At 72.8% G+C, this 55,698-nt stretch carries 55 protein-coding genes and 1 riboswitch (1 of these 56 only partly in view); of the genes, 30 read left to right on the top strand and 25 right to left on the bottom strand.

Annotated features, from left to right (window positions below):
• The 5 genes from cobN to ACFY32_RS07175 form a co-directional block, all read right to left on the bottom strand.
• Positions 1–3,076 carry the 5' portion of a cobaltochelatase subunit CobN gene (gene cobN / locus ACFY32_RS07195; RefSeq protein ID WP_390673629.1) on the bottom strand. The gene continues 581 nt to the left of window position 1, outside the view, so the window shows 3,076 of its 3,657 coding nt (coding positions 1–3,076); it begins with the start codon at positions 3,074–3,076; its stop codon lies off the left edge, out of view.
• Positions 3,073–4,581 carry a cobyric acid synthase gene (locus tag ACFY32_RS07190; protein ID WP_359200565.1) on the bottom strand — a complete coding sequence of 503 codons (1,509 nt, stop codon included), beginning with the start codon at positions 4,579–4,581 and terminating at the stop codon, positions 3,073–3,075. The genes cobN and ACFY32_RS07190 overlap by 4 nt, the downstream gene beginning before the upstream one ends.
• Positions 4,578–5,522 (bottom strand): cobalamin biosynthesis protein, encoded by a 945-nt coding sequence (locus ACFY32_RS07185; protein WP_359200563.1) that lies wholly within the window; start codon positions 5,520–5,522, stop codon positions 4,578–4,580. The genes ACFY32_RS07190 and ACFY32_RS07185 overlap by 4 nt, the downstream gene beginning before the upstream one ends.
• Before the next feature lie 136 nt (positions 5,523–5,658).
• A riboswitch (cobalamin riboswitch) is annotated at positions 5,659–5,732 on the bottom strand.
• A 158-nt stretch (positions 5,733–5,890) separates the two neighbouring features.
• A complete protein-coding gene (locus ACFY32_RS07180; protein ID WP_390673628.1) occupies positions 5,891–6,112 on the bottom strand; it encodes a hypothetical protein in 222 nt (73 codons plus the stop codon).
• 40 nt (positions 6,113–6,152) lie between these two features.
• Positions 6,153–7,388 carry an inorganic phosphate transporter gene (locus ACFY32_RS07175; protein ID WP_359200559.1) on the bottom strand — a complete coding sequence of 412 codons (1,236 nt, stop codon included), beginning with the start codon at positions 7,386–7,388 and terminating at the stop codon, positions 6,153–6,155.
• A gap of 205 nt (positions 7,389–7,593) precedes the next feature.
• Here ACFY32_RS07175 and ACFY32_RS07170 point away from each other — a divergent pair, with 205 nt between their 5' ends.
• From ACFY32_RS07170 to ACFY32_RS07145, 6 genes are all read left to right on the top strand, one after another.
• Positions 7,594–8,271, top strand: a complete 678-nt coding sequence (locus ACFY32_RS07170; protein ID WP_359200557.1) for a class II aldolase/adducin family protein — start codon at positions 7,594–7,596, stop codon at positions 8,269–8,271.
• A gap of 65 nt (positions 8,272–8,336) precedes the next feature.
• A complete protein-coding gene (locus ACFY32_RS07165) occupies positions 8,337–9,455 on the top strand; it encodes an alpha/beta hydrolase family protein (RefSeq protein ID WP_390673627.1) in 1,119 nt (372 codons plus the stop codon).
• 142 nt (positions 9,456–9,597) lie between these two features.
• Positions 9,598–10,995, top strand: coding sequence for a hypothetical protein (locus ACFY32_RS07160; protein WP_359200553.1), 1,398 nt, complete (start codon positions 9,598–9,600; stop codon positions 10,993–10,995).
• Between the two features lie 173 nt (positions 10,996–11,168).
• The gene (locus tag ACFY32_RS07155) at positions 11,169–12,767 is read left to right on the top strand and encodes an ABC-F family ATP-binding cassette domain-containing protein (RefSeq protein ID WP_359200551.1); all 1,599 of its coding nucleotides are present in this window, start codon (positions 11,169–11,171) and stop codon (positions 12,765–12,767) included.
• Between the two features lie 335 nt (positions 12,768–13,102).
• On the top strand, positions 13,103–13,324 hold the full coding sequence (locus tag ACFY32_RS07150) for a helix-turn-helix domain-containing protein (RefSeq protein ID WP_003976983.1): 222 nt from the start codon (positions 13,103–13,105) through the stop codon (positions 13,322–13,324).
• A 146-nt stretch (positions 13,325–13,470) separates the two neighbouring features.
• A complete protein-coding gene (locus ACFY32_RS07145; RefSeq protein WP_390673626.1) occupies positions 13,471–14,283 on the top strand; it encodes an enoyl-CoA hydratase/isomerase family protein in 813 nt (270 codons plus the stop codon).
• Between the two features lie 26 nt (positions 14,284–14,309).
• On the opposite strand, the gene ACFY32_RS07140 is transcribed toward ACFY32_RS07145, so the two are convergent.
• Positions 14,310–15,065 (bottom strand): nucleopolyhedrovirus P10 family protein, encoded by a 756-nt coding sequence (locus ACFY32_RS07140; protein ID WP_390673625.1) that lies wholly within the window; start codon positions 15,063–15,065, stop codon positions 14,310–14,312.
• 86 nt (positions 15,066–15,151) lie between these two features.
• Here ACFY32_RS07140 and ACFY32_RS07135 point away from each other — a divergent pair, with 86 nt between their 5' ends.
• The 5 genes from ACFY32_RS07135 to amaP are packed head-to-tail and all read left to right on the top strand — an operon-like array spanning position 15,152 to position 17,467.
• A complete protein-coding gene (locus tag ACFY32_RS07135; protein WP_390673624.1) occupies positions 15,152–15,637 on the top strand; it encodes an Asp23/Gls24 family envelope stress response protein in 486 nt (161 codons plus the stop codon).
• A 39-nt stretch (positions 15,638–15,676) separates the two neighbouring features.
• On the top strand, positions 15,677–15,862 hold the full coding sequence (locus tag ACFY32_RS07130; RefSeq protein ID WP_190208011.1) for a hypothetical protein: 186 nt from the start codon (positions 15,677–15,679) through the stop codon (positions 15,860–15,862).
• Positions 15,859–16,242, top strand: a complete 384-nt coding sequence (locus tag ACFY32_RS07125; RefSeq protein WP_359200544.1) for a hypothetical protein — start codon at positions 15,859–15,861, stop codon at positions 16,240–16,242. Before ACFY32_RS07130 ends, ACFY32_RS07125 begins: the two co-directional genes overlap by 4 nt.
• On the top strand, positions 16,239–16,883 hold the full coding sequence (locus tag ACFY32_RS07120) for a DUF6286 domain-containing protein (protein WP_390673623.1): 645 nt from the start codon (positions 16,239–16,241) through the stop codon (positions 16,881–16,883). Before ACFY32_RS07125 ends, ACFY32_RS07120 begins: the two co-directional genes overlap by 4 nt.
• Positions 16,884–16,888: 5 nt before the next feature.
• Entirely contained in the window at positions 16,889–17,467 is a 579-nt protein-coding gene (gene amaP / locus ACFY32_RS07115) for an alkaline shock response membrane anchor protein AmaP (protein WP_359200540.1), read from the top strand.
• A 10-nt stretch (positions 17,468–17,477) separates the two neighbouring features.
• Here the strand turns inward: amaP and ACFY32_RS07110 are convergent, their stop codons facing one another.
• From ACFY32_RS07110 to ACFY32_RS07080, 7 genes are all read right to left on the bottom strand, one after another.
• Entirely contained in the window at positions 17,478–18,233 is a 756-nt protein-coding gene (locus ACFY32_RS07110) for an SDR family oxidoreductase (RefSeq protein ID WP_359200538.1), read from the bottom strand.
• 5 nt (positions 18,234–18,238) lie between these two features.
• A complete protein-coding gene (locus ACFY32_RS07105; RefSeq protein WP_359200536.1) occupies positions 18,239–20,020 on the bottom strand; it encodes a glycoside hydrolase family 15 protein in 1,782 nt (593 codons plus the stop codon).
• 48 nt (positions 20,021–20,068) lie between these two features.
• The gene (locus ACFY32_RS07100; RefSeq protein ID WP_359200534.1) at positions 20,069–20,863 is read right to left on the bottom strand and encodes an SURF1 family protein; all 795 of its coding nucleotides are present in this window, start codon (positions 20,861–20,863) and stop codon (positions 20,069–20,071) included.
• Between the two features lie 47 nt (positions 20,864–20,910).
• Positions 20,911–21,144, bottom strand: a complete 234-nt coding sequence (locus ACFY32_RS07095) for a hypothetical protein (protein WP_359200532.1) — start codon at positions 21,142–21,144, stop codon at positions 20,911–20,913.
• A gap of 133 nt (positions 21,145–21,277) precedes the next feature.
• Positions 21,278–22,264 (bottom strand): DEDDh family exonuclease, encoded by a 987-nt coding sequence (locus ACFY32_RS07090; protein ID WP_390673622.1) that lies wholly within the window; start codon positions 22,262–22,264, stop codon positions 21,278–21,280.
• Positions 22,265–22,684: 420 nt separating this feature from the next.
• Positions 22,685–24,199, bottom strand: coding sequence for a S8 family serine peptidase (locus tag ACFY32_RS07085; RefSeq protein ID WP_359200528.1), 1,515 nt, complete (start codon positions 24,197–24,199; stop codon positions 22,685–22,687).
• 64 nt (positions 24,200–24,263) lie between these two features.
• Positions 24,264–25,790, bottom strand: a complete 1,527-nt coding sequence (locus tag ACFY32_RS07080) for a S8 family serine peptidase (protein WP_390673621.1) — start codon at positions 25,788–25,790, stop codon at positions 24,264–24,266.
• A 256-nt stretch (positions 25,791–26,046) separates the two neighbouring features.
• Here ACFY32_RS07080 and ACFY32_RS07075 point away from each other — a divergent pair, with 256 nt between their 5' ends.
• From ACFY32_RS07075 to moaA, 3 genes are all read left to right on the top strand, one after another.
• Positions 26,047–26,403, top strand: a complete 357-nt coding sequence (locus tag ACFY32_RS07075) for a DUF485 domain-containing protein (RefSeq protein WP_359200524.1) — start codon at positions 26,047–26,049, stop codon at positions 26,401–26,403.
• Complete coding sequence (locus ACFY32_RS07070) at positions 26,400–28,025, top strand: cation acetate symporter (protein ID WP_359200522.1); 1,626 nt, start codon at positions 26,400–26,402, stop codon at positions 28,023–28,025. Before ACFY32_RS07075 ends, ACFY32_RS07070 begins: the two co-directional genes overlap by 4 nt.
• A 156-nt stretch (positions 28,026–28,181) precedes the next feature.
• Positions 28,182–29,171, top strand: a complete 990-nt coding sequence (gene moaA, locus ACFY32_RS07065; protein WP_359200520.1) for a GTP 3',8-cyclase MoaA — start codon at positions 28,182–28,184, stop codon at positions 29,169–29,171.
• Here the strand turns inward: moaA and ACFY32_RS07060 are convergent.
• Complete coding sequence (locus ACFY32_RS07060) at positions 29,168–29,437, bottom strand: hypothetical protein (RefSeq protein WP_359200518.1); 270 nt, start codon at positions 29,435–29,437, stop codon at positions 29,168–29,170. The two genes, moaA and ACFY32_RS07060, sit on opposite strands and share 4 nt — an antisense overlap.
• Before the next feature lie 245 nt (positions 29,438–29,682).
• Positions 29,683–30,081 carry a DUF3099 domain-containing protein gene (locus ACFY32_RS07055; protein ID WP_359200516.1) on the bottom strand — a complete coding sequence of 133 codons (399 nt, stop codon included), beginning with the start codon at positions 30,079–30,081 and terminating at the stop codon, positions 29,683–29,685.
• Between the two features lie 258 nt (positions 30,082–30,339).
• On the opposite strand from ACFY32_RS07055, the gene ACFY32_RS07050 reads away from it, so the two are divergent.
• On the top strand, positions 30,340–30,624 hold the full coding sequence (locus tag ACFY32_RS07050; protein ID WP_359200514.1) for a GlsB/YeaQ/YmgE family stress response membrane protein: 285 nt from the start codon (positions 30,340–30,342) through the stop codon (positions 30,622–30,624).
• Positions 30,625–30,685: 61 nt separating this feature from the next.
• On the opposite strand, the gene tyrS is transcribed toward ACFY32_RS07050, so the two are convergent.
• Genes tyrS through ACFY32_RS07035 form a run of 3 tightly spaced genes read right to left on the bottom strand, consistent with a single transcriptional unit; the run spans position 30,686 to position 34,922 of the window.
• Complete coding sequence (gene tyrS, locus ACFY32_RS07045; protein WP_359200512.1) at positions 30,686–31,954, bottom strand: tyrosine--tRNA ligase; 1,269 nt, start codon at positions 31,952–31,954, stop codon at positions 30,686–30,688.
• A 44-nt stretch (positions 31,955–31,998) separates the two neighbouring features.
• The gene (locus ACFY32_RS07040; protein WP_359200510.1) at positions 31,999–33,402 is read right to left on the bottom strand and encodes a metallopeptidase TldD-related protein; all 1,404 of its coding nucleotides are present in this window, start codon (positions 33,400–33,402) and stop codon (positions 31,999–32,001) included.
• Positions 33,399–34,922, bottom strand: a complete 1,524-nt coding sequence (locus tag ACFY32_RS07035; RefSeq protein ID WP_359200508.1) for a TldD/PmbA family protein — start codon at positions 34,920–34,922, stop codon at positions 33,399–33,401. Before ACFY32_RS07035 ends, ACFY32_RS07040 begins: the two co-directional genes overlap by 4 nt.
• Before the next feature lie 256 nt (positions 34,923–35,178).
• On the opposite strand from ACFY32_RS07035, the gene fabG reads away from it, so the two are divergent.
• From fabG to ACFY32_RS07020, 3 genes are all read left to right on the top strand, one after another.
• Positions 35,179–35,883 carry a 3-oxoacyl-[acyl-carrier-protein] reductase gene (fabG, locus tag ACFY32_RS07030; RefSeq protein ID WP_359200506.1) on the top strand — a complete coding sequence of 235 codons (705 nt, stop codon included), beginning with the start codon at positions 35,179–35,181 and terminating at the stop codon, positions 35,881–35,883.
• 5 nt (positions 35,884–35,888) lie between these two features.
• A complete protein-coding gene (gene fabI / locus ACFY32_RS07025; protein WP_359200504.1) occupies positions 35,889–36,656 on the top strand; it encodes an enoyl-ACP reductase FabI in 768 nt (255 codons plus the stop codon).
• Between the two features lie 196 nt (positions 36,657–36,852).
• Complete coding sequence (locus tag ACFY32_RS07020; RefSeq protein ID WP_390673620.1) at positions 36,853–37,203, top strand: hypothetical protein; 351 nt, start codon at positions 36,853–36,855, stop codon at positions 37,201–37,203.
• Here ACFY32_RS07020 and ACFY32_RS07015 read toward each other — a convergent pair.
• The gene (locus ACFY32_RS07015) at positions 37,175–37,873 is read right to left on the bottom strand and encodes a FadR/GntR family transcriptional regulator (RefSeq protein ID WP_359200500.1); all 699 of its coding nucleotides are present in this window, start codon (positions 37,871–37,873) and stop codon (positions 37,175–37,177) included. The two genes, ACFY32_RS07020 and ACFY32_RS07015, sit on opposite strands and share 29 nt — an antisense overlap.
• A gap of 70 nt (positions 37,874–37,943) precedes the next feature.
• Here ACFY32_RS07015 and ACFY32_RS07010 point away from each other — a divergent pair, with 70 nt between their 5' ends.
• The 4 genes from ACFY32_RS07010 to ACFY32_RS06995 all read left to right on the top strand — a co-directional run bounded on the left by ACFY32_RS07010 (position 37,944) and on the right by ACFY32_RS06995 (position 40,677).
• Entirely contained in the window at positions 37,944–39,281 is a 1,338-nt protein-coding gene (locus tag ACFY32_RS07010; protein WP_390673619.1) for a CynX/NimT family MFS transporter, read from the top strand.
• 34 nt (positions 39,282–39,315) lie between these two features.
• Entirely contained in the window at positions 39,316–39,432 is a 117-nt protein-coding gene (locus tag ACFY32_RS07005; RefSeq protein ID WP_097262240.1) for an SGM_5486 family transporter-associated protein, read from the top strand.
• 225 nt (positions 39,433–39,657) lie between these two features.
• Complete coding sequence (locus ACFY32_RS07000; protein ID WP_359200495.1) at positions 39,658–39,864, top strand: hypothetical protein; 207 nt, start codon at positions 39,658–39,660, stop codon at positions 39,862–39,864.
• A gap of 294 nt (positions 39,865–40,158) precedes the next feature.
• A complete protein-coding gene (locus ACFY32_RS06995) occupies positions 40,159–40,677 on the top strand; it encodes a SixA phosphatase family protein (RefSeq protein WP_390673618.1) in 519 nt (172 codons plus the stop codon).
• Positions 40,678–40,829: 152 nt separating this feature from the next.
• On the opposite strand, the gene serB is transcribed toward ACFY32_RS06995, so the two are convergent.
• Complete coding sequence (gene serB / locus ACFY32_RS06990) at positions 40,830–42,047, bottom strand: phosphoserine phosphatase SerB (protein ID WP_359204688.1); 1,218 nt, start codon at positions 42,045–42,047, stop codon at positions 40,830–40,832.
• A gap of 540 nt (positions 42,048–42,587) precedes the next feature.
• Between serB and ACFY32_RS06985 the strand changes: the two genes are divergently transcribed.
• Positions 42,588–45,149: an FHA domain-containing protein gene (locus ACFY32_RS06985; protein ID WP_390673617.1), complete on the top strand. Its 2,562-nt coding sequence runs from the start codon at positions 42,588–42,590 to the stop codon at positions 45,147–45,149.
• Between the two features lie 92 nt (positions 45,150–45,241).
• Here ACFY32_RS06985 and ACFY32_RS06980 read toward each other — a convergent pair whose 3' ends face one another.
• Positions 45,242–45,973, bottom strand: coding sequence for a transglycosylase SLT domain-containing protein (locus tag ACFY32_RS06980; RefSeq protein ID WP_390673616.1), 732 nt, complete (start codon positions 45,971–45,973; stop codon positions 45,242–45,244).
• Positions 45,974–46,764: 791 nt separating this feature from the next.
• On the opposite strand from ACFY32_RS06980, the gene ACFY32_RS06975 reads away from it, so the two are divergent.
• The 3 genes from ACFY32_RS06975 (at position 46,765) to ACFY32_RS06965 (ending at position 48,917) form a co-directional block, all read left to right on the top strand.
• Positions 46,765–47,910 carry a GAF domain-containing sensor histidine kinase gene (locus ACFY32_RS06975; protein WP_390673615.1) on the top strand — a complete coding sequence of 382 codons (1,146 nt, stop codon included), beginning with the start codon at positions 46,765–46,767 and terminating at the stop codon, positions 47,908–47,910.
• On the top strand, positions 47,903–48,559 hold the full coding sequence (locus ACFY32_RS06970; RefSeq protein ID WP_359204700.1) for a response regulator transcription factor: 657 nt from the start codon (positions 47,903–47,905) through the stop codon (positions 48,557–48,559). The genes ACFY32_RS06975 and ACFY32_RS06970 overlap by 8 nt, the downstream gene beginning before the upstream one ends.
• 112 nt (positions 48,560–48,671) lie before the next feature.
• Positions 48,672–48,917, top strand: coding sequence for a chaplin (locus ACFY32_RS06965; RefSeq protein WP_359204703.1), 246 nt, complete (start codon positions 48,672–48,674; stop codon positions 48,915–48,917).
• 225 nt (positions 48,918–49,142) lie between these two features.
• Here ACFY32_RS06965 and ACFY32_RS06960 read toward each other — a convergent pair whose 3' ends face one another.
• Positions 49,143–49,922: a hypothetical protein gene (locus ACFY32_RS06960; RefSeq protein WP_390673614.1), complete on the bottom strand. Its 780-nt coding sequence runs from the start codon at positions 49,920–49,922 to the stop codon at positions 49,143–49,145.
• A 151-nt stretch (positions 49,923–50,073) separates the two neighbouring features.
• Between ACFY32_RS06960 and ACFY32_RS06955 the strand changes: the two genes are divergently transcribed.
• The 3 genes from ACFY32_RS06955 (at position 50,074) to ACFY32_RS06945 (ending at position 52,453) form a co-directional block, all read left to right on the top strand.
• Positions 50,074–50,871: an ABC transporter ATP-binding protein gene (locus ACFY32_RS06955; protein ID WP_359204709.1), complete on the top strand. Its 798-nt coding sequence runs from the start codon at positions 50,074–50,076 to the stop codon at positions 50,869–50,871.
• A gap of 55 nt (positions 50,872–50,926) precedes the next feature.
• On the top strand, positions 50,927–51,358 hold the full coding sequence (locus ACFY32_RS06950) for an NfeD family protein (protein ID WP_359204712.1): 432 nt from the start codon (positions 50,927–50,929) through the stop codon (positions 51,356–51,358).
• 150 nt (positions 51,359–51,508) lie between these two features.
• Complete coding sequence (locus ACFY32_RS06945; protein ID WP_359204715.1) at positions 51,509–52,453, top strand: SPFH domain-containing protein; 945 nt, start codon at positions 51,509–51,511, stop codon at positions 52,451–52,453.
• A gap of 87 nt (positions 52,454–52,540) precedes the next feature.
• Here the strand turns inward: ACFY32_RS06945 and ACFY32_RS06940 are convergent, their stop codons facing one another.
• The 3 genes from ACFY32_RS06940 to ACFY32_RS06930 form a co-directional block, all read right to left on the bottom strand.
• Positions 52,541–53,047: an HNH endonuclease gene (locus ACFY32_RS06940; protein WP_359204717.1), complete on the bottom strand. Its 507-nt coding sequence runs from the start codon at positions 53,045–53,047 to the stop codon at positions 52,541–52,543.
• Positions 53,048–53,193: 146 nt separating this feature from the next.
• Positions 53,194–53,733 (bottom strand): YbhB/YbcL family Raf kinase inhibitor-like protein, encoded by a 540-nt coding sequence (locus tag ACFY32_RS06935; protein WP_390673613.1) that lies wholly within the window; start codon positions 53,731–53,733, stop codon positions 53,194–53,196.
• A gap of 50 nt (positions 53,734–53,783) precedes the next feature.
• A complete protein-coding gene (locus ACFY32_RS06930; RefSeq protein ID WP_359205001.1) occupies positions 53,784–54,566 on the bottom strand; it encodes a sporulation protein in 783 nt (260 codons plus the stop codon).
• 149 nt (positions 54,567–54,715) lie between these two features.
• On the opposite strand from ACFY32_RS06930, the gene ACFY32_RS06925 reads away from it, so the two are divergent.
• Positions 54,716–55,357 carry a DNA-3-methyladenine glycosylase gene (locus ACFY32_RS06925; RefSeq protein WP_359204998.1) on the top strand — a complete coding sequence of 214 codons (642 nt, stop codon included), beginning with the start codon at positions 54,716–54,718 and terminating at the stop codon, positions 55,355–55,357.
• Positions 55,358–55,698 lie beyond the last annotated feature (341 nt).

Genomic DNA, 55,698 nt, shown 5'->3' with positions numbered 1-55,698 from the left:
GTCCGTCGAGGCCGCGCCCGTAGGCGTAGCCGCCCCACACCGCGTACACCTCGGCGAGGTCCGCGTCGGAGCGCCAGTTGCGGGCGTCGATCAGGGGGAGCAGTCCCGCGCCGTACGCGCCCGGCTTGGAGCCGAAGACGCGGGCCGTGGCCCGGCGGCGGTCGCCGTGCCGGGCGGTGTCCTCGTCGGCGTGGGCGCGGACGTAGTTCTGCGAGGCGGGCTCGTCCAGTTCCGCCACCGCCCGTACCGCGTCGTCGATCAGCCCCACCACGTGCGGGAACGCGTCCCGGAAGAACCCGGAGATGCGGACCGTGACGTCGATGCGCGGCCGGCCCAGCTCCGCCGGCGGCACCACCTCGAAGCCGGTCACCCGGCGCGAGGCGTCGTCCCAGACCGGACGGCAGCCCAGCAGGGCGAGGATCTCGGCGATGTCGTCGCCCTGGGTGCGCATCGCGGAGGTGCCCCAGACGGTCAGGCCGACGGACCTGGGGTACTCCCCGGTGTCCTGGAGGTAGCGGGCGATCAGCGAGTCCGCCAGCGACTGCCCGACCTCCCAGCTCAGCCGGGACGGGATCGCCTTGGGGTCGACGGAGTAGAAGTTCCGGCCCGTGGGGAGGACGTTGACCAGGCCGCGCGTCGGCGAACCCGACGGTCCGGCGGGCACGTAACCGCCGTCCAGGGCCCGCAGGATGTGCCCGATCTCGTCCGTGGTCCGGGCGAGCCGCGGTACGACCTCGACGCAGGCGAACTCCAGCACGGCGACCGCCTCGGGCAGTCCGGTGCCCAGCACCTCGCGCACCAGGGCGGGGACGGCCGCCGCCGCCCAGTCCCGTGCCTCCATCCCCTCCGCGCACCGCCGGCAGAGCTGCTCCAGCAGGTCGATCGCGTCGGCGCCGGTCCGGGCGGGGCCGTCCACCAGCTCCGCCAGTTCCGCCGGCACCTTCACCGGGGCGCCCGGCTCGGCCAGCAACTCCTTCTCCACCAGCCCGAAGTGCGCGGCCAGCGCGGCCCGCAGACCGGGCAGCGCGTTCGCCCGGCCGCCCCACACCTGGGAGGCGCGCAGCACGGCGAGGACGAGGTTGACGCGGGGTTCGCCGACCGGGCCGCCGCCCAGGACGTGCAGTCCGTCGCGGATCTGCACGTCCTTGATCTCGCAGAGGTAGCCGTCGATGTGCATGACGAACTCGTCGAACGCCTCGTCGTCCGGCTGGTCGTCCACGTGCAGGTCGTGGTGGAGTTCGGCGGCCTTGACCAGGGTCCAGATCTGGGCCCGGACCGCCGGGGCCTTCGCCGGGTCCAGGTCGGAGACGAGCGCGTACTCGTCCAGGAGCTGCTCCAGCTTGGCCAGGTCGCCGTAGGTGTCGGCGCGGGCCATCGGCGGCACCAGGTGGTCGACGACCGTGGCGTGTCCGCGCCGCTTGGCCTGGGTGCCCTCGCCGGGGTCGTTGACGATGAACGGGTAGATCAGCGGCAGGTCGCCGAGGACCGCGTCGGGCGCGCAGCCCCCGGACAGCCCGAGGCCCTTGCCGGGCAGCCACTCCAACGTGCCGTGCTTGCCCATGTGCACGATCGCGTCGGCGCCGAAGCTGTTCTCCAGCCAGCGGTAGGCCGCCAGGTAGTGGTGGGAGGGCGGCATGTCGGGGTCGTGGTAGATGGCGATCGGGTTCTCACCGAAGCCGCGCGGCGGCTGGATCATGACGACGACGTTCCCGAACCGCAGCGCCGCGAGCACGATGTCGTCCCCGTCGACGTACAGCGAGCCCGGCGGCTCGCCCCACGCCTCGGTCATCGCCTCCCTCAGCGCCGGGTCGAGCCTGTCGAACCAGGCCCGGTAGTCGGCCAGCGGCACCCGCGCGGGCGCGGCGGCGAGCTGCTCCTCGGTCAGCCATTCGACGTCGTGGCCGCCCGCCTCGATCAGCCGGTGGATCAGCTCGTCACCGCCGGCCGGGTACTCGGTCAGCGCGTACCCGGCCTCCCGCAGCGCGTCCAGCACCCGCACCGCCGAGGCCGGGGTGTCCAGCCCCACCGCGTTGCCGACCCGCGAGTGCTTGGTCGGGTACGCGGTGAAGACCAGCGCCAGCCTCTTCTCGGCGTTCGGCTTGTGCTTGAGCGCGGCGTGCCGCACGGCGATCCCGGCGACGCGCCCGGCGCGCTCGGGGTCGGCGACGTACACCGGCACGTCGTCTGGGCCCTGTTCCTTGAAGGAGAACGGCACCGTGATCAGCCGGCCGTCGAACTCGGGGATGGCCACCTGCATCGCCGCGTCCATGGGGGACAGGGCGGCGTCGGACGCCTCCCACGCGGCCCGGGAGGAGGTGAGGCAGAGCCCTTGCAGCACGGGGACGTCGAGGTCGGCGAGGGCGCCGATGTCCCAGGACTCCTCGTCGCCGCCCGCGGACGCCTGGGAGGCGTGGGTGCCGCCGGCCGCGAGGACGGTGGCGATCAGGGCGTCGGCCCGGCCGAGGATCTCGTACAGCCCGGGGTCGGCGTCGCGCAGCGAACCGCAGTACACGGGCAGCGCGTTGGCGCCGTGCGCCTCGACGGCGTCGCAGAGGGTGTCGACGAAGGCGGTGTTGCCGCTCAGTTCGTGGGCGCGGTAGAAGAGCACGCCGACCGTCGGGCGGCCGTCCTGGAGCGTCCGGTCGCCGTGGACGCCGTACTCCGGCATCTTCCGGGGCTCCTCGAAGCCCTCGCCGGTCAGCAGCACGGTGTCGGACAGGAACCGGGCGAGCTGGGTGAGGTTGCCGGGGCCGCCCTCGACGAGGTAGCGCAGCGCCTCGGCCACCACGCCGGCCGGCACGGACGACTCGGCCATCAGCTCGGCGTCCGGCACCGACTCGCCGCCGAGCAGCACGGTCGGCAGGCCGGCCGCCTTCAGCGCGGCGAGCCCGTCCTCCCAGGCCCGCTTGCCGCCCAGGAGGCGGACGACGGCGAGGTCGGCGCCCTCGACCAGCCCGGGGAGGTCCTCGGCCACGTCCACCCGGGCGGGATTGCCGATCCGGTAGGAGACGCCGGTGGCGGACCGGGCCGCCAGCAGATCCGTGTCGGCGGTGGACAACAACAACACTGTGCTCATGCGGGCGCTCCCGGTGGGATGAAGGGCAGTCCTTGCGGCGCGCCGGACTCGATGAGCCGCCACAGCGCGTCCGTGTCCGCGTGCTGTTCGATCAGGTCGCCGAGCCGGTCGAGCTGCTCCTCGCGCAGCGCGGCGAACGAGGTGCCGGGGGCCGGGACGAAGCGGCGGCCCGCGGCGGCGGCCACCTCGCGCAGGAACGCCCGCCGGAATCCGTCCGACTCCAGCGAACCGTGCCAGTGCGTGCCCCAGGTCTGGCCGACCCGGCATCCGTCGAGGAAGGGCTCGCCGCCCGCCACGGAGGCGACCCCGTGGTGGATCTCGTAGCCCTCGACGGGTTCGCCGAGGGCCTCGCCGACCGGCCGGGTGAGGGTCTTCTCGCGGGCGAACCGCACCCGCACGGGGAGGACTCCCAGGCCGTCGACGTGTCCGGCGCGGGACTCGACCTCGTCCTCGATGTGCTCGCCGAGCACCTGGAACCCGCCGCAGATCCCGAGCACCGGCCGCCCCTCGGCGGCCCTTCTGACCAGGGCGTCCGCGAGGCCGCGCGTACGCAGCCAGTCGAGCGCCCGGACCGTGCCCCGCGTCCCCGGCACGATCACCAGGTCGGCGTCGGCCAGCTCCTCGGGCCGGTCCACGAACCGCACCACGACGCCGGGTTCGGCGGCGAGCGCGTCGACGTCCGTGAAGTTGGACATCAGCGGGACCGCGCAGACCGCGACCCGCAGGACGTCCTCGCCGACGGGCGGGGCGGTGTCCGACTCCCGCACGGTCCCGCGCAGCGAGACGCGCAGCCCGTCCTCCTCGTCGATGCCGAGCCCGTGCCGGTACGGCAGTACGCCGTACGTCCGCCGCCCGGTGAGCCCGCGGAGCATGTCGAGGCCGGGTTCCAGCAGGGACACGTCGCCCCGGAACTTGTTCACCAGGAACCCGGCGACCAGCGCCTGGTCCTCGGGCGCGAGCAGGGCGACCGTGCCGAAGAACGAGGCGAAGACGCCGCCCCGGTCGATGTCCCCGACCACCAGCACGGGCAGCCCGGCGCCCCGGGCGATGCCCATGTTGACGATGTCGGTCCGGCGCAGGTTGATCTCCGCCGGGCTGCCCGCCCCCTCGCAGATCACCGCGTCGTACGTGCCCCGCAGCTCGGCCAGGCAGTCGAGCACGGTGCCGAGCAGCTTCCGCTGCCGTCCGCCGTGGTAGCCGCGGGCGGTCATCTCCCCGGCCGGCTTGCCCAGCAGCACGACCTGGCTGCTCCGCTCGCCGCCGGGCTTGAGCAGCACCGGGTTCATCAGCGCGGTCGGCTCCACCCGGCAGGCCTGTGCCTGCATGGCCTGCGCGCGTCCGATCTCGGCGCCCTCGCGGGTCACGAAGGAGTTCAGGGACATGTTCTGCGCCTTGAACGGCGCCACCTTCACGCCCTGCCGCACCAGCCACCGGCAGATCCCGGCGGTCACGACGCTCTTGCCGGCGTCGGAGGTGGTGCCGGCGACCAGCAGTCCGCCGCTCATGACGTCCGTCCTCTCATCAACAGCCGCGCGCCCGCGCAGACGCCGAGCGCCAGCCAGCTCACGCGCCGGGAGAGCCGTACGGCCCGGGTCACGTCGGTCACGCGGACGGCGCGGCCCGCCGCCCCGTTGAGCACCGGCCGGTGTTCGACCCGGCCGCCGTAGGAGAGCGTGCCGCCCAGGCGGACGCCGAGGGCGCCCGCGAAGGACGCCTCGACCGGGCCGGCGTTGGGGCTGGGGTGGCGGGCGGCGTCGGCGCGCCAGGCCCGCAGCGCGCCCCGGGGGTCGTCGCCGGCCGCCGCGGCCAGGGCGGCGGTGAGGCGGGCGCCCGGCCATCCGGCGAGGTCGTCGAGCCGGGCCGAGGCCCAGCCGTACCGCAGGTAGCGGGGGGACTTGTGGCCGACCATGGCGTCGAGGGTGTTGACGGCGCGGAACCCGAGCAGCCCCGGCACTCCGGCGACGGCCCCCCAGACCAGGGCGCCGACCACCGCGTCGGAGGTGTTCTCGGCGACGGACTCCACCACGGCCCGCGCGATCCCGTCGGCGTCCAGGGAGTTCGGGTCCCGTCCGCACAGGTGCGGCAGCCTGGCGCGGGCGCCCTCGACGTCCCCGGCCTCCAGGGCCCGCCCGACGGCGCGGGCCTCCCGGGCGAGGGAGGTGCCGCCGACGACGGCCCAACTGGCGGCGGCGGTCAGCGCGACGGAGGCGGCGGGGGAGCGGCGCACGGCGCGCGTGGCGACGGCACCGAGCGCGACGGCGCCACCGGCGCACACGGCGGTGTGCAGGGCGCCCCGGCCCCGGTGGTCACGCCACAGCACTCGTTCCACGGCGCTCGCGGCACGGCCGAACGCGGCGACCGGATGCCCGCGGCGGGGATCGCCGAGGAGCAGGTCACCGAGGAGGCCGGCGGCGGCGCCGTACGCGAAGACGCGTTCGGCTCGCACGGGGCTCAGCCGGTCGCGCGGTCGGGGCGGGACCTGTCGGTAAGGGACCTGGTACTGAACCTGGAACGGCAGCCGGGCATCGCGTTGTGTCCTCACTCAGGGTGTCCACGCCCTGGTTCGACGAGACCGGCGGTGAGAGTTCCTGGCTCCCCGGGATCTCCCCCGGGTCACAGTGGCGGGACCGCGCCGGATTCACACCGGGCTTCCTCTCCTGCCGCCGTACATGGCTCCGGAAGTCCACCACGCCCCGCGAACGCCCGTCAACTTGCCGTTGACCTGCGCGGGCGGAGTGTGCGAAGGCCCACAAAAAGGCGGGGCGCCGGGCGGCCGGGCCGCCCCGCGCCCCGCTTCCGCGTGGCCGCCGCAGGTCAGGCGACGATCAGGTAGATGCCGTACGCCACCGCCGCCGCGCAGGCCGCGAAGCAGGCGTACGCGCCGGTGACCGCGAGGCCCGCGGAACCGCCCTGGGCGGTGGCGCGCTCGCGGCGGGAGAGGCCGGCGATGCCGAGGGTGAACAGGGCCACCAGCGCCACGGTGACCACGAGGCTGACCCCGAAGACGGAGCCGAGGGCTGCCCAGTCGATCTTCATGGTGGTTCTCTTCCTTCGTACCCGGCAGGGACCGGGCGGCTCAGACGGGGGTGGCGGTGGCCGACGGGGCCTTGGGCTCGGGCGCGGCGAGGGCGGCGGCCAGTTCCTCGGTCACGCCCGCCGGGGGCGGGGTCACGGCGGCGATGGCGGCGGTGACCACGCCGGACTCCTCGGCGCCGGTGGCGTTGACGTTGGTGTGGTCGACGACCTCGCGCCGGGAGATCCGCCAGATGGCGAAGCTGGAGCCGACCAGGAAGAGGGCGACCAGCGCCGTCCCCCAGTCGCCCAGGCCGCACACCCACTCGGCGAGCGCGGCGACCAGGGCGGCGGCCGGCAGCGTCAGCGCCCAGGCGACGAACATCCGGGTGGCCGTGGACCAGCGGACCACGCCGCCCTTGCGGCCCAGGCCGGCGCCCATCACCGAACCGGAGACGGAGTGCGTGGTGGACAGGGAGAAGCCGAGGTGGGAGGAGGCCAGGATGACCGTGGCCGCGCTGGTCTGGGCGGCGAAGCCCTGCTGCGGCTGGAGGTCGGTCAGGCCCTTGCCCATGGTACGGATGATCCGCCAGCCGCCGAGGTAGGTGCCGAGCGCGATGGCCAGGCCCGCGGAGAGGATCACCCACACCGGCGGGTCGGAGTCGGGGGCGAGGGCGCCGCCGGCGACCAGGGCCAGGGTGATGATGCCCATGGTCTTCTGCGCGTCGTTGGTGCCGTGCGCCAGCGAGACCAGGCCGGCGGAGGCGATCTGCCCGGCGCGGTAGCCCTTGGCGGCGGCCTTGCCGTCGGCCTTGCGGCCCAGCGTGTACGTCAGCCGGGAGGCGACCATCGCCGCGACGCCCGCCACGATCGGGGCGGCGATCGCCGGGAGCAGCACCTTGGTGACGAGGACGTCGCCGTGCACCGCGCCGAGGCCGGCGGAGGCGACGGCGGCGCCGATCAGACCGCCCATCAGGGCGTGCGAGGAGCTGGACGGCAGGCCGACCAGCCAGGTCAGCAGGTTCCAGAGGATCGCGCCGACCAGGGCGGCGAAGATGACCTCGGGACGGATGCCGGTCTCGTCGACGAGACCCTTGGAGATCGTGTTGGCGACCTCCACCGACAGGAAGGCGCCCACCAGGTTCAGTACCGCGGACATGGCCACCGCGACCTTGGGCTTGAGGGCGCCGGTGGAAATGGTCGTGGCCATCGCGTTCGCGGTGTCGTGGAAACCGTTCGTGAAATCGAACGCGAGTGCGGTCACCACCACAATCGCGAGGATCAGCGAGAAGCTTTCCATTTACCCAGGCAATCGTTCGAGGTCATTGGCTGGACGAACGTAAGTAACGCGAGTGAACGGAAGATGAACTGAGCAGGGCGTGAGGGTGTCCGAAACCGGGGCCGCCGCCACCGCGCGGTCACCCCCCTGCCTGGCAGGATCACCGCAGCGCGGCCGGACGGTGGGCGCGCGGGGGCGCGCGGGGCGCCGATGAGGAGGCGGAGAGATGACGGAACCGCAGGTCAGGCCGGTGCGCGAGGCGGAGGCGCGGGCCTGGGAGGCGCTGGTCGCCACGGCCCGGCGCACGGTCGCCGACGGACTGGTCGTCGGCACCTCCGGCAATGTCTCGGTACGCGTCGGCGACATCGTTCTCGTCACACCCTCGGGCGTGCCCTACGACCGGCTCACCCCCGCCGACGCGACCGGCGTCGACCTCGACGGCCGGCAGGTCCTCGGCACGCTCGTCCCGACCAGCGAACTGCCCATGCACCTGGCGGTCCACCGCCGCACCGGCGCCCGCGCGGTGGTGCACACCCACGCCGTGCACGCGACCGCCGTCTCCACCCTCGTCGACGAGCTCCCGCCGATCCACTACCTGGCCGCCGCCCTCGGCGGACCCGTCCGCGTCGCCCCCTACGCCGCCTACGGCACCGAGGAACTGGCCGGGAACATGCTCCGCGCCCTCGACGGCCGCTCCGGCTGCCTGCTGCGCAACCACGGCACGGTCACCCACGGCGCCACCCTCGACCAGGCGTACGACCGCACCGCCCAACTGGAGTGGATGTGCCGCCTGTGGCTCACCGCCTCCTGCGTCCCCGGCCTGACCCCCGCCCTGCTCACCCGCGACCAGCTCGCGGAGGTAGAGCGGCGGCTCGCGGGGTACGGGCAACGGGAACGGCCCTGACAGGGCGGTCACCCCCCGGCCGCCCACCGCTGGCCGACGGACCGCATCGCAAGGAGACTGGACGGGTGCGCACTGCCACCGCGACGGCCGCCGCCGTCACCGCCGCCCTGGCCGCCGGCGCCGCGAGCGTCGCCGCCGGCCGCCTGGCCAGCGACGCCGCGCTCAAGGCGCCCGCCGGCCGGCCCCTGCCCACCGAACCCCGGCTCACGGTGCACGCGACCGCCGCCGGGCAGATCACCCTCACCCGCGCCCTCGCCTCCCTGCGGCCCGGCCGCTACGGACTGGGCGGCGACGGCTCGCACGCCGTCGTGGGTCCGGTCCTGCCCGGCGCGACCCACCCGGCCGACACCGTGGTACGCCGCCTGGAAGGCGTCACCCACGGCACCCTGCGCCCCGGCGACAAGGCGTGGCTCACCCCCAACCTGTTCGTCGGCACCCCCCGCACCGTCCTCGGCCTGGACCACACCGACGTGGAGATCCCCGGCGAACTCGGACCGCTGCCGGCCTGGTTCCTGCCGGGCGCCCGCGGCACCTGGATCATCGCCGTGCACGGCCTGGGCACCACCCGCGAGCACACCCTGAACCTCCTGGGCCTGCTGCACGAACTGCACTTCCCGCTGCTCGCCCTCGCCTACCGCGGCGACGCCGGCGCCCCCCGGCCGCTGGACGGACTGCACCACTTCGGCGAGACCGAGTGGCACGACCTGGACGCCGCCGTCCGCTACGCCGCCGACCACGGCGCCCGCCGGATCGTGCTGCTCGGCTGGTCCACCGGCGCCACCATGGCGCTGCGCGCCGCCGCCCACTGCGGCCGGCGCGACCTGATCGCGGGCCTCGTCCTGGACTCGCCGGTCCTGGACTGGCAGGCCGCCCTGCGCGCCCTCGCCGCCGCCCGGCACACCCCCGGCGCCCTGCTGCCGCTCGCCGTCCGCGCCGCCCAGGGCCGCACCGGGCTCGACTCCGAACGCCCCGGCGACCTCGCCCGGCTCGACGTGCCGACCCTGGTCCTGCACGGCCCGGACGACGCCGTCGCCCCCTGGAGCCTCACCCGCCGGTTCGCCGCGGCCCACCCCCGCACGGTCACCCTGCACACCGTCCCGGGAGCCCCGCACGCCGCCATGTGGAACGCCGACCCCGCGCGCTACGAAGAAGTGCTCCGGCGCTTCCTGACCCCCCTGGCCTGACCCGTCCGTTCCGTATCGGCGGCGCGGGAACCGGCCGCCCGCCACCTCCGGACGCCCCGCGGCGCCCCCGCCCCCGGCCGCCCGACGGCCCCCGGCGGCATTCCGTTTGGGTTTTCGGACCGTCAACCGGAAGACTGCACCCGTGACGTCCCGTATCCCGCGCGACTCCAGGCTCCGACTCGTCCGCCCGCGATCCCTGGCCGCCTCCCCCAGAGCGATCGACCGGCCGCGCCCGCGCCGCGCCGCCCCGCGTCCCCCGGAGGGCACCCCGGCCCGCTCCGAGCTGGCCCGCATGGCCCGCGCCGGTCTCGCCGACGCCGCCCGTGTCGCCCGCTGGGCCGACGCCGTGCTCGGCCCCGGCCGGGACAGCGCCACCGACGACGGCAAGGCCACCCTCTCCGACGCGACCGCCGAACGCGCCGCCCGCGAACTGGGCCTGACCGTCGATCAGGTCCGCGCCGACTGGGACACCGCCCGCCTCGCCGGCCTGGTCGAGGTGCACGGCGACAGCGCCCGCCCCGGCTGGCGGCTGCGCGCCTGGGACCGCGACGACAGCGCCGTACTGCGCGGCTGGGTCGCCCTCTTCGACGCCTGGTCGCTCGCCCACCCCGAGCCCGCCGGCCACGAGCCGGCCGCCGTCGCCGAGGTCGTCTCCGCGATGCCCCAGGTGCTCTCCTTCCTCCAGTTGTCCGCCGGTCCGGTCCCCGTACCGCAGCTCCTGGACCTGCTGGAGCAGCGCGTCACCGAACTGCGCACCGAGCGCTGCGAGGTCCCCTACGGCCCCCAGGCCGAACCCCCGCGGCCGCCGGACACCGACGCCCCCCTCGCCCCGCTGCTGGACTGGGCGCTGCACGCGCTCGCCGCCGTCGGCGCCCTGACCTGCGGCGACGGCCAGGCCACGCTCACCCCGCTGGGCAACTGGGCGGTCTGGGTCAAGCTGGAGCAGATCTGCGTGGCCGCCCAGAGCCCCGCCGGGAACATCGAGCAGTCCGCCGAGGCCATGCTCCGCGGCTGCGCCCAGCTCCGCCCCAACGCCGCCCGCGCCGAGTACCGCGCCTGGCTCGCCGCCCGCCCGGTCGGCAGCGCCGTCACCGAGCTGCTCGCCGCCGCCCGGGGCGAGGACGCCCTGCTGCGCGGCCTGGCCTTCGAGACGCTGCGGGTGGTCGGCGCCCCCGCCGAACCCGACGTGCGGGCCGTCCTGGACGAGCCGACGCTGCGGCCGTACGCCCTGCTCTGGCTGGCCGAGCACGACGGCGCCGACCCCGAGGACGCCCACGAGGTGCTCACCCGCGAGGAGGCCACCTGGCTCTGGGTCGACACCGCCGCCGCCGTCGCCGACCACGGCGAGGCCCCGCTGCTGGTGCGGCACCTGGAGTCCGCTATCCAGCCCACCGTCCCGATGCTGCTGGACGAGGTCCGGGCCGTCGGCCACCCCCGCACCGTGCAGGTGCTGGTGGCGCTGGCCGCCGCGCACCCCGACCCGGCGCTGGCCAAGGCCGTGCGCCGGGCGGCGTTCCAGGTGCACACGGGGGGAAGCTGAGCGGGCGCCGGGCCCGTGTCCCGGGGGTGTGACGACGGCCCCGGCGGCGGAGCCGTAAAACTGCTTGCACACCCCCGGTAGAATGGCCGTCATGGCCATTCTCCACGCGCATTAGACCGCGGGTCGGACCTCAGCCGCCCCTCCCGCCTCCCACCCCGCCCTGGAGTCTGTCCGTGATTTCCGCCACCGGCATCGAGCTGCGCGCCGGCGCCCGCGTCCTCATCGAGAGCGCCACCTTCCGCGTCGCCAAGGGCGACCGCATCGGCCTGGTCGGCCGCAACGGCGCCGGGAAGACCACCCTCACCAAGTGCCTCGCCGGCGAGGGCATCCCCGCCGCCGGCACCATCACCCGCTCCGGCGAGGTCGGCTACCTCCCGCAGGACCCCCGCACCGGCGACCTCGACGTCCTCGCCCGCGACCGCATCCTGTCCGCCCGCGGCCTGGACGTACTGATCCGCAAGATGCGCGAGAACGAGCAGCGCATCGCGGGCGGCCAGGGCGCCACCCGGGAGAAGGCCCTGCGCCAGTACGAGCGCCAGGAGACGGAGTTCCTCACCAAGGGCGGGTACGCCGCCGAGGCCGAGGCCGCCACCATCGCCGCCGCGCTCAACCTGCCCGACCGGGTGCTCGGCCAGCCCCTGCACACCCTCTCCGGCGGTCAGCGCCGCCGTATCGAGCTGGCCCGCATCCTCTTCTCGGACGCCGACACCCTGCTGCTGGACGAGCCGACGAACCACCTCGACGCCGACTCGATCGTCTGGCTGCGCGACTACCTCAAGTCCTACCGCGGCGGCTTCATCGTGATCTCCCACGACGTCGACCTGGTCGAGACGGTCGTCAACAAGGTGTTCTACCTGGACGCCAACCGCGCCCAGATCGACGTCTACAACATGGGCTGGAAGCTCTACCAGCAGCAGCGCGAGGCCGACGAGAAGCGCCGCAAGCGCGAGCGCGCCAACGCCGAGAAGAAGGCCGCCGCCCTGCACTCGCAGGCCGACAAGATGCGCGCCAAGGCCACCAAGACGGTCGCCGCGCAGAACATGGCCCGCCGCGCCGACAAGCTGCTGGCCGGACTGGAGGCCGCGCGGGTCTCCGACAAGGTCGCCAAGCTCCGCTTCCCCGAGCCCGCGCCCTGCGGCAAGACCCCGCTGACCGCCGAGGGCCTGTCCAAGTCCTACGGCTCGCTGGAGATCTTCACCGACGTCGACCTGGCCATCGACAAGGGCTCCCGCGTCGTCATCCTCGGCCTCAACGGCGCCGGCAAGACCACGCTGCTGCGGCTGCTCGGCGGCGTGGAGCAGCCCGACACCGGCCGGGTGATCGAGGGCCACGGCCTCAAGCTCGGCTACTACGCGCAGGAGCACGAGACCCTCGACCCCGACCGCACGGTCCTGGAGAACATGCGCTCCGCCGCGCCCGACATGGACCTGGTGGAGGTCCGCAAGGTGCTCGGCTCGTTCCTGTTCTCCGGCGACGACGTCGACAAGCCGGCCGGCGTGCTCTCCGGCGGCGAGAAGACCCGGCTCGCGCTGGCCACCCTGGTGGTCTCCTCGGCCAACGTGCTGCTGCTGGACGAGCCGACCAACAACCTCGACCCGGCCAGCCGCGAGGAGATCCTCGGCGCGCTGCGCACCTACAAGGGCGCCGTCGTCCTGGTCACCCACGACGAGGGCGCCGTGGAGGCGCTCCAGCCGGAGCGGATCATTCTGCTGCCCGACGGCGTCGAGGACCTGTGGGGCGCCGGCTACGCGGACCTCGTCGCCCTCGCTTGATCGAATGGATGATCCACGGCGTATGGATCATTCGGCCGATCGGTGATCCATCATCTGTGTGAGATCTCCTCGTACCGAGGTGTGTCCTACATCCATGTCACGGCCGAGCCCTCCGTTCCCGGAGGCTCGGCCGTGACGCCTTTCTGACCAGCAACTTCACCGGAGAACCCGTTCGGGTGTACGGACGCCGATCTCTGGAATTCGCCATTCCGCTTGTGGGGACGCACTCCTGTCGTCACAACCTTGTCTCACCGACCTTGCCGAATGGGTGGCCATCGCGCCCCGGAGGGGTGATCATGAGGAGACCAGAGCGCACTTCCCATGAGGAGGCACGGGTGGCCGAGACTCTGAAGAAGGGCAGCCGGGTGACCGGCGCCGCGCGCGACAAGCTCGCGGCAGACCTGAAGAAGAAGTACGACGCCGGTGCGAGCATCCGGGCCTTGGCCGAGGAGACCGGCCGCTCGTATGGCTTCGTGCACCGCATGCTCAGTGAGTCGGGCGTCACGCTGCGAGGGCGTGGCGGGGCGACCCGGGGCAAGAAGGCCACGTCGGCCTGATTCCCCCGGGCGGCCCTTCGGCTCTCCGAAGGTGGCCACCCGGTCGGACGCATGACCGACCGGGTGGTTACTGTGCAGTCACTTACGTGGGCCGTGCGGAACTCCGTACGGCACGCCAGGACGACCGCACCCATCGGAGGCGCCCCATGGCTTCGCCCGCCCAGGACCACGGCACAGCGGGTCCCGTACTCGACCAGGACGGCGTACGGCTCACCGTCGACGACGCGATCGCCACGGTGACGCTGACCAACCCGGCCAAGCGCAACGCGCAGAGCCCCGCCCTGTGGCGGGCGCTCGCCGAGGCCGGGCGACGGCTGCCGGGCACCGTACGGGTCGTCGTGCTGCGCGCCGAGGGCAAGTCGTTCTCGGCCGGGCTCGACCGGCAGGCGTTCACTGAGGAGGGCTTCGACGGCGAGCCGTCGTTCGTCGATCTGGCGCGCGGCTCGGACGCCGAGCTGGACGCGGTCATCGCCGGGTACCAGGAGGCGTTCACCTGGTGGCGGCGGAGCGACCTGCTGTCCATCGCCGCCGTGCGGGGGCACGCCATCGGGGCCGGGTTCCAGCTCGCCCTCGCCTGCGACCTGCGGGTCGTCGCCGACGACGTGCAGTTCGCGATGCGCGAGACCGGCCTCGGCCTGGTCCCCGACCTCACGGGCACGCACCCGCTGGTCACCCTGGTCGGCTACGCCCGCGCCCTGGAGATCTGCGTGAGCGGGCGGTTCGTCACCGCCGAGGAGGCGGTGAGCAGCGGGCTGGCCAACCTCGCCGTGCCCGCCGACCAGCTCGACGCCGCCGTGCGCGATCTGGCCTCGGCGGTCCTGGCCGCGCCGCGGGACGCGGTGGTGGAGACCAAGGCGCTGCTCCAGGGCGCCACCACCCGCGACCTCGACGCCCAGCGCGCCGCGGAACGCGCCGCCCAGGCCCGCCGCCTGCGCGACCTGGCGGGCCTCGGCGAGTAACCCCGCGGGAGGGCCGGCCCGGCGCGTCAGTCCAGCGCCGTCACCAGGACCGCCACCGACGGGTGGTCCGGCAGCGCCTCGGACACCGCCGCGCGCAGCCTCCGGGCCACCTCCACGGTGCGGTACCCCGCGTCCACCGCGCACTCCACCCGCACGTGCCGCCGGGGCAGGACCGCGTCCCCCTCGGACGCGGTCAGGTGCGCGGGCCGGCCCAGCGTGCCCGTCAGCCGGGTCACGCCCTCGACCGCGAGGGCGGCCCGCGCCACCCGCGCCTCGTCGCCCTCCCCGGCCTCGTCGGCGCCCGCGCCCGCCGCCCCGGAAGCCGCCCCAGGGGTCTCCCGCGCCGGTTCCGCCGGGGCCGGGTCAGGGGCCGGGTCCGGGTCCGGGTCGAGGAGGGCCGTCACCCGCAGGTCCACCTCCGTCACCGCCAGGCCGAGACGGGCCGACGCCGCCGTGGCCAGCGCCGTACGGACCAGGTCCGTCGTCGTCGGGAGCGGCTCCGCCGCCGTGGCCGCGAGGTCCGCCGTCACCCGCAGCGGCCCCGGCGGCAGCGCGCTCGGCGGCGGCGGTACGGCGGGCTCCTGCGCGCCCTCGGGGCCGGCCGGCCCGATCCGCAACCCGTTCGGACGCACCCCCGGCACGCCCCGCGCCGCCTCCAGCAGGACCCCGCGCGCCGCCCGTTCGGCGATCCAGGCGCCGTCCCGTGGGCCGCCCAGGGGCAGGAATCTGCCGAGCCCGAGCTGCTCCCGCACCGTCCGTGTCCACCGATCAGCCGTCGTCATTCCTCCAGCCTGCCGCATCCCTGGCGCGCGACCGAGCATCCGCGCTTAACGTGGTCACGGAACCTCGACCGGAAGGGACGCAGGCGATGAGCGAGACCACGGAGCGACAGGGCACGGCGACAGAGGGCCTCACAGGGGCCAAGGCACACTCGCCCCGGCGCGGCGGCGGGGACCCCGGCACCCGGGGACGCACCACCATCGCCGACGGCGTCGTGGAGAAGATCACCGGAATGGCCGCCCGTGACGTGGTGGGCGTGCACGCCATGGGCAGCGGCATGTCCCGCACCTTCGGCGCGGTCCGCGACCGGGTGCCCGGCGGCGGCGGCGGGAACAAGTCGGTGACGCGCGGCGTGAAGGCCGAGGTCGGCGAGAAGCAGACCGCGCTCGACCTGGAGATCGTCGTCGAGTACGGCGTGGCGATCGCCGATGTCGCCCGCGACGTACGGGAGAACGTGGTGGCGGCGGTGGAGCGGATGACCGGCCTGGAGGTCGTCGAGGTCAACATCGCGGTCAGCGACGTCAAACTGCCCGACGAAGAGGACGAGGACCAGCCGGAACCCCGGATTCAGTGAGACGGCACCCGGTGACCCGGAACTGAAGGAGAGCGCACCATGAGCATGGCCGTGGTCGGCTTGATCGCCGGCATGGCGCTGGGCTTCGCCGGTTATTTCGGCGGATTCGGTGCCTTCCTGCTGGTGGCGGCCCTGGGCGCCGTCGGCTTCGTGGTCGGCCGGTTCCTGGAGGGGGACCTGGAACCGGGCGACTTCTTCCGCAGCCGTGGCGACCGGCGGCGGTGACCGGGGTGAGCGCAGCCGTCGGTGAGCTGCCCGCGCCCGAGGCCGTCGTCCCGCCCGGCGAGCGCGGGGCGACCCGGATCGCGGACCGGGTGGTCGCCAAGGTCGCCGCCCAGGCGGCGCGCGAAGCCGTGGGGCAGCTTCCGCCGGACGCCGCGCCCCCGCATGCCACCGTGGCCGTGCGGCACGACGCGGCCCGCATCCACGTCCACCTCGAACTGGACTTCCCCAGCGACGTCGGCGCCCGCTGCGGCCGGGTGCGGCACCGGGTCGTCCAGCGGGTGGGCGCGCTGACCGGCATGCGCGTGCCCGAGGTCACCGTGCAGGTCGAACGGCTGCACCTCACACCGGAGTACCGGGCACCCCAGGGGAGGACCCGATGAGCGGACCCGACGAGCAGGGCGCCACCAGCAGGCTCCCCGTCATGGAGCGGCAGACCGGCGCCCAGCAGGACCCCCCGCCCGCCCCGGAGACCGGCGCGCGGGCCGGCCGCTTCTGGTCGGCACGCCGCGTCCCCGCCGCCGTCACCGCCCTGCTCCTGCTGGTCCTCGCGGGCGCCTTCCTGTACGACGTGGCCGCCGTCCGGGCCGGTCGCTCCGCCCTGGCCTGGCGGCGCGGCTTGGCCCGGCAGCTCGCCGAACGCCCCCTGGACGACATCTGGGTGCTGGTCGGCGCGGGTGTCGCCGCCGCCCTCGGCCTCTGGCTGCTGCTGCTGGCGCTCACGCCCGGCCTGCGGTCGGTGCTGCCGATGCGCCGCACCCACCCCGACGTGCGCGCCGGGCTGGACCGGGACGCCGCCGCCACGGTGCTGCGGGACCGCGCCATGGAGGTCGCCGGGGTGCAGTCCGCGCGGGTGCGCACCCGCCGCTCGAAGGCCAAGGTCCGCGCGGTGTCCCACTTCCGCGAACTGGACGACGTACGCACGGACCTGGACGCCGTACTCACCGACACCGTGCGCGGGCTGGGGCTGGCCCGGCCGCCGAAGCTGTCGGTGCGGGTGCGGCGGCCCGGACGGAAGGGGTGAGGGCGATGCTCAGGACCGTCAACCGGGTGCTGCTCGCGATCGTGGGACTCGTCCTGCTGGTCCTCGGCGGCTCGGTGCTCGCCGTGGGCCTCGGCGCCTCCCCGCCCTCCTGGTGGGTCCACGACGGGCGGCACGACGTACTGCTCAGCGACGGCCAGCGGACCCGGTGGCGGGACGCGGGCTGGTGGTGGCCGGTGGTGATCGCCGCCCTCGCCGTGCTGCTGCTGCTCGCCCTGTGGTGGCTGGTCGCGGTGGTGCGCCGGCGCCGGCTCGCCGAGCTGCTGGTCGACACCGGCGACGGCGAGGGCGCGGTGCTGCGCGGGCGGGCCCTGGAACAGGTCCTCGCCGAGGAGGCGGGCCGGGCCGACGGCGTCGACGGTGCCCGCGTCCGCCTCACCGGCCGCCGCACCGCACCCCGGGCCCGGCTGCGGCTGCTGCTGGAACCGCACGTCGACCCGGGCACCGCGCTGGAGCACCTCACCGGGCACGCCCTGCTGCACGCCCGCCGCTCGGCCGGGCTGGCGGCGCTGCCGGCGGAGGTCCGGCTGCGCGGCGTCCGGCACCGCGCCGAACGGGTCAGTTGACGCCCGCGGCTCAGAAGCCGTGCCGCACGCCGCCGTCCACCGGCACCATCACGCCCGTCACGTACGACGCGGCCGGGGAGAGCAGGAAGGCGGCGGCGCGGCCGAACTCCTCGGGGCGGCCGTAGCGGCGCAGCGGGATGCCGGACTCGGCCGCCCTGCGGGTGGCCTCCGGGTCGGCGGACAGGGCGTCCAGCTCCCGGACCCGGTCGGTGTCGATGCGGCCCGGCAGGACGCCGACGACACGGATGCCGCGCGGGCCCAGCTCGTCCGCGAGGGACTTGGCGAATCCGGCGAGCCCCGGCCGCAGCCCGTTGGAGATGGTCAGCCCCGGGATCGGCTCGTGCGCCGAGCCGGACAGCACGAAGCCGATCACTCCGCCCTCGCCCAGTTCGGCCGCCGCCGTCCGGGCCAGGCGTACCGCGCCGAGGAACACCGATTCGAACGCGGTCCGCCACTGCTCGTCGGTGTTGTCGGTGACGAAGCCGGGCGGCGGGCCGCCGACGCTGACCAGGACGCCGTCGAAGCGGCCGAATCGCTCCCGGGCGGTGGCGATCAGCCGGCCGGCGGCCTCCGGATCGGCGTTGTCGGCGGCCACCCCGACCGCGTCCGGGCCCAGCGCGGCGGCCGCCTCGGCGGCGCGCTGCCCGTCCCGTCCGGTGACGACCACCTTGGCGCCGTCGGCGACCAGTTCCCGCGCGGTGGCGTTGCCCAGGCCCCGGGTGGCCCCGGTGACGACGTACACCCGGTCCTTCAGTCCAAGATCCATGGCCCCTATCCTGCCTTCTCGTCCCCGTACAGGGCGAGGGCGGTGTGCACCAGGCCGATGTGGCTGAACGCCTGGGGGAAGTTGCCGAGCTGCCGGCCGGCCACCGGGTCGTACTCCTCGGCGAGCAGCCCCACGTCGTTGGTGAGCCCCAGCAGCCGTTCGAACAGTTCCCGGGCCTCGGCGGTGCGGCCCGCCATGTGCAGGGCGTCGGCGAGCCAGAACGAGCAGACCAGGAAGGTGCCCTCGCCGCCCGGCAGCCCGTCCGCGGTCGTGTCGGTGCTGTACCGGTGCAGCAGACCGCCCTGGAGCAGCTCCTTCTCGATGGCGTCGATGGTGCCGAGGACACGCGGGTCGTCCGGCGGCAGGAAGCCGACGCGGGGGATGAACAGCAGCGCGGCGTCCAGCTCCCGGGAGCCGTAGTACTGGGTGAACGTGTTGCGTTCGGGGTCGTAGCCCTTCTCGCAGACCTCGCGGTGCACCTCCTCGCGCAGCGCCCGCCAGGCGTCGAGGTCGCCCTCCAGCTCCGGGTGGGCCTCCAGGGTGCGCACCGCGCGGTCGGCGGCGACCCAGGTCATCACCTTGGAGTGGACGAACTGCCGGCGTCCGCCGCGCACCTCCCACAGCCCCTCGTCCGGCTCCCGCCACACGGTCCGCAGGAAGTCCATCAGGGCCCGCTGGAGTTCCCACATCTGCGGCTTGCCGGGCATCCCCGCGGCGCGGGCCAGCGACAGGGTGTCCATGACCTCGCCGTACACGTCGAGCTGGAGCTGGTCCACGGCGGCGTTGCCGATGCGCACCGGCCGGGACCCGGCGAAGCCGGAGAGCCAGGGCAGCTCGTACTCGGGCAGCCGGCGCTCACCGGCCAGGCCGTACATGATCTGGAGCGCGGAGGGGCTGCCGGCCACCGCGCGCAGCAGCCAGTCGCGCCACGCCTCCGCCTCGTCCAGGTACCCGGCGGCGAGCAGGGCGCCGAGGGTGAGGGTGGAGTCGCGCAGCCAGCAGTAGCGGTAGTCCCAGTTGCGTACGCCGCCGGGCTCCTCGGGCAGCGAGGTGGTCGCGGCGGCCACGATGCCGCCGGTCGGCGCGTAGGTGAGCGCCTTGAGGGTGATCAGGGAGCGGACCACGGCGTCCCGGTGCGGGCCGTCGTAGCGGCAGCGGGCGGCCCAGGACCGCCAGTCCGCGACGCTGTGCTCCAGCGCCCGGTACGGGTCGATCTGCTCGGGACGCGGCTCGTGCGAGGGGTGCCAGGTGAGGACGAACGCCACCTTCTCGCCCGCCGCCACGGTGAACTCCGAGTGCGTGCCGAGGTCCTCGCCCCAGGTGCGGACCTCGGGTTCGCTGCGCAGCCACGCCGAGTCCGGGCCGGCCACGGCGACCCGGTGGCCGTCGGTCCGGCGCACCCAGGGGACGACGGAGCCGTAGTCGAAGCGCAGCCGCAGCGTGCTGCGCACGGTCACCCGGCCGCTGAGCCCCTCGACGATCCGCACCAGGTCGGGGGCGCGGTCGCGCTGCGGCATCAGGTCGGTGACCCGGATCGCGCCGTCCTCGGTCTCCCACTCGGTGTCCAGCACCAGGGTGTCGGGCCGGTACGCCCGCCGGGTGCAGCGCTCGGCGCCGGCCGGGGCGATCCGCCAGTGGCCGTTGTCCTCGTCGCCGAGCAGCCTGGCGAAGCAGGCGGCGGAGTCGAAGCGGGGCAGGCACAGCCAGTCCACGGAACCGTCGGTGGAGACGAGCGCCGCGGTCTGCTCGTCGCCGATGATCGCGTAGTCCTCGATACGGGGATGCACGGGGTCCGTCTGCCCAGCGGGGTGACGGGGCAATCAAGGCGGCGGGCCCTACACGGACGCCGGTTCCGCTTCCGCCGGGTCCTCGGCGCCGGCCGCCTCGGCCCGGTCGCGGACCTCGCGGCGGACCAGGAACCACCAGCCGACCGGGACGGCCGCGGAGAACAGCCACCACTGGATGGCGTAGGCGAAGTTGAGCGCCGCGTCCTCGTTGCCGGGCCTGCCGATCGGCTCGGGGGCGCCGTCCTTCGGCTCGGGCGCCGTCAGCACGACGTAACCGCCGAGCACCGAGGCGTCCAGGCGCTCGGCCTCCCGGGCGCTGTTGATCAGCATGATCTGCCGGTCGGGCAAGCCCTTGAGGTCTTTGATGCCGCTGGCCTCGGTCGTCTCGTCGGGCATCATCCGCCCGGTGACGGTGACCTCGCCGGCCGGCGGGGCGGGGATCTTCGGGAACTCGGTTTGGCTGGGGCCGTCCGCCGGGACCCAGCCCCGGTTGACCAGCAGCACCTTGCCGTCGTCCAGGACGAAGGGGGTCAGCACGTGGTAGCCGACCTCGTCGTCGGCGTTGGTGCGGCGTCGGACCACGACCTCGTCCTCGGTGTCGAAGCGGCCCGTGGCGGTGACACCGCGGTACCGCTCGTCGCTGGTGATCCGCTTGCCGGGGGAGGTGAGCCGCTCCACGGGCACCGGGTCGGCGTTCAGCGCGCGGGCGACCAGGTCGTTGCGGGCGGTGCGCTCCTCGTAGCGGTGCATCTGCCAGAAGCCCAGCCTGATCATCGTGGGGATGAGGAGGAGGGCGACCAGCGTGAGGATCACCCACTGCCGGGACAACAGGAAGCGGTACACCCCATGACCGTACAACTCGGCCACGGGGTGTCCGCACGGGGGTGCGCTCAGACCCGGTCGACGATGCCCGCCCTCCCCTCGGCGCGGGCGCAGTGGGCGCCGCAGTACCAGTGGCCGTCGACCTCTACGCCCTGCCCGATGATCTGCACCCGGCAGTGCTCGCAGATCGGGGCCATGCGGTGGATCGCGCAGGAGAAGCAGTCGAAGACGTGGACCGCGCCCTGCGCGTGGACCTCGAAGGTCATGCCGTAGTTGTTGCCGCAGACTTCACATGTCGCCATGCGCCACAGGGTGGGCCGTGGCCGCGGTCCGGGCGAGCGGGTACCGGGCGAGTCGTCCCGCTTTCACCCGTCTCGTCCGGCAATCACCCGTCCGACGTCACACACCTGTACGACAGCCCGCGCCCGGCCCGGATCAGCCGTCGGCCGGGGCGACGTCCCGCAGCAGTTGCCCGAAGGCCGCCTCGTCCACGATCGGCGTGCCGTACTGCCGGGCCTTGACCACCTTCGAGGTGCCCGAGTCGGGGTCGTTGGTGACCAGCAGGCTGGTCAGCCGGGAGAGGCTGGTCGCCACGTGCAGCCCGGCCTCGGCCGCGCGGTCCTCCAGCAGCTCCCGCTCGGTGGAGGTGTCACCCGAAAAGGCGACCCTCATGCCCTGCTTGAGCGGTTTGCCGTCTTCGTACCGGCCCGGGTTGGGATACGGGCATGCGGGCCTTTTGCGGGAGGGCCGCCAACTCGTCTGCGGATACCCGCCGTAGCCCGTCTGCCGACCGATCCGGGCCGCGGGCCGGTCCGCCCACTCGGTCAGCGGCCGGCACTCCTGCAGCGGCAACCGCACACTGCCCGCGGCGGCGGCGCGCAGGCTCGGCCGGAACGCCTCCGCCAGCACCCGCGCGTCGTCCAGCGCGTGGTGCGCCCGCCGCTGCACCACGCCGAAGTGCGCGGCGAGCGACTCCAGCTTGTGGTTGGGCAGCGGCAGCGCCAGCTCCTTGGCGAGCGCGATGGTGCACAGCCGCTGCCGCACCGGGGCCTCGCGCTGCGCGCGGGCGTACTCCCGGGCGATCATCTGCCAGTCGAAGACCGCGTTGTGCGCGACCAGGACCCGGCCGTCGAGCCGGGCCGCGAACTCCTCGGCGACGTCCCGGAAGAGCGGCGCCCCTTCGAGCACGTCGCTCGTCAGGCCGTGTATCCACACCGGGCCCGGGTCCCGCTCCGGATTGACCAGGGTGTACCAGTGGTCCTCGACCTCACCGCGGGCGTCCAGCCGGTAGACGGCCGCGGAGATGATGCGGTCGTCGCGGGCCAGGCCGGTGGTCTCCACGTCGACGACCGCGTATCCCCGCGGATACGCGGCCGGCCACAGCGTGGGGGACGACGCTTCGGTCGTACGGTCTTCGAGCATGGTTCACGAGGATACGGGCCGGGACCGACAGTCCCGTCCCGCAGGGGTTCCGGCGTGCCCAAGTCCCGTGCCGTCCGGGACGGTTCGGCCCGGCCGCCGGCGGCTCACCGGCGGACCGGCACCGGAAGGGCCGTCAGCGGCCCGGACACGGCGAGCACCAGGCCGGGCACGGCGACCTCCGCACGCGCGGGGGAGCAGGCGGCCGGCGGATCGGCCGCGCGGCCCAGCCTCAGGCGCCCGCCACACGCGCGTAGCGGCCCAGCAGCGCCGGGCCCGCCGCCGATGCCGGCGGGACCGCCCGGCACCGGGTTGCCGGTGGCCGCCACCGGGGCCCCGGAGCTGGGCGCCGTACGCGGGCAAGTTCAGGACACGGCGGGTGGTACGGCCGACGCCGCGCGCCGGCCGTACCACCCGGAGGGACTACTTGGTGACCGCGTCCAGGGCGTCCGCCGTGCCCCAGCCGTAGAACCCGTTGCGGTTCTTGGAGCCCTCGCAGACCGCGTCCACCTTGCCGTCGCCGTCGATGTCGTACGGCTTGGTGCACGGCGTGGCGTCGGCCTCCGCGTACAGCAGCGCCTTCACCAGGGCGGGCGGGGCGTACGGGTGGGTCGACTTGATGAGCGCGGCGACGCCCGCGACGTGCGGCGAGGCCATCGACGTACCGGCCATGTAACCCCACTTGCCGCCGGGCAGCGTGCCCAGGATCAGGCCGCTGGTGGCGGGCGGGGCGGGCGTCTGGTAGGCCGTGGAGTCGCCGCCGGGCGCGGCGATGTCGATGACGCCCAGGCCGTAGTTGGAGAAGGAGGACTTGATGCCCTTGGCGCCGGTCGCGGCGGTGGTGACGACGCCCGGCAACTGGGTCGGGATGTCGTAGCACTCGGAGGGGTCGATCACCCGCTCGGTGGGCGTGGAGTCGTTGGGCGAGCCCGGGTCGGTGATCTCGTCGGCGGCGAGGTCGTACTCCTCGTTGCCGGCCGCGGCGACGTTGACCGCGCCCTTCTTCTCGGCGTACGACGAGGCCCGGCGGACGGCCTCGACGAGGGCCTTCTGGTCCGGGTCGTTCTTGCAGTTGAAGTACCAGGGGTCGGTGTAGTAGCTGTTGTTGGTCACGTCGACGCCGTGCTCGGCCGCCCACATGAAGCCGCAGACCACGGCCTCGGTGTAGAAGAACCCGGCGGTCGTGGAGACCTTGATGCCGGAGACCTTCACGCCGGGCGCGACGCCCGTCATGCCGATGCCGTTCTTGGCGGCGGCTATCTCACCGGCCACGTGGGTGCCGTGCGGGGACTCCTCCGCGCTCGGCCGCCAGGCGCCGTCGGTGGTGTCCGGCTTGCCCGACACGCAGTTGACGGACGCCTCCCGGTCGAAGTTGGGCGCGATGTCCGGGTGGGTGTCGTCGACGCCGGTGTCGATGACGGCGACGGTGACCTTGCTGCTGCCCAGCGTCTTCTCGTGCGCCTTGTCCGCCTTGATGGCGGGCAGGTCCCACTGGAGGCCCTCCAGCGGGTCCTGGCCCTCGGCGGCCTCGGCCGCGGCGGCCTCCTGGGCGGTGAGCACCTTCGGCGTGCCGACGTCGGTGGTGGCCGCCGACGGCAGCGGGGCGGTGCGGGTGGCACCGGCCGACTGGACCCCGCGCACCCCGCGGACGGCCTTGGCGAAGTCCGGGTTCGCCGAGTGCACGACGATCACGCCGATCCGGTCGTACGACGTCACGATCGTGCCGCCGGCCTCGGCTATCGCGCGCTTGATGTGCGCCGAGGGGGCCTTGCCCGCCTGGACGTTGACGACATAGCTGAGCGAGGTGGCGTCCGCCGTGACCGAGGGCGTCTCGGCGGCGGTGGCCTGCACGTTGGGCAGGAAGGCGAGGGCCGTCGCCATGGCCATGCCGGCCGGGATCGCCAGGGCGCGGCGGTGGCGCGAGGGGAACGCAGTCATGTGCGAGATCTCCAGTCAGTGACGGATTGCTGACGTGCGGGTGCCAAATCCGGGGGGACGAGGGTCACTTCACCGCGCGGAGCGCGTCGACGATGCCGGCCCCGTAGAAGCCGTTGCCGTGCCGGCCGCCCTCGCAGACGGCGTCCTGGGCGCCGTCGCCGTCCTGGTCGTAGGAGGCGGGGCAGGCGGTGTCGTCGGCCTGCGCCTTCAGCAGCGCCCGCAACCGGGCCGGGGACGCCCCGGGGTGCTCCGACTTCAGCAGCGCGGCGACGCCCGCGGCGTGCGGGGAGGCCATGGAGGTGCCCTGGAGGAAGGCGTACTGGTTGCCGGGCATCGTGGAGAGGATGCGGCCGTCCTTCGACGGGGTGTCCGGGAGCTGGTAGCGCCGGTCACCGCCCGGCGCCGCGACGTCGACGACACCCTTGCCGTACGAGGAGTAGTACGACTTCTCCTTCTTCACGCCCGTCGCGCTGACCGTGACGACACCCGGCAACTGGGTCGGCACGTCGAAGCACTCGTGCGGGTCGATGGTCCGCGGCACCGGCGTGGAGTCGTCGGGGCTGGAGTCGTCGACGATCGCGTCGGCGTCCAGGTCGTGGTTGTCGTTGCCGGCCGCCGCGACGTGCAGGACGCCCTTCTTCTGGGCGTAGCGCTGGGCCCGGTCGACCGCGTCGACGATGGCCCGCTGGTCGGGGTCGTCCATGCAGTTGTAGAGCCAGGGGTCCACGTAGTAGCTGTTGTTGGTGATCTCCACCCCGTGGTCGGCGGCGAACACGAAGGCGCACACCACGGATTCGGGGTAGAACAGGCCGTTGTCCGGGTCGCTCACCTTGATGCCGGACACCTTCACGCCCGGAGCGACGCCGGCCACGCCGACGCCGTTGCGGGCGGCGGCTATCTCACCGGCCACGTGGGTGCCGTGGTAGTCCTCGGCGGTGTACGGCCGCCAGGCGCCCTCGGAGGTGTCGGCCTTGCCGCCGACGCAGTTCGCGGACTGCGACGGGGAGAAGTTGGGGGCGAGGTCCGGGTGGGTGTCGTCGACGCCGGTGTCGATCACGGCGACGGTGACGTCCCGGCTGCCCGGGTCGATCCGCGCGGCCCGGTCGGCGCCGATGGCCCGCAGGTCCCACTGGTCGGCCTCCAGGGGCTCCTCGCCGTCCCCGGCCGCCGCGGCGCTCCGCGCCGCCTGGGTCTTCGTCAGGTACTCCGCCGCGCCCTCGGCCGTCGTTCCGGCGGCGGCCAGCGGCGCGGTGCGGGTCGCGCCCGCCGACCGCACGCCCCGGACCGCGCGTATCTCCGCGCCGAAGTCCGGGTCGGCCGAGTGCGCCACGATGACGCCGATCCGGTCGTAGACGGCGACCACGCTCCCGCCGGCGGCGGATATCGCCCGCTTCACCGAGGCGATCGTGCGGTGGCCGGCGCCGGTGTTGACGACGTAGGCGAGCTTCGGGGCGTCCGCGGTGGCCCGCGCGGCCAACTGGGCGCCGGGGGCGGCCGACGCGACGGCCGGGAGGAAGCCGAGCGACGCGGTCAGCGACAGTCCGACGGGTATCGCCAGGCCGAGCCGGCGTCTGGAGCGCAGATGAGCCATGGGGTCTCCACATCATCCTCAAACGAGACCGGCCCGCGACACAGGTGGTGCTCGGGCAGGTACATGTCGGGTGGTGCAGGGTGAAGCTATCCCCCGAAGTCGCTGGCCAGCAATGACTTCCCGCAGGTGACTTCGGAAAGTGCCCGGACGAGTTGAACCGGGCCCCGCGGGGCGCCGTGTCGTTGGACAGGGAGCACCAGCACGACCAGCCCCCGTGAGGTTTCGAGCCGTCATGTCCGTCGTACGAGGAGACTCCGTGGCCACCGACGCACCGCCCCCCTCGCAAGAACAACGCGAACTCCCGAGCGTCGAGGAGTTCACCGAGGTGCAGCAGAGCGCGGAATTCGGTGAACTGCGCCGTTCCTTCCGCTCCTTCGCCTTCCCCCTGACGATCGCCTTCGTCGCCTGGTACCTGCTGTACGTCCTGCTGTCGAACTACGCGGGCGGCTTCATGGGCACCAAGCTGTTCGGCAACATCAACGTCGCCCTCGTCTTCGGACTCGCCCAGTTCCTCACCACGTTCCTCATCGCCTGGTGGTACTCGCGGCACGCCGCCGCGCAGCTCGACCCCAAGGCCGAGGCCATCAAGTCCCGGATGGAGGGCGGCGCATGAGCCCCGTACAGCAGACCTTCCTCGCGGCCAACGAGGCCAGTGAGCACCGGCCGCTGATCATCACGCTGTTCGCGGTCTTCGTGGTCGCGACGCTGTTCATCACCGTCTGGGCCGGGCGGCAGACCAAGGACGCCGCCGACTTCTACGCGGGCGGGCGGCAGTTCAGCGCCTTCCAGAACGGCCTGGCGGTCTCCGGCGACTACATGTCGGCCGCGTCCTTCCTGGGCATCGCGGGCGCCATCGCCATCTTCGGCTACGACGGCTTCCTGTACTCCATCGGCTTCCTGGTCGCCTGGCTGGTCGCGCTGCTCCTGGTCGCCGAGCCGCTGCGCAACTCCGGGCGCTACACCATGGGCGACGTCCTCGCCTACCGGATGCGCCAGCGGCCGGTGCGCACCGCCGCCGGCACCTCCACGATCGTCGTGTCGATCTTCTACCTGCTGGCCCAGATGGCGGGCGCCGGCGTCCTGGTCTCCCTGCTGCTCGGCATCACCTCCGACGCGGGCAAGGTCCTGATCGTCGCCCTGGTGGGCGTCCTGATGATCGTCTACGTCACCATCGGCGGCATGAAGGGCACCACCTGGGTGCAGATGGTCAAGGCCGTGCTGCTGATCGGCGGCACCCTGCTGATCACCTTCCTGGTGCTGCTGAAGTTCGACTTCAACATCTCCGACCTGCTGGGCAGCGCCGCCGAGAACAGTGGCAAGGGCGCCGCCTTCCTGGAGCCCGGCCTCCAGTACGGCGCCACCGGCACCACCAAGCTGGACTTCATCTCCCTGGGCATCGCCCTGGTCCTCGGCACCGCCGGCCTGCCGCACATCCTGATCCGCTTCTACACGGTGCCCAACGCCAAGGCCGCCCGTAAGTCCGTCAACTGGGCGATCGGCATCATCGGCGCCTTCTACCTGATGACCATCGCCCTCGGCTTCGGCGCGGCGGCGCTGATCTCGCAGAAGGAGATCATCGAGTCCAACCCGTCCGGCAACACGGCGGCCCCGCTGCTCGCCCTGCACGTCGGCGGCGTCGACTCGGCGTGGGGCGCGATCCTGCTGGCCACCATCTCGGCGGTCGCCTTCGCCACGATCCTCGCCGTGGTCGCCGGCCTCACCCTGGCCTCGTCCTCGTCCTTCGCGCACGACATCTACGCCAACGTCATCCGCAAGGGCCAGGCCACCGAGAAGGAGGAGATGCGGGCCGCGCGCTGGGCGACCGTCTTCATCGGCATCGTCTCCATCGCGCTCGGCGCCCTCGCCCGCGACCTGAACGTGGCCGGCCTGGTCGCGCTCGCCTTCGCGGTCGCCGCCTCCGCGAACCTGCCGACCATCCTCTACAGCCTGTTCTGGAAGCGGTTCACCACCCAGGGCGCCCTGTGGTCGATCTACGGCGGCCTGGTCGTCGCCGTCGGCCTGGTGCTGTTCTCGCCCGTGGTCTCCGGCGACCCCAAGGCGATGTTCCCGGACGTCGACTTCGCCTGGTTCCCGCTGAAGAACCCCGGCATCATCTCCATCCCGTTCGGCTTCCTGATGGGCTGGCTCGGCACGGTCCTGTCCAAGGAGAAACCCGACGCCGGCAAGTACGCGGAGCTGGAGGTCCGGTCCCTGACCGGCACCGGCGCCCACTGACACCCCCCCCGCGCGGGCCCCGTCGTAGCTCTCTACGACGGGGCCCGCGGGCACCTCGTGGCTTTCCGCCGCTGTCGATGTCGGCGCCGTCACGTAGGCTCGCAGGTGTCGGGGGGCGGAAGTGCCCCGCGATCCGCGTCGAGGGAGGGGGCCCACGTGCTCATCGACACCTACGGCCGAGTGGCCACCGACCTGAGGGTCTCGCTGACCGACCGCTGCAATCTGCGCTGCACGTACTGCATGCCCGAGGAGGGCCTGCAGTGGCTGGCCAAGCCCGACCTGCTCACGGACGACGAGATCGTCCGCCTCATCGGCATCGCGGTCACCTCCCTGGGCATCGAGGAGGTCCGCTTCACCGGCGGTGAGCCGCTGCTGCGGCCCGGCCTGCCCGGCATCGTCGAGCGCGTCGCCGCCCTGGAGCCGCGCCCCAGGATGTCCCTGACCACCAACGGCATCGGCCTCAGGCGCACCGCCGGCGCGCTGAAGGCGGCGGGCCTGGACCGGGTCAACGTCTCCCTGGACACCCTGCGCCCGGACGTCTTCAAGACCCTCACCCGACGCGACCGCCACCAGGACGTCATCGAGGGTCTGCACGCCGCCCGCGAGGCCGGCCTGACCCCCGTCAAGGTCAACACCGTCCTGATGCCGGGGCTCAACGCCGACGAGGCCCCCGACCTGCTCGCCTGGGCCGTCGACCACGGTTACGAACTGCGCTTCATCGAGCAGATGCCGCTGGACGCCCAGCACGGCTGGAAGCGCGAGGGCATGGTCACCGCCGGCGACATCCTCGCCTCGCTGCGCACCCGCTTCGAGCTGGCCCCCGAGGGCGCCGGGGAGCGCGGCTCGGCCCCGGCGGAACGCTGGATCGTCGACGGCGGCCCGCACCGCGTGGGCGTCATCGCCTCCGTCACCCGCCCGTTCTGCGCCGCCTGCGACCGCACCCGGCTGACCGCCGACGGCCAGGTCCGTACCTGCCTGTTCGCCACCGAGGAGACCGATCTGCGCGCCGCCCTGCGCTCCGGCGCCCCGGACGAGGAGATCGCCCGTATCTGGAAGCTGGCGATGTGGGGCAAGAAGGCCGGCGCGGGCCTGGACGACCCGTCCTTCGTCCAGCCGGACCGCCCGATGTCCGCGATCGGCGGCTAGGACGGGCCCCCGGCCCGCCCGGGGGACTGGGGAGTCTCGGGGGACTCGGAGGGCTCGGGGGACTCCCACTCGGCGAGGGTGACGACGTCCTTCAGGAAGCCCCGTACCCCGAGGAACTGCGACAGGTGCTCGCGGTGCTCCTCGCAGGCCAGCCAGGTCTTGCGCCGCTCGGGCGTGTGCAGCTTCGGGTTGTTCCAGGCCAGCACCCACACGGCGGGGGTACGGCAGCCCTTGGCGGAGCAGATGGGGGAGGTCGCGTCACTCACGGCTTCGTCTCGCAGGTCGGTCGCACCCGGCGGCTGGAAAAGGCGACGCCGAGCAGCCACGGGGGGAGCTGCCCGGCGTCGGTCAGTCGCTCCGACGGGGGATGCGGAGCGCTAACGAAGTATGTCACGGCAGGCGTGTCGCCCGGCACCGGAACAACATGATTGATCTGAGCATTTCTTGAGCTGGACGCGGGATGTCGAACGGCTCGATCGATCCGCCCATGACCCTTTCAGATCCACCTTGTTCAGAAATGATCGCCCGGTTTACTCCCCGTGCCCGCCGTGCGATCGGACACGACATCTTCCGGGACGGGTTCCGCACCGCCGGCCGCCGGCCGCGGCGGCGCGATCATCGGCGGCAGCGGCGCCGTGACGAACGTCGTCGGCAGCCCCGGCGCGTTCTCCCGCCCGGCGTTGGCGATCACCACCGCGACGTAGGGCAGGATCACGCCAAGTACCAGCGCCACGATCGCGACGTGCCGTTCCACGTTCCACAGCACGGTCGCCAGGATCACCGACAGCGTGCGCACCGACATCGAGATGATGTACCGGCGCTGCCGTCCGCGCACGTCCTCCGCCAGGCCCGTCCGGGCTCCGGTGATCCGGAACACCTCGGTGTTGCCGTCACCGCTCCGCTTCCGCATCGCATTCCACCATCCGCCCGCATCGGACCCTTCCCGCCCGCACCTGTCCGCGCCCGCTCGCGAAGCCGGCCCCGGACAGCCTCCACGGTACGCCCGGCCCGGCCCCGCCACGAGACCGGGGCACCCTCCGTCCGCGCGGACGGACTGCGCCCGGCCGCGTAGCGGGGTCCCCCGGACGGACGTATCCGCCGTGCGCCGTACGCGGTACGAGCCGACACTGACGGTAATGCTCACGTAGAGCCGGACGAGGAGGCAGCCATGGGCTGGTTGTGGGCGATCATCGTCGGATTCGTACTCGGTCTGATCGCCAAGGCGATCATTCCGGGCAAGCAGCACAGCCCTCTGTGGCTGACCACCATCTTCGGCATGCTCGGTGCCATCGTCGGCAACGCGGTCGCCCGCGCGGTCGGCGTCGCCGCCACCTCCGGGATCGACTGGTGGCGGCACCTCTTCCAGCTCGTGGCCGCGATCATCATCGTCGGCGTCGGCGACATGGTGTACATGGCGCTGCGCGGCAACAAGAAGCGGCAGCAGCGCGCCTGACCGGCGCACACCGAGGGGCGGCCCCGCGAACGGGAGCCGCCCCTGGTGCCGCGCGGACCGGTCAGGCGCCGGTGACCTCCACCGCGGCCAGGTTCTTCTTGCCGCGGCGCAGCACCAGCCAGCGGCCGTGCAGCAGGTCCTCGGCGGCCGGGACCGCGTCCTCGGCGGTGACCTTGACGTTGTTCACGTAGGCGCCGCCCTCCTTGACCGTGCGGCGCGCGGCCGACTTGCTGGCGACCAGGCCGACCTCGGCGAACAGGTCCACCACCGGGACCGGCCCGGCGACCTGGACGTGCGGCACCTCGGACAGCGCCGCCGCCAGCGTCCGCTCGTCCAGCCCCGCCAGGTCGCCCTGGCCGAAGAGGGCCCTGGACGCGGCGATCACCGCCGCCGTCTGGTCGGCGCCGTGCACCAGTGTGGTCAGCTCCTCGGCCAGCGCGCGCTGCGCGGCCCGCGCCTGCGGACGCTCCGCGGTCTGCCGCTCCAGCTCCTCCAGCTCCTCGCGGGACCTGAAGGACAGAATCCGCAGGTAGCCGGAGATGTCCCGGTCGTCCACGTTCAGCCAGAACTGGTAGAACGCGTACGGCGTGGTCAGCTCCGGGTCGAGCCAGACCGCGCCGCCCTCGGTCTTGCCGAACTTGGTGCCGTCCGCCTTGGTCATCAGCGGCGTGGCGTAGGCGTGCACGGTCGCGTCCGGCTCCAGGCGGTGGATCAGGTCCAGGCCCGCCGTGAGGTTGCCCCACTGGTCGCTGCCGCCCTGCTGGAGCACGCAGCCGTAGCGCCGGTAGAGCTGGAGGAAGTCCAGCGCCTGGAGCAACTGGTAGCTGAACTCCGTGTAGCTGATGCCCTCGGAGGACTCCAGGCGCCGGGCGACGGAGTCCTTGGTCAGCATCTTGTTGACCCGGAAGTGCTTGCCGACGTCCCGCAGGAACTCGATCGCGGACAGGCCCGCGGTCCAGTCGAGGTTGTTGACCATCGTGGCCGCGTTCTCCCCCTCGAAGGAGAGGAACGGCTCGATCTGGCGGCGCAGCTTCTCGACCCAGCCCGCCACCGTCTCCGGCGCGTTCAGCGTGCGCTCCGCGGTCGGGCGCGGGTCGCCGATCTGGCCGGTGGCCCCGCCGACCAGCGCCAGCGGCCGGTGCCCGGCCCGCTGGAGCCGGCGCAGCGTGAGCACCTGCACCAGATGGCCGACGTGCAGCGACGGCGCGGTCGGGTCGAAGCCGCAATAGAACGTGACGGGACCGTCCGCGAGCGCCTTGCGCAAAGCGTCCTCGTCAGTGGACTGGGCGAACAGCCCGCGCCACTTCAGCTCGTCGACGATGTCCGTCACGTCTCTCGTGTCTCCTCGGGTGGTTCTCGGGTTCGCGTACGAGGTTATACGCCCTGGCTGACGGAGCTCATATGGAAATCCGGCACCCGCAGCGGGGGCATCGCGGCCCGGGTGAACCAGTCGCCCCACTCCCTGGGCAGCGTCCGCTCGGTGCGCCCGGCCTCGGTGGCCCGGCCCAGCAGGCCGACCGGCGACTCGTTGAACCGGAAGTTGTTCACCTCGCCGGTCACCTCGCCGTTCTCGACGAGGTAGACGCCGTCCCGGGTCAGGCCGGTCAGCAGCAGCGTCGCCGGGTCGACCTCGCGGATGTACCACAGGCAGGTCAGCAGCAGCCCTCGCTCGGTGGCCGCGACCATCTCCGCCAGCGAGCGGTCGCCGCCGCCCTCCAGGACGAGGTTGCCGACCGGCGGGGCCACCGGCAGCCCGGTCAGGGCGGCGCTGTGCCGGGTGGTCGTCAGCCGGTTCAGCTCGCCCGCGCGGACCCACTCCGTCGCCCCGGCCGGCAGCCCGTTGTCGAACACCGACCGGTCGTCGCCGGAGGAGTGCGCGATCACGAACGGCGCGGTCTCCAGGCCGGGCTCGGCCGGGTCGCTGCGCAGGGTCAGCGGCAGCTCGCTGAGCCGGTCGCCCACGCGCGTGCCGCCGCCCGGCCGGGAGAACACCGTCCGCCCCTCGGCCGCGTCCCGGCCCGACGCCGACCAGTACTGGTAGATCAGCAGGTCCGCGACCGCGGTCGGCGGCAGCAGCGTCTCGTACCGGCCGGCCGGCAGCTCCACCCGCCGCTCGGCCCACCCCAGCCGCACGGCCAGCTCGGCGTCGAGCGCCGCCGGGTCCACGTCCGTGAAGTCCCGCGTGGTGCGCCCGGCCCACGCCGACCGCGTGCGGTCGGGCGACTTGGCGTTCAGCTCCAGCGTCCCCGTCGGCAGGTCGCAGCGCAGCCGCAGCCCCGTCGACGTGCCCAGGTAGGTCGACACCACCTCGTGGTTGGCGAACCCGTACAGCTCACGGCCGCCCGCACGGGCGCGGGCGAACGCCTCCCCGAGGGCCGGCGCGAAGCCGGCGAACACGGCCGACGAGGTCTCGGCCGGCGCTTCCGTGAAGTCGGGTGCCTCGGGCACCCCGGTGACCAGCGGCTGCGCGTCCTCGGCCGGTTCCGCGCCCCGCGCGGCGGCCTCGGCGGCCCGCACCAGGGGCTCCAGTTCCTCCAGGGTCACCGCGGACCGGGACACGACCCCGGAGGCGGTGCCCTCCTTGCCGTCGACCGTCGCGACGACCGTGAGCGTGCGCCCGCGCGTGACGCCGTTCGTGGTCAGCGCGTTGCCCGCCCAGCGCAGGTTGGCGGTGGACTCCTCGTCGGCGATGACCACGCAGCCGTCCGCCCGGGACAGCTCCAGCGCCCGCTCGACGATCTCGTGCGGCTTGCTCGTACGGGACGTGCGGGCGCTCATCGACCGGCCTCCTGGGTGGTGTTGAGAATGCTGACGCCCCTGAACAGGGCGGACGGGCAGCCGTGCGACACCGCAGCGACCTGTCCGGGCTGCGCCTTGCCGCAGTTGAAGGCCCCGCCCAGGACGTACGTCCCCGGGCCGCCGACGGCCGCCATGGAGCCCCAGAAGTCGGTGGTCGTCGCCTGGTAGGCCACGTCCCGCACCTGCCCGGCCAGCCTCCCGTTCTCGATCCGGAAGAACCGCTGCCCGGTGAACTGGAAGTTGTAGCGCTGCATGTCGATCGACCAGGACCGGTCCCCGACCACGTAGATGCCCCGCTCCACGCCGCCGATCAGGTCCTCCGTCGACAGCCCGGCGGGGTCCGGCCGCAGCGAGACGTTGGCCATCCGCTGCACCGGCACATGGCCGGGGGAGTCGGCGTACGCGCAGCCGTTGGACCGCTCGAACCCGGTGAGCCGGGCGATCCGCCGGTCGAGCTGGTAGCCGACCAGCGTGCCGTCCCTCACCAGGTCCCAGGACTGCGCCGCGACGCCCTCGTCGTCGTACCCGATGGTCGCCAGGCCGTGCTCGGCGGTGCGGTCGCCGGTGACGTTCATCAGCTCCGAGCCGTAGCGGAGCGTGCCGAGCCGGTCGAAGGTGGCGAAGGAGGTGCCGGCGTAGGCGGCCTCGTAGCCCAGCGCGCGGTCCAGCTCGGTGGCGTGCCCGATGGACTCGTGGATGGTCAGCCACAGGTTGGAGGGGTCGACCACCAGGTCGTACAGCCCCGCCGCCACGCTCGGCGCCCGCATCTTCTCGGCCAGCAGCTCCGGTATCTCACACAGTTCCGCGTCCCAGTCCCAGCCGGTCCCGGTCAGGTACTCCCAGCCGCGCCCGGCGGGCGGCGCCAGGGTCCGCATCGAGTCGAACTCGCCGCTGGAGTCGTCCACCGACACCGCGGTCAGCGCCGGATGCAGCCGCACCCGCTGCTGCGTGGTCACCGTCCCCGCGGTGTCCGCGTAGAACTTGTTCTCGTGCACCGTGAGCAGCGAGGCGTCCACGTGATCGACCCCGCGCGCCGCCAGCAGCCGCGCGCTCCACTCGGCCAGCAGCCCCGACTTCTCCGCGTCGGGCACGGTGAACGGGTCGATCTCGTACGACGAGACCCACGTCCGGTCGGCGTGCACGGGCTCGTCGGCCAGCTCGACGCGCTCGTCGGACCCGGCGGCCTCGATCACTCGCGCGGACAGCTTCGCCATCGCCACCGCCTGCGAGGCGACCCTCGCGGCGGCGTCCTGGGTCAGGTCCACGCCGGACGCGAACCCCCAGCTCCCGCCGTGCACCACCCGCACCGCGTACCCGAGGTCGGTGGTGTCCGAGGAGCCGGCGGGCCGGGCGTCCCTGAGCTGCCAGGATGCGCTGCGGACCCGCTCCAGCCGGAAGTCGGCGTGCTCGGCCCCGAGCGCACGCGCACGTGCCAGGGCGGCGTCGGCGAGGGGGCGCAGCGGGAGGGCCGTGAAGCTGTCGTCGATGCTATGAGGCACCTGTGTCTCTTCCTGTCGGCGTGAGCGGGGGGCTGCGGCGCATCATGTCGCGTCCGCGGCCACCGGGACCATACGTTTCCACGTCGGAGGGGATCTTTCTGTAGGGACCCGACAGCGCCGCCCGTAAGCCACTGTGGGTGCCCGATTCTCCGCGCGGAAGCGGGGACCGATAGGTTTTCGAGGAAGCCGCCTGCTGTCACCGCCCGTCGTCCGGGGGTCCGGGCGGATACCAGACCGCTAGGGAAAGGGTGATCCGTTGAGCCGCTCGGTTCTCGTCACCGGAGGCAACCGGGGCATCGGCCTCGCCATCGCCCGCGCCTTCGCCGACGCCGGCGACAAGGTCGCGGTCACATACCGCTCGGGGGAGCCGCCGGCCGGCTTCCTGGCCGTCAGGTGCGACATCACCGACGCCGAGCAGGTGGAGCGGGCCTACAAGGAGATCGAGGACACGCACGGCCCGGTCGAGGTCCTCGTCGCCAACGCCGGCGTGACCAAGGACCAGCTCCTGATGCGGATGTCCGAGGAGGACTTCACCTCCGTCCTCGACACCAACCTCACCGGCACCTTCCGCGTCGTCAAGCGCTCCACCCGCGGGATGCTGCGGGCCAAGAAGGGCCGCGTCGTGCTGATCTCGTCCGTCGTCGGACTGCTCGGCTCGGCGGGACAGGCGAACTACGCCGCCTCCAAGGCCGGTCTGGTCGGCTTCGCGCGCTCCCTCGCCCGTGAGCTGGGATCGCGCGACATCACCTTCAACGTCGTCGCGCCCGGCTTCGTCGACACCGACATGACCAAGGTGCTCACCGACGAACAGCGCGCCAAGATCGTGGGTCAGGTGCCGCTGGGCCGGTACGCGCAGCCGGAAGAGGTCGCCGCGACGGTGCGGTTCCTCGCCTCGGACGACGCCTCGTACATCACTGGAGCCGTCATCCCTGTTGACGGCGGACTGGGAATGGGTCACTGATCACCATGAGCGGAATTCTCGAGGGCAAGCGCGTCCTGATCACCGGCGTGCTGACGGAGGCGTCCATCGCCTTCCACACCGCGAGGCTGGCCCAGGAGCAGGGCGCCGAGATCATCCTCACCGCGTTCCCCCGGCCCACGCTGACCGAGCGCATCGCCAAGAAGCTGCCCAGGCCCACCAAGGTCATCGAGCTGGACGTCACCGACGACGAGCACCTCGGGCGCCTCGCGGACGTGGTCGGCGAGGAGCTGGGCGGCCTCGACGGCGTCGTGCACTCCATCGGCTTCGCGCCGCAGGACGCGCTCGGCGGCAACTTCCTGAACACGCCGTTCGAGTCGGTCGCCACGGCCATGCACGTCTCGGCGTTCTCCCTGAAGTCGCTCACCATGGCCTGCCTGCCGCTGATGCAGAACGGCGGCTCCGTCGTCGGCCTCACCTTCGACGCCCAGTACGCCTGGCCGCAGTACGACTGGATGGGCCCGGCCAAGGCCGCCCTGGAGGCCACCAACCGCTACCTCGCCCGTGACCTGGGCAAGCAGAACGTGCGGTCCAACCTGATCTCGGCCGGTCCGCTCGGCTCGATGGCCGCCAAGTCCATCCCGGGCTTCAGCGAGCTGGCCTCGGTGTGGGACAGCCGCGCCCCGCTGGAGTGGGACCTCAAGGACCCCGAGCCGGCCGGCCGCGGTGTCGTCGCACTGCTGAGCGACTGGTTCCCGAAGACCACCGGCGAGATCATCCACGTCGACGGCGGACTGCACGCCATCGGCGCCTGACCCCCGCCGCCGCACGGGCCCGCGTCCTCGGGGGACGCGGGCCCGCCCGCGTCCCCGGGGGCACCCGCCGCACCCGTCGTACGCGCCTCACCCGTTCGGCCCAGCGGGCCGGGCGGCGCGGTCCCCGGCCCCGCACCCTGGAAGACGAGTTCACCTCGCGCTTCCCCCTCCCCAGCACGGCCGAGGAGGTCCCCTTGTGCGCCTGTACCGCCGCCTGGCCTCAGCGACCGTCGCCGTCCTCTTCGTGTTCGCCGTCCCGTACGAGGCGCTGTCGTCGTCCCCCGTCCGCGCGGACCCGCGGGCGGACCCCTTCGGCGCCGCGTGCCGGGTCCGGACCACCGGCTCCCGGGTGACCGCGTACTGCCACAACCCCTACCCGGACCCCGACCACCTGCGACTGCACGTCGAGTGCCTGCGGTGGTGGGACCTGGACGGCGACAGCGCCCCGGTGACGGCCGGCCCCGCCCGGACCGTACGGCTGACCGGGCGCTGCTGGCAGGAGGTGGGCGCGGCCTGGGTCAGTCACGCGCGGACGGCGCCGCGCTGATCCGGCCCGGACGGCACAGGAACGGATAGCCCGCCGCCTCCGCCTGGGCCGTACCGGCGTCGCCCGCGCGGATCGCGTCCACCAGCCGCGTGTGGTCCATGTGCGTCTCCGGCGTCAGCTCCGCGCCGACGTCCTCGCGCAGCCAGTCCCGCATCACCTCGCCGAGATCCGCGTACATCGCCGTCATCACGTCGTTGTGCGAGGCGGCCACGACGGCCAGGTGGAAGGTGGCGTCCGCGGTCACGAACGCCTCCGTGTCGCCCGACTCCCACGCCTCCTCGCGGCGCACCAGCAGCGCGTCGAGCTGCTTGAGGTCCTTCTCGGTGCGCCGCCCGGCGGCCAGCCGGGCGGCGGCCGACTCCAGCGTGGAGCGCAGCTCGGCGATGTGCCGGGGGTTGGCGTCGGCGAACCGGCGGTGCATCACGCCGGCCAGCTCGCTGGTGGCCGCCACGTAGGTGCCGGAGCCCTGGCGGATGTCCAGCAGGCCGTTGTGCGCCAGCGCGCGGACCGCTTCCCGGACCGTGTTGCGGGCCACCCCGAGCTGTTCGACCAGCTCGGGCTCGGTCGGGATGCGGGAGCCGACCGGCCACTCGCCCGAGGTGATCTGCTGGCGGAGCGCGGTGATGACCTGCTCGGACAGCGCCGAGCGGCGGGGATGGCTCAGGGGCATGTCTCACCTTCGCACGGCCGCCCCGGCGGCGGACCACCGGGGAGTGGACAGTAATTCATCCCATGATTCTATGATGGGCCTCATGCCTAGCGAGGAAACCCGGACGCTGAGTTCGACGCCCGTGACCGATCCGGCGGCACCCGACACCGCGGAGGCGGAGACATCCCCCACGCGTGCGTGGCGCAGGCGGCTGCTCGTCGTCGCCATCGTGCTGGCCGCGCTGAACCTGCGCCCCGCCATCACCAGCCTCGGCGCCCTCCTCGAAGAGGTGCGCGACGGGCTCGGCATGAGCGGCACCGTGGCCGGGCTCCTCACCTCCGTGCCCCCGCTCTGCTTCGCCGTCTTCGGCGTCACCGCCCCCCGGCTGGCCCGCCGGTTCGGCGCCGGGGCGGTGGTGTGCGCCGGGATGGCCGCCATCACCGCCGGGCTGCTGATCCGCCCGTACGCCGGCGGCACGCCGGGCTTCCTGGCCGCCAGCGCCCTCGCCCTGATGGGCATCGCGGTCAGCAACGTCCTGATGCCGGTCATCGTCAAGCGCTGGTTCCCCGACCGGGTGGGGTCCATGACCGGCCTGTACTCCATGGCCCTGGCCTGCGGTACGTCGATCGCCGCGGCGGCGACCGTGCCGCTGACCGACGCGCTGGGCGGCGACTGGCAGCCCGGCCTCACGATGTGGGCGGCACTGGCGGCGGCGGCCGTGCTGCCGTGGCTGCCGTTCGTGCGCAAGGGCGAGCGGGGGCAGGGTCGGGCCGCGCGTGAGGCCGCCGGTGCGGATGTCTCCGCGTCGGCCGGTGCCGAGGCGGGGGCCGAGCGGCCCGCCCTGCGGATCACCCGGAGCCGTACCGCCTGGGCGCTCGCCGTCTTCTTCGGGCTCCAGGCCACCGCGGCCTACATCACCATGGGCTGGGTCGCGCAGATCTTCCGCGACGCGGGCGTGGCCGCCGGGACCGCCGGTGTGCTCCTGGCCGTCATCATGGCGATGGGCATACCGCTCGCCTTCGTCATCCCGCGCGTGGCGACGCGCCTGCCCAGCCAGGGTCCCATCGTGCTGGTCCTCGGCGTCTGCGGTCTCGCCGGGTACGCCGGCCTGTACTTCGCCCCCGCCGGCGGCGCCTGGGCCTGGGCCCTGCTGCTCGGCGTCTCCAACTGCGCCTTCCCGCTCGCCCTCACCATGGTCGGGATGCGGGCCCGGACCGGCTCGGGCGTCGCCCAGTTGTCGGCGTTCGCGCAGAGCACCGGCTACCTGATCTCCATCCCCGGCCCGCTGCTGGTGGGCGTGCTCTACCAGCACAGCGGCGGCTGGGGCCTGCCGATCGCCCTGATGGCCGCCCTGATGGTGCCGCAGATGCTGGTGGGCGTCCTGGCGGGCCGGGACCGCACGGTGGAGGACGAGGCGGCGGCCCGCTGACCCCGGCGCCGGCGGCGGGTGCGAGACTTGCCGTATGCCAGTCCTCGACCCGAACCCCCAGAACGGCCAGAAGAAGATGCTGCTCGTCTTCGGCTCGTTCCTCGCGATCTTCGTGATCATCGCCGTCATCGCGACCATCGCCTCCCCGTGACCCGCCGCGCCCCCGCCCCCTCGGGCGCGGGGGAGGGGAGCGGGGGTGGGGTTAACCCCCCGTCCCCTAGGGGGCGGGGCTCAGGGTGAAGTGGGTGGATCACCGGATGGGGCGGAGCCCGCGGATTCCGTACCTTCGATATGTGACCGCGAGGACCCCCGGCGACGGGCGGACGGCGGTCACCGACCACGGACCAGGGACGCCCGAAGACCCGCGGAGGCACTCATGCCGGCTCCTACGCAGACCAGCCCCCACCCGGCTTCACGCGGCGGCGTCGACATCCGGCTGCCCTGGTGGGCCGTGGCCCTGCCCGCCCTGGCCTTCGTCACCCTGCTCCTGCTGATACTCGACCCGGCGGACGCCCACGCGGCCCCCGCCGAGCCCGTGATCACCCACCTGCTGGAGCGGCTGCGCGACTTCCTCGGGCACTAGGACCTGTCGTTCGGATCATGCCGCAGACGCGGGGCTTGGCACGCGCACCTGCGGCGTTGTCGTCACTCGCCGACGCTCCGCGTCGACTCCCTCCTCCGCCTTGCATCTGCACGCACCAAGCCCCGCTCACCGGCGCGACGACGTGCAGCCGATCCCCTGCGACCTGATCCGAACGACAGGCCCTAGCGGTCACCCGCACGGCGGACCGGTCGCCGGGTCCCCGCCCTCCCCGGGCGCGAAGCCGCGTGTCAACTCCCTGCGCCCGATGGCCTGTTTCGTGCGAAGCTGGGCTTTATGAGCGTCGCAGAACCCCGCAGGATTGTTCTCTTCCGGCATGCGAAAGCCGACTGGCCAGAGGTGCCCGACCATGAGCGGCCGCTGGCCGAGCGGGGCCGCATGGACGCTGCCGAGGCCGGACGCCGCCTGGCCGACAGCGGCCTCTCCATCGACCTGGCCCTGTGCTCCACGGCCGTCCGGACCCGGGAGACCTGGAAGCTCGCCGTCCAGGAGTTCTCGCACCGGCCGAAAACCGTCTATGAGGAGCGGATCTACGAGGCGTCCCCGGGCGAGCTGATCGCCGTGCTCAACGAGACCCCGGACGATGTCCGCGAGGTCGTGCTGATCGGCCACAACCCGGGCGTGCAGGGTCTCGCCGAAGTCCTGGCCGGCGCCGCCGACGGAGACGTCCGCGAGCGGATGGCCGGCCGCGGCTTCCCGGCCGCCGCCTTCGCCGTCCTGTCCTTCACCGGTGACTGGAAGGCCGTGGAGCCCGGCGTGGCCACCCTCCAGGACTACTGGGCACCCAGCGACTGACGACCCTGCCCGCGCGAGAGGGCCCGGGGGGCGTCCCCCGGGCCCTCTCGCCGTATTGGCCGTACCGGCGGCACCGGGTCGTACCAGCCGCACCGGGTCGTACCGGGTGGTACCGGGTCGTACCGAGGAAGACGTACTGGACCCGCTCAGCGCTACCCGTCGAGCCGTTCGTCGACGGTGTCGGCCGCCTCGACCTCCTCGCGGGTGATCCCCAGCAGATACAGGACGGTGTCCAGGAACGGCACGTTCACCGCGGCGTGCGCGGCCTGCCGCACTATGGGCTTGGCGTTGAAGGCGACGCCCAGACCGGCCGCGTTCAGCATGTCCAGGTCGTTGGCGCCGTCCCCGATCGCCACCGTCTGCGACAGCGGTACGCCCGCCTCCGCCGCGAACCGGCGCAGCAGCCGCGCCTTGCCCGCCCGGTCCACGATCTCCCCGGTGACCCGGCCGGTCAGCTTGCCGTCGACGATCTCCAGCGTGTTGGCCTGCGCGAAGTCCAGGCCCAGCCGCTCCTTCAGATCATCGGTGACCTGGGTGAAGCCGCCCGAGACGACCCCCACCTGGTAGCCGAGCCGCTTCAGCGTACGGATCAGGGTCCGGGCGCCCGGCGTCAGCCGCACCTCGCTGCGCACCTTGTCCACCACCGAGGCGTCCAGCCCCTCCAGCAGCGCCACGCGTGCGTGCAGCGACTGCTCGAAGTCCAGCTCCCCGCGCATCGCCGCCGCCGTCACCTCGGCGACCTCCGCCTCGCAGCCGGCGTGCGCCGCGAACAGCTCGATCACCTCGTCCTGGATGACCGTGGAGTCCACGTCCATCACGACCAGCCGCTGCGCCCGGCGGTGCAGCCCGGCGGCGACCACCGCGACATCGACGCCGAGGGCCCCCGCGTCCGTCACCAGCGCGGTGCGCAGCGGCTCGGTCTCCACCCCGGACACCGCGAACTCCACCGCCGTCACCGGGTACTTCGCCAGCCGGAAGATCCGGTCGATGTTGCCGCCGGCCTTGGTGATCCGGGCGGTGATCGCCGCCGTCGCCTCCGCGGTGAGCGGATGGCCGAGCACGGTGACCAGGGAGCGGCCGAGCCCGCGCGGCCGGTTGTCGCCGAGCCCGGAGATGATCTCGGCCTGCATCTTCATCGACTCCGCCCAACTGTGGACGGTCGCCCGCACGTCGCCCTCCTGGCCCTGGGGCGGCGCGGTCACGAGCGCGCACAGCACCATCCGGCCACGGGTGACGACCTGCTCGATGTCGACCACGTCGAGGGAGTAGGCGGCGAGAGTGTCGAAGAGACCCGCCGTGATGCCCGGCCGGTCCTTGCCGAAGATCTTGACGAGAAGGGTGGGGACGTCAGAGGTCTGCGAAGCGCTCATGGTGCTCCCACGGTATCCGGCACCGAGTGCCTCGCGCGCCCGCGGTCCGCCTGGCGGACACGGCCCCGGTCCGCGCCGGGTGGCGCGATCTCGATGGCCGTACTCGCCTTCGCGCCCTCCGGGCCGAATACCGGCACATCGCCGGACGGCGGGACCGAACCCTCCGCCCCGAGGTCCGCGACCGCCGCGGTCACCGGCCCCGGCGAGCCCGCCGCGTCCGCCCGGAGCATCTGCGGCCCGAGCGCCGCCGTCCCCGCCACCTCGGTCAAAGCCCAGCTCACAGAGGTGATCGCGAACAGCGCGGCGCCCGCCTGCGGCAGCCTCGGGCCGCCCTCCGCACACGTCCCCCTCGCGTGGGGCGCCGGCCCCGGGGCGGGTTTCAACCCCGCCGGCGGGAACGACGGTTGGAGCCCGGCCCAGTCTTCACAAGGCCCGACTTTCGGTCAGGGGGTCGAGCCTGAAATAGTTCCCCCCGATGTTCGACATCCCTTGACTCCCCGCGCCGGGGGCACATCGGGGGACAACTCAGTGGGGCATGGAGTGCCGGAACTCGTACTGGAATCAAACGGACGTACCTGGACACTGGAGCCTTCCAGGTCCTACGCGCTGGGGCGCGATCCGCAGGGGGACATCGTGTTCGAGGACGCCAGGGTCTCCTGGCGGCACGCCACGATCGCGTTCCACGGCGGCGGTTGGGTCCTGGAGGACCACGGCAGCACCAACGGCACGTTCGTGCGGGGGCAGCGCGTCCAGCAGGCGGAGCTGAGCCCCGGGTCGGCCGTGCACCTGGGCAACGCGACCGACGGCCCGCTGCTGAACCTCTCCGCCGCGGCCGCCGCCGTGACCACGCCACAGGCCCCGGCACAGCAGCAGGCCGACTGGCAAAAGCCGCAGCCGCAACCACAAGCGCAGTCGCAACCACAAGCGCAGTCGCAACCACAAGCGCAGCCGCAACCCCAGCCACAGTCGCAACCCCAGCCGCACTACCCGCAGGGCACCGCGCCGCAGCAGGCCGCCGCCCCGCAGTTCCCGCGGCAGCAGGTCACCGGCGGCGCGGCGGGGGCGCCGCCGGTGTACGGCGACCGCAGCCCGACCACGTTCCACCAGTTCTCGCTCGGCCGCGTGATGCGCATCGGCCGCGCCCTGGAGAACGACCTGGTCGTCTCCGACCTCCAGGTCTCCCGCAACCACGCCGAGTTCCACGCCACGCCCGACGGCCGCATGGAGATCCGCGACCTCGGCTCGCACAACGGCACGTACGTCAACGGCCAGCCGATACCCAAGGGCGGCTCCCGACTCCTCGGCCCCGCCGACATCGTGGGCGTCGGCCACTCGACGTTCCGGATCGTCGGCGACCGCCTGGAGGAGTTCGTCGACACCGGCGAGGTGTCCTTCTCCGCCCGCCATCTGACCGTCACGGTCGACGGCGGCAAGCAGATCCTGAAGGACGTCTCCTTCGGCGTACCCGAGAAGTCGCTGATCGCGGTCATCGGCCCGTCCGGCTCCGGAAAGTCCACCCTGCTCAAGGCGCTCACCGGTTACCGCCCCGCCGACCAGGGCGAGGTGCTCTACGACAACCGGAACCTCTACAAGCAGTTCGCCGAGCTGCGCCAGCGCATCGGTCTGGTCCCGCAGGACGACATCCTGCACAAGGAGCTGACCGTCAAGAAGGCCCTCAAGTACGCGGCCAAGCTCCGCTTCCCCGCCGACACCACCGGCGCCGAGCGCGAGGCGCGGATCGACGAGGTGCTGCGCGAGCTGAAGCTCGACATCCACAAGGAGAAGAAGGTCACCTCGCTCTCCGGCGGCCAGCGCAAGCGCGTCTCGGTCGCCCTGGAGCTGCTGACCAAGCCGTCGCTGATCTTCCTGGACGAGCCGACCAGCGGCCTCGACCCGGGCATGGACCGCGATGTCATGCAGTTGCTGCGCGGCCTCGCCGACGACGGCCGCACCGTCCTGGTCGTCACCCACTCCGTGGCGGAACTGGCGATCTGCGACAAACTCCTGGTCATGGCGCCGGGCGGCTCGGTCGCCTACTTCGGCCCGCCCGAGGAGGCGCTGAACTTCTTCGGCTACGACACCTGGGCCGACGTCTTCTCCGCCTTCGAGAACTACCGCGACTACGACTGGGCCGGTCGCTGGAAAGGCTCGCAGCACTACCAGATGTACGCCGCGGACATCGACGCCGTCGCCCCGCAGGCCGTGCAGATGCCGCCCATGCAGGCGATGAGACCGCCGAAGCCGCAGGGCTGGCTGTCGCAGTTCACCACCCTGGTGCGCCGCTACACCTCGGTGATCGTCTCCGACAAGGGCTTCCTCGCCCTGATGGTGGTCCTGCCCGCGGTGCTCGGCGCGGTGAGCCTGCTCATCCACCCGGACAAGGGCCTGCTGCCCAACCCGGCCCACCCGGCCACCGGCCGGATCGTCCCGAACGGCACCGCCACCACCGTCCTGCTGATCCTCGCGGTCGGCGCCTGCTTCGCCGGCGCCGCCAACTCCGTCCGCGAGCTGATCAAGGAACGGGTGATCTACGAGCGGGAGCGCGCGACCGGCCTGTCGCGCTCGGCGTACCTGATGTCCAAGGTCTTCGTGCTGGGCATGATCACCGTGTTCCAGGGCCTGCTGGTCGGCGTGATCGGCTTCTCCAGCCGGGAGATCCCGGAGGAGGGCCTGATCCTCGGCAGGCTCACCCTGGTGGAGCTGTCACTGCCGATCATGGCCCTGGGCTTCACCTCGATGATGTTCGGCCTGATCATCTCGTCGCTGGTGAAGACCGCCGAGAAGACCATGCCGCTGCTGGTGATGTTCGCGATCATCCAGGTGGTCTTCACCGGCTGCCTCTTCGCGCTGGGCGGCACGGCCGGCGTCGACCAGTTCTCGTATCTGATGCCGTCGCGCTGGGCGGTCGGCGCCGCGGGCGCCACGCTCGACTTCAACAGGATCAGTCCGCCGGAGGAGGGCGGCGGCACCGACCCGCTGTGGGAGCACACCGTCGGCGCCTGGAGCATGGACATGGCCGCCCTGATCGCCCTCGGCGCGGTCTGCGGCTTCTTCGTGGCCCGCTTCCTGCGCCGCCACGAGCCCGAGGTCATGCGCAAGTGACCGACCCCGTACGCCCCCGAAGGGCGGCACCCCGCGAGGAGGGTGCCGCCCTTCGGCGTGCGTGCGTGTACGGGAAGAGGTCCGCGCCGACCTCAGTACGCGCTGTTGACGTTGTCGATCGTGCCGTACTTGTCGGCCGCGTAGTTGGCGGCGGCGGTGATGTTGGCGACCGGGTCGTAGATGTTCCAGGACGTGCCGGCCACGTGGTACGCCTTGAAGGTCGGCGGGATCACCTGGAGCAGGCCCTTGGACGGGATGCCGTTGATGGCGTTGATGTCCCAGTCGTTGATGGCCTTCGGGTTGCCCGAGGACTCGCGCATGATGTTCTTGTGCAGGCCGTGGTAGGAGCCCGGGATGCCCTTGGCGTCCATGATGTCCAGGGCCTCGGTGATCCAGCCGTGCAGGTTGTCCGGGTAGCTCTTGGCGGCGACCTGCTTGGTCTGGGTGCGCGCGGCGGACCGGCTGGCGGCCTGCTCGGCGGCGCGCTCCTTGGCGGCCTTGGCGGCGGCCTGCTCCTTGGCCGCGGCGGTCTTCTGCTGCGCGGTCTCGGCGACCGCCTGCTTCTTCGCCTCGATGGAGGCGACCTTCTCGCTCGTACCGGCGAGCTGGTCGGTCACGGACGCCTTGACGTCCTTGATCGGCTGCGAGCTGTACGCCACCTGGGCCGCCGGAGCGGCCTCGCTCGTGGTGGTCGTCTGGCCGCTGGCGGGCACTGCGGAGATCGCGAGGGCGGCGGCGCCCAGGGTGCCGACACCGGCGATCGCGATCTTGTGGGTGCGGGTCAGGGAACGACTATGACCACGGGTGAGGATGTTCTTGGGCATGGCGGGATAGACCTCTTCGAATAGCGCGGAGGTCGCTCTCGTCCGGCGGGGACAGTTGGTGCTTCCGGCACAAACACCGTGGAAGGGATATCCACGGCGCTGAGCGACGAAGCCATTGTTAGCGGGCGCAAAATCGCCAGGCAAAGGTGTGACGTACGATCCCGGGTAGTGGATCAGGGTCCGGCAAAACGGGGCAGACTGGGCCGTCTGCCCCGCTCAAAAGGGACGAGTCGCTCTCCTACTCCCCTTCGTACGTGACCTGCGCCCTATGCGGGGGCTCACATGGGCCGGGTGCCGTTCTCACCTTCCGTTGCTGCCGCAATGCGCAGGGTGAGTGTCTGGCGGGGAGGAGGAGAGCGCGTCTCCGACCCGCGCCACGGACAGCGGCCCACCGGGCCCGCACCCGTCGGCGGCGGGCGTTCCCTCCCGGCGTCCGTCCTGCCGTGCCCCTTCTCCCGCGCGCCGTGCCTCCGGCGTCGCCCACACCCTGGCCCCCCACAGGCGCTCACCCCGCGGGGTCGGCGGTTCCTCCGGCAGCAGCCGCAGACTCCCGGGCAGCCGTACCCCTGTTTCCGCGCGTGCCCGCACGCGCGCCCGCGCGTGGTGCCCCACCCGTCCGGTTCTGCCAGCTCGACCGCCGACCCCGCTGCTCCACCGGCACCTGTGCCGACAGGTGCGTGGCCCCGTCCCTGCGCTCCGGGCCGACGGGACGGGTCCTAGGTCCCACGGCCCAGGCCCCGGCCGCCGACGGGCCGATCCGCGCCGTCGTACCCCGCCGGTACCGTGAGGGCATGAGTCACGGCCCCCGGACCGGCCTCGCCGCGGTGAGCACCGCGCTGCTGGCCATGAGCAGGCACCTGGAGGTGCGCGACGTCCTGAAGACGATCGTCGCCTCCGCCAGAGAGCTGCTCGGCGCCCAGTACGCGGCCCTCGGCGTCCCCGACGACCACGGCGGCTTCGCCCAGTTCGTCGTCGACGGCGTCAGCGAGGAGCAGTGGAAGGCCATCGGCCCGCTGCCCCGCCAGCACGGCATCCTCGCCGCGATGCTCCACGAGCCCGGCCCCCAGCGCCTGGCCGACGTCCGCCGGGACCCCCGCTTCGAGGGCTGGCCCACCGCCCACCCCGAGCTGGCCGACTTCCTCGGCCTGCCCATCCGCGACGGCGACGAGGTCATCGGCGCGCTGTACCTGGCCAACAAGGACTGCCCCAAGCCCGACGGCGGCTGCGGCTTCACCGAGGACGACGAGGAACTCCTCGGCATCCTCGCCCAGCACGCCGCGATCGCCCTCACCAACGCCCGCCTGTACGAGCGCAGCCGCGAACTGACCATCGCCGAGGAGCGCTCCCGCCTCGCCCACGAGCTGCACGACGCCGTCAGCCAGAAGCTGTTCTCGCTGCGCCTCACCGCCCAGGCCGCCGCCCGCCTCGTCGACCGCGACCCCGCCCGTGCCAAGGGCGAACTCCAGCAGGTCGCCGCCCTGGCCGCCGAGGCCGCCGACGAACTGCGCGCCGCCGTGGTGGAGCTGCGCCCCGCCGCGCTCGACGAGGACGGCCTCGTCGCCACCCTCCGCACCCAGGTGCAGGTCCTCGACCGCGCCCACTGCGCCCGAGTGACCTTCACCGCCCACGGCGTCAGGGCGCTGCCCGCCGCCCAGGAGGAAGCCCTGCTGCGGGTCGCCCAGGAGGCCCTGCACAACGCCCTGCGGCACTCCGGCGCGAAGCTCGTCGCCGTCACCCTGGAGCGGCGCGGCTCCGGCGCCGTCCTGCGGATCGGTGATGACGGCATCGGCTTCGACCCTCGTCTGGTGCGCCGCGCCGGACGCCACCTCGGCCTGGTCTCCATGCGGGACCGGGCGAGCGGCGTCGGCGGCGGCCTGACCGTGCAGTCGGCGCCCGGCGAGGGCACCGTGATCGAGATGGAGGTCCCCGGTGGCTGACGCAATCAGGGTGCTGCTCGTCGACGACCACCAGGTGGTCCGCCGCGGCCTGCGCACCTTCCTGGAGGTCCAGGACGACATCGAGGTCGTGGGCGAGGCCGCCGACGGCGCCGAAGGAGTCGCCCGAGCGCGCGAGCTGACCCCCGACGTGATCCTGATGGACGTCAAGATGCCGGGCATGGACGGCGTCGAGGCCCTGCGCCGGCTCCGCGAACTCGACCACCCGGCGCGCGTCCTGGTCGTCACCAGCTTCACCGAGCAGCGCACGGTGGTCCCGGCCCTGCGCGCGGGCGCCGCCGGGTACGTATACAAGGACGTCGACCCCGACGCCCTCGCCGGCGCCATCCGCTCCGTGCACGCCGGGCACATCCTGCTCCAGCCCGAGGTCGCCGGCGCGCTGCTCTCCGCCGAGGGGCCCGGCACCGGGCAGGGCCGGGCGGGCACCCTCACCGAGCGGGAGCGCGAGGTGCTGGCACTGATAGCGGACGGCCGCTCCAACCGGGAGATCGCCCGCGCCCTGGTCCTCTCCGAGAAGACGGTGAAGACCCACGTCTCCAACATCCTCATGAAACTCGACCTCGCCGACCGCACCCAGGCCGCGCTGTGGGCCGTACGCCACGGCAACACGGAGGGTTCCGCTCCGGGCTGAGATTCATACCGTCGTGGGAATGTCCCCCGGATGGCGCACCCTGCGGCGGGCACGGCCGTTCTCCAGTGCGTACCGCGGCGCCCGCCGCGGTGACCACAAGGAGGGGTTGTACGTGAAGCACCTGAAGAAGGCAGCGGCCGTGACGATGGTGGCCGGCGGTCTGGTCGCCGCCGGGTCCGGCCTGGCCTCCGCCACCGACGGCGCCGCCGCCCACGGCGAGGCCATCGGCTCCCCGGGCGCCCTTTCCGGCAATGTCGTCCAGGCCCCGCTCCACATCCCGGTCAACATCGTCGGCAACAGCGTCGACGTCATCGGCGTCCTGAACCCGGCCTTCGGCAACCTCGGCATCAACCACTGACGGACCCCCACCCGCGGGCGCGCACACGCCACCCACCCCACCCGCCGCCCGCGGGCAGCCGCGCCGCATCCCGGGGGGCAGTCGTGCCGCGGGGCGGCACGGGTGGGCGCGGACGGCACCCCGCCGACGCCGGGCCGCGCACCCCACCCCCGGCACCGAGACACCTCACGCCCCGAGAAACGCCCCACACGCCCCGTAATCAAGTGGACGTGACCAAGTGGGACGTCACCGCCCACGTTCCTCCACCGCCGAGTTGTACGCCGCCACCTGCGCCCGCCGAGCCGTCCGCTCCACCGGCCGCAGCGCCTGGGACCGCGCCGCCATCTCGGACGCGCTCACCGCACCCCCGTGCCCGTTCCCGTACGCCAGCGACACCAGCATCCCCACCCGCTGCGCCAGCTCCAGCACCCGCACCGCCCGCGGCGGATACCCCGGCGCCAGCACCTCGCGCCCCGCCTCCGCCCGCGCCCGGTACGCCGCGACCGCCGCCTCCGCCACCGGCCCCGACCCGGCCACGTCCAGCTTCGTCAGCACCTCCGTCGCCTCCCGCAGCGCCTCCGCCAGCTCCCGCTCCGCCTCCCCGAGCGAGGGCACGTCCGCCGGCGGCGCCTCCCGCACCGGCAGACAGTGCCAGACCACCTCGACATGCACATCGCCCTCGGGCCCGGCCTCGTACACCTCCGGCACCAGCCCCAGCGCCGCCCCGTGACAGATCACCGCCTCCTCGGCGTCCAGCGCCCGCGCGTTGAACTCCGGCGGACCGCTCAGCCCCAGCGGATGCCCCGGCGCCGGCAGCGCCACCCGCAGCCCGGTCGCCCCCAGCCCCCGCAGCCTGCCCAGCGCCAGCGTCAGACCGACCGGCGCCGACTCGCCGGGCAGCCCCGCCACCCGGTGCACCGCGTCCTCGCCGACGATCGCCAGCACCGCCTCATCCGGAGAGACAAGTCCGGCAAGCAAGGCATTTCCCCAGGCGGCCAGGCGCCCTGCACGTGGTTCCGTGAGCATGCTCCCACCCTAAGGACCGGACCGATGGAATGGTGAAGCCGACCGGTGGCGTAGATTTCCTGAAGGGCTGCGCCCACCGGCGCGGCGGACCGAGCCACAGGCGTACGCGACAGCCGAGACCGGCCACACTGCAAGGGGAGACAACGCGCTCATGAGCGATGTTCTGGAGCTTCAGGACGTATCCGTGGTCCGCGAGGGCCGGGCTCTCGTGGACCAGGTCTCCTGGTCGGTCAAGGAGGGTGAGCGCTGGGTGATCCTCGGCCCCAACGGCGCCGGCAAGACCACCCTCCTCAACGTCGCCTCCAGCTACCTCTACCCCAGCTCCGGCACAGCCACCATCCTCGGCGAGACCCTCGGCAGGCCCGGCACCGACGTCTTCGAACTGCGCCCCCGCATCGGCATGGCCGGCATCGCCATGGCCGACAAGCTCCCCAAGCGCCAGACCGTGCTGCAGACCGTGCTCACCGCCGCGTACGGCATGACCGCGAGCTGGCGGGAGGACTACGAGGAGATCGACGAGCTGCGCGCCCGCGCCTTCCTCGACCGCCTCGGCATGTCCGAGTACCTGGACCGCAGGTTCGGCACCCTCTCCGAGGGCGAGCGCAAGCGCACCCTCATCGCCCGCGCCCTGATGAGCGACCCCGAGCTGCTGCTCCTCGACGAGCCCGCCGCCGGCCTCGACCTCGGCGGCCGGGAGGACCTCGTACGCCGCCTCGGCCGCCTCGCCCGCGACCCGATCGCCCCCTCCATGATCATGGTGACCCACCATGTCGAGGAGATCGCCCCCGGCTTCACCCACGTCCTGATGATCCGTCAGGGCAAGGTCCTCGCGGCCGGCCCGCTGGAGCTGGAACTCACCTCCCGCAACCTCTCCCTCTGCTTCGGACTGCCGCTCGTGGTCGAGCAGGTCGGCGAGCGCTGGACCGCGCACGGCCTGCCGCTGTCCTGACCCGCCCCGCTTCGCGCCCTGTCCCCACGGCGATGCGCGGTCCTACCATGACCATGTGAACGACATCGACGCATGGGTGTGGTGGCTCGTCGCCGCGGCAGCACTCGGAATCCCTCTCGTCGTGACCGCGATGCCCGAGTTCGGGATGTTCGCCGTGGGGGCCGTCGCCGCCGCGGTCGTCTCCGGGTTCGGTGCCGACGTCGTCGTCCAGGTCCTCGCCTTCGTCATCGTCTCGGTCGCCCTCATCGCCGTCGTCCGCCCGATCGCCGCCCGGCACCGCAGCCAACGCCCCGAACTCGTCACGGGCGTCGAGGCGTTGAAGGGCAGACAGGCCGTCGTCCTCGAACGCGTGGACGGCTCGGGAGGCCGGATCAAACTCGCCGGGGAGATCTGGTCGGCCCGCGCCCTCGACAACGGCCGCGCCTACGAACCCGGCCAGGAAGTGGACGTCGTGGACATCGAGGGCGCCACGGCGATCATCATCTGACCCCCGCACCACATGAGTGGGGAGAAGACGCCCCACGACAGGCGACGGTCTGTCAGACTCGACCAGCAAGATCCTCAACAGCCGTACAATGTGCACCGATCAAGGGATCTGCCGAGAGCGCCGAGGCGGAGAAGGGTACGGGGAACGACCATGCAGCCGGTCATCATCGTCTTGATCATCCTGGTGGTGTTGGTCTTCATCGCCCTGATCAAGACGATCCAGGTCATCCCGCAGGCCAGCGCCGCCATCGTCGAGCGCTTCGGCCGCTACACGCGGACACTCAACGCGGGCCTCAACATCGTCGTCCCGTTCATCGACACCATCCGCAACCGGATCGACCTCCGGGAACAGGTCGTCCCGTTCCCGCCGCAGCCGGTCATCACCCAGGACAACCTGGTCGTCAACATCGACACGGTCATCTACTACCAGGTCACCGACGCTCGCGCCGCGACCTACGAGGTCGCCAGCTACATCCAGGCCATCGAGCAGCTCACCGTCACCACCCTGCGCAACATCATCGGTGGCATGGACCTGGAGCGCACCCTGACCTCCCGCGAGGAGATCAACGCGGCGCTGCGCGGCGTCCTCGACGAGGCCACCGGCAAGTGGGGCATCCGCGTCAACCGCGTCGAGCTGAAGGCGATCGAGCCGCCCACCTCCATCCAGGACTCGATGGAGAAGCAGATGCGCGCCGACCGCGACAAGCGCGCCGCGATCCTCCAGGCGGAGGGTGTACGGCAGTCCGAGATCCTGCGCGCCGAGGGCGAGAAGCAGTCCCAGATCCTGCGCGCCGAGGGCGAGGCCAAGGCCGCCGCCCTGCGCGCCGAGGGCGAGGCCCAGGCCATCCGTACGGTCTTCGAGTCCATCCACGCCGGCGACCCGGACCAGAAGCTGCTCTCCTACCAGTACCTCCAGATGCTCCCGAAGATCGCCGAGGGCGACGCCAACAAGCTCTGGATCGTCCCCAGCGAGATCGGCGACGCCCTCAAGGGCCTCTCCGGCGCCTTCGGCAACTTCGGCGGCGGCACCCCCGGCACCCCGGGCGCCGGCACCGTCCCCGCCCAGGAACGCCGCGAGAAGCCGTCCATAGACTGAGGCGACGCCAAGGGGCGCGGGGAGCGGCGCGACAAGCCACGACGAACCCGCGCCCGAAGCACCGGCCGAGCCCTTACGGTGAAGAGGTCACGCCGCGTCCAGAGCCAACCACTCCGGCAGCGCGGCGAAGTCCTCCCGGCCCAGCGCCAGCAGCATCGCGTCGGCGGGAGTCGGCTCGAACGGCTCCCGCAGCAGCGGCATCCCCGCCTGCTCCGGCGTCCGGTTCGCCTTGCGGTGGTTGTCCTCCGCGCAGGACGCCACCGTGTTCAGCCACGTGTCCTGCCCGCCCTGCGACCGCGGCACCACGTGGTCCACGGTCGTCGCCCGCCGCCCGCAGTACGCGCACCGGTGCCGGTCCCGCACCAGCACCCCCCGCCGCGACCACGGGGCGCGTCTTCGGAACGGCACCCGTACGTACTGACAGAGCCTGATCACCCGGGGCGCGGGTATGTCCACCGCGGCTCCGCGCATGCGCAGTTCGGGATGGGCCTGCTCGACGACGGCCTTGTCCTGGAGCACCAGAACGACGGCTCGGTTCAGTGTCACCGTCGACAACGGCTCGAAGCTCGCGTTCAGCACCAGCGTGTCCCGCATGACCAGCCCACCTCCCGTGCACACCGGCCCACTCCCTGGCGGGCTTGGATCAACTCTGGCCGGGCACGCCGGGATGGACAACGAAATAAAAAGTGCCCGCCCCTGATCACTTCCAAGACCGGGGGCGGGCAAACGTTGCATGAACGTCAGTCTTCGGCGGGCACCTCGTACTCACCGATCAACTGGGCGCGGGCGATGGTGTGGAACCGGAGGTTGAAGCCGACGAACGCGGGGGTCGCCGCCGCGTCCGGGCCCAGCTTCTCCTGGTCCACGGCGTACACCGTGAACACGTACCGGTGCGGGCCGTCCCCGGCGGGCGGCGCGGCCCCGCCGAAGTCCTTGGTGCCGTAGTCGTTGCGCACCTGGACGGCGCCCTCCGGCAGCCCCGCGAACGTGCCGCTGCCCGCCCCCGCCGGCAGCTCGGTCACCGAGGCCGGGATGTCGAACACCACCCAGTGCCAGAACCCGCTGCCGGTCGGCGCGTCCGGGTCGTAGCAGGTCACCGCGAAGCTCTTGGTCTCCGGCGGGAAGCCCTCCCACCGCAGATGCGGCGAGGTGTTGCCCGCCGCGTAGACCTGGGCGTCCTGGAGCGGCTCCCCTTCCCGGACGCCCTCGCTCGTCACGGTGAAGGCCGGCACGGGCGGGTGGAAGTCATGGGGGAGCGGCCGCCGCTTGAGCTCGGTCACCTCGGTACCTCCTGGTCGGTACTGATCGATACGTGCAGTCGAAACCGAGCCTAGAACCAGTTCCGCTTGCTGCCGACCTCGGACAGCCACTGGTTGAGGTACGCCGCCCAGTCGGTCCCCTGGTAGTCGTTCAGCCCGACCGTGAACGACCGGAAGGTGTCACTGCCCTCGCTGAACAGGCCGGGCCGCTTGTCCATCTCCAGCACCACGTCCATCGCCCGCTCATCGGCGACGAAGCTCAGCTCGACCTGGTTCAGCCCCCGGTACTGCTGCGGCGGGAAGAACTCGATCTCCTGGTAGAACGGCAGCTTCTGCCGCGTACCCCGGATGACCCCGCGCTCCATGTCCGCGCTCTTGAACCGGAAGCCGAGCTGGATGAACGCGTCCAGGATCGCCTTCTGCGCCGGCAGCGGGTGCACGCTGACCGGGTCCAGGTCACCGGAGTCCACGGCCCGCGCGATCGCCAGCTCGGTGGTCACACCGATGTGCATCCCGCGCAGTGGCTGCCCGTCGATCGTCGTGACCGGCGTCTCCCAGGGGATCTCCAGCCCGAACGGCACCGCGTGCACCGCGCCCGCCTGAAGCTCGAAGGCACCCCCCAGGCGGACCTTCGTGAACTCGATGTCCTGCTTGTACTCCTGGTCGCCGCTCTCCACCTCGACCTTGGCCTGGAGCCCGACGGACAGCCCCTCGATCTGCTGGTTGACGGACCCGCCCTGAATCCGCACCTCGCCCTGGACGACACCGCCCGGCACGACGTTGTCCTCGTGCAGCACCGTCTCCACCGAGGCCCCGCCGGCTCCCAGACTCGCGAGCAGCTTCTTGAACGCCATGTGTCTCCCTCTCCCAGGCTTGACGGGTCCGAACCCTTGACCTCTACGAACGCGATACGGCCGTGGCCGGTTCCGCGCCCTTCACCCTGGCAAGTGGCCCGCCCCCGACCACCCCCGCCCGAGGCGCCACTGCGTTACGCTCGGACGGCATGATCGCGAGCCCCGACCGTACGCCCCTGCCAAGGGAGTTCTTCGACCGGCCCGTCCTGGAGGTGGCACCCGACCTCCTCGGCCGCGTCCTCGTCCGTGACACCCCGGACGGCCCGATCGCCCTCCGCCTGACGGAGGTCGAGGCGTACGACGGCCAGAACGATCCCGGCTCCCACGCCTACCGCGGGCGGACGCCCCGCAACGACGTGATGTTCGGTCCGCCCGGACACGTGTACGTCTACTTCACGTACGGCATGTGGTTCTGCATGAACCTGGTCTGCGGACCCGAGGGTCGGTCGAGCGCCGTCCTGCTGCGGGCCGGCGAGATCGTCGAGGGCGCCGAGCTGGCCCGCACCCGTCGACTCTCGGCCCGAAACGACAAGGAACTCGCCAAAGGTCCCGCCCGCCTGGCCACCGCCCTCGGCGTGGACCGAGTTCTCAACGGCACCGACGCCTGCGCCCCGGGCGACACCCCGTTGCGCATCCTGACCGGCACACCCGTCCCTCCTGAGCAGGTACGGAACGGCCCACGCACCGGCGTGGCCGGTGAGGGAGGCGTCCACCCCTGGCGCTACTGGATCGCGGACGACCCGACGGTCAGCCCGTACCGGGCCCATGTGCCCAGGCGACGCCGAAGTTGACGCGGGGTTGCGCGCCGCGTAACGTGGCCCGAGCCGCTGAACCGGGTACGGCATTCGCCTGCAGCCGGAGCGGCCACCCACTACCTACGACTTCCCCTCAGCGGGGATGAATTCGGCGTGCTCGCATGCCTGAATTCGAGCCGCGGAAGCCCGATTATGAATCGGTCGGGGAATCGGCTAACGTAGTGAATGTCGAAAGGCCGCCGGGCGAAAGCCCAAAGCCTCACGGCAATCCCGCCGACAGGGAATCGGATCGGAAAAGGATCTGATAGAGTCGGAAACGCAAGACCGAAGGGAAGCGCCCGGAGGAAAGCCTGAGAGAGTCTCTCGGGTGAGTACAA

This window comes from Streptomyces sp. NPDC000134, assembly GCF_042899225.1.
Taxonomy (GTDB): domain Bacteria; phylum Actinomycetota; class Actinomycetes; order Streptomycetales; family Streptomycetaceae; genus Streptomyces.
Note: the sequence above shows the minus strand (reverse complement) of the source record. Positions and strands in the feature narration are given on the sequence as shown.

Excerpts from the sequence above, each read along its gene's own strand:
- ACFY32_RS06940 (WP_359204717.1), bottom strand. The coding sequence starts at position 53,047 with ATGCGGGACACGCTGGTGCTGAACGCGAGCTTCGAGCCGTTGTCGACG.
- ACFY32_RS06955 (WP_359204709.1), top strand. The coding sequence starts at position 50,074 with ATGAGCGATGTTCTGGAGCTTCAGGACGTATCCGTGGTCCGCGAGGGC.
- serB (WP_359204688.1), bottom strand. The coding sequence starts at position 42,047 with ATGAGCGCTTCGCAGACCTCTGACGTCCCCACCCTTCTCGTCAAGATC.
- ACFY32_RS06960 (WP_390673614.1), bottom strand. The coding sequence starts at position 49,922 with ATGCTCACGGAACCACGTGCAGGGCGCCTGGCCGCCTGGGGAAATGCC.
- ACFY32_RS07170 (WP_359200557.1), top strand. The coding sequence starts at position 7,594 with ATGACGGAACCGCAGGTCAGGCCGGTGCGCGAGGCGGAGGCGCGGGCC.
- ACFY32_RS07055 (WP_359200516.1), bottom strand. The coding sequence starts at position 30,081 with ATGCGGAAGCGGAGCGGTGACGGCAACACCGAGGTGTTCCGGATCACC.
- amaP (WP_359200540.1), top strand. The coding sequence starts at position 16,889 with ATGCTCAGGACCGTCAACCGGGTGCTGCTCGCGATCGTGGGACTCGTC.
- ACFY32_RS07040 (WP_359200510.1), bottom strand. The coding sequence starts at position 33,402 with ATGAGCGCCCGCACGTCCCGTACGAGCAAGCCGCACGAGATCGTCGAG.
- ACFY32_RS06925 (WP_359204998.1), top strand. The coding sequence starts at position 54,716 with ATGATCGCGAGCCCCGACCGTACGCCCCTGCCAAGGGAGTTCTTCGAC.
- ACFY32_RS06980 (WP_390673616.1), bottom strand. The coding sequence starts at position 45,973 with ATGCCCAAGAACATCCTCACCCGTGGTCATAGTCGTTCCCTGACCCGC.
- ACFY32_RS07005 (WP_097262240.1), top strand. The coding sequence starts at position 39,316 with ATGCCAGTCCTCGACCCGAACCCCCAGAACGGCCAGAAGAAGATGCTG.
- ACFY32_RS07120 (WP_390673623.1), top strand. The coding sequence starts at position 16,239 with ATGAGCGGACCCGACGAGCAGGGCGCCACCAGCAGGCTCCCCGTCATG.
- ACFY32_RS06975 (WP_390673615.1), top strand. The coding sequence starts at position 46,765 with ATGAGTCACGGCCCCCGGACCGGCCTCGCCGCGGTGAGCACCGCGCTG.
- ACFY32_RS07180 (WP_390673628.1), bottom strand. The coding sequence starts at position 6,112 with ATGAAGATCGACTGGGCAGCCCTCGGCTCCGTCTTCGGGGTCAGCCTC.
- ACFY32_RS07110 (WP_359200538.1), bottom strand. The coding sequence starts at position 18,233 with ATGGATCTTGGACTGAAGGACCGGGTGTACGTCGTCACCGGGGCCACC.
- ACFY32_RS07070 (WP_359200522.1), top strand. The coding sequence starts at position 26,400 with ATGAGCCCCGTACAGCAGACCTTCCTCGCGGCCAACGAGGCCAGTGAG.
- ACFY32_RS06995 (WP_390673618.1), top strand. The coding sequence starts at position 40,159 with ATGAGCGTCGCAGAACCCCGCAGGATTGTTCTCTTCCGGCATGCGAAA.
- ACFY32_RS07095 (WP_359200532.1), bottom strand. The coding sequence starts at position 21,144 with ATGGCGACATGTGAAGTCTGCGGCAACAACTACGGCATGACCTTCGAG.
- ACFY32_RS07175 (WP_359200559.1), bottom strand. The coding sequence starts at position 7,388 with ATGGAAAGCTTCTCGCTGATCCTCGCGATTGTGGTGGTGACCGCACTC.
- ACFY32_RS07190 (WP_359200565.1), bottom strand. The coding sequence starts at position 4,581 with ATGAGCGGCGGACTGCTGGTCGCCGGCACCACCTCCGACGCCGGCAAG.
- ACFY32_RS07140 (WP_390673625.1), bottom strand. The coding sequence starts at position 15,065 with ATGACGACGGCTGATCGGTGGACACGGACGGTGCGGGAGCAGCTCGGG.
- ACFY32_RS07085 (WP_359200528.1), bottom strand. The coding sequence starts at position 24,199 with ATGACTGCGTTCCCCTCGCGCCACCGCCGCGCCCTGGCGATCCCGGCC.
- ACFY32_RS07010 (WP_390673619.1), top strand. The coding sequence starts at position 37,944 with ATGATGGGCCTCATGCCTAGCGAGGAAACCCGGACGCTGAGTTCGACG.
- ACFY32_RS07135 (WP_390673624.1), top strand. The coding sequence starts at position 15,152 with ATGAGCGAGACCACGGAGCGACAGGGCACGGCGACAGAGGGCCTCACA.
- ACFY32_RS07145 (WP_390673626.1), top strand. The coding sequence starts at position 13,471 with ATGGCTTCGCCCGCCCAGGACCACGGCACAGCGGGTCCCGTACTCGAC.
- ACFY32_RS07090 (WP_390673622.1), bottom strand. The coding sequence starts at position 22,264 with ATGCTCGAAGACCGTACGACCGAAGCGTCGTCCCCCACGCTGTGGCCG.
- ACFY32_RS07130 (WP_190208011.1), top strand. The coding sequence starts at position 15,677 with ATGAGCATGGCCGTGGTCGGCTTGATCGCCGGCATGGCGCTGGGCTTC.
- ACFY32_RS07015 (WP_359200500.1), bottom strand. The coding sequence starts at position 37,873 with ATGCCCCTGAGCCATCCCCGCCGCTCGGCGCTGTCCGAGCAGGTCATC.
- ACFY32_RS07000 (WP_359200495.1), top strand. The coding sequence starts at position 39,658 with ATGCCGGCTCCTACGCAGACCAGCCCCCACCCGGCTTCACGCGGCGGC.
- ACFY32_RS06930 (WP_359205001.1), bottom strand. The coding sequence starts at position 54,566 with ATGGCGTTCAAGAAGCTGCTCGCGAGTCTGGGAGCCGGCGGGGCCTCG.
- fabI (WP_359200504.1), top strand. The coding sequence starts at position 35,889 with ATGAGCGGAATTCTCGAGGGCAAGCGCGTCCTGATCACCGGCGTGCTG.
- ACFY32_RS07050 (WP_359200514.1), top strand. The coding sequence starts at position 30,340 with ATGGGCTGGTTGTGGGCGATCATCGTCGGATTCGTACTCGGTCTGATC.
- ACFY32_RS07080 (WP_390673621.1), bottom strand. The coding sequence starts at position 25,790 with ATGGCTCATCTGCGCTCCAGACGCCGGCTCGGCCTGGCGATACCCGTC.
- ACFY32_RS06945 (WP_359204715.1), top strand. The coding sequence starts at position 51,509 with ATGCAGCCGGTCATCATCGTCTTGATCATCCTGGTGGTGTTGGTCTTC.